Origin of the sequence: Microtetraspora sp. NBRC 13810, assembly GCF_030268685.1 — a bacterium.
Classification (GTDB): domain Bacteria; phylum Actinomycetota; class Actinomycetes; order Streptosporangiales; family Streptosporangiaceae; genus BSRQ01.
The window spans coordinates 389,844-444,066 of sequence record NZ_BSRQ01000004.1 but is presented as its reverse complement, the minus strand read 5'-3'; the positions used below and the strand labels follow the sequence as shown (position 1 = coordinate 444,066).

60 protein-coding genes, 1 pseudogene and 1 other annotated feature (2 of these 62 only partly in view) are annotated in these 54,223 nt (G+C 71.8%); of the genes and pseudogenes, 28 read left to right on the top strand and 33 right to left on the bottom strand.

The window, feature by feature from the left end:
- Positions 1 to 272, bottom strand: the 5' end (the start) of a protein-coding gene (locus QSK26_RS11740; RefSeq protein ID WP_285775079.1) for an LLM class flavin-dependent oxidoreductase. 688 nt of this gene lie to the left of the window's left edge; the window shows 272 of its 960 coding nt (coding positions 1-272); it begins with the start codon at positions 270 to 272; its stop codon lies beyond the left edge, outside the window.
- 143 nt (positions 273 to 415) lie between these two features.
- On the opposite strand from QSK26_RS11740, the gene QSK26_RS11735 reads away from it, so the two are divergent.
- Entirely contained in the window at positions 416 to 1,414 is a 999-nt protein-coding gene (locus QSK26_RS11735; protein WP_285775078.1) for a glutathione S-transferase C-terminal domain-containing protein, read from the top strand.
- 44 nt (positions 1,415 to 1,458) lie between these two features.
- On the opposite strand, the gene QSK26_RS11730 is transcribed toward QSK26_RS11735, so the two are convergent.
- Positions 1,459 to 2,391 carry an AraC family transcriptional regulator gene (locus tag QSK26_RS11730; protein WP_285775077.1) on the bottom strand — a complete coding sequence of 311 codons (933 nt, stop codon included), beginning with the start codon at positions 2,389 to 2,391 and terminating at the stop codon, positions 1,459 to 1,461.
- Positions 2,392 to 2,522: 131 nt separating this feature from the next.
- Here QSK26_RS11730 and QSK26_RS11725 point away from each other — a divergent pair, with 131 nt between their 5' ends.
- Positions 2,523 to 3,371 carry an NmrA family NAD(P)-binding protein gene (locus tag QSK26_RS11725; protein WP_285775076.1) on the top strand — a complete coding sequence of 283 codons (849 nt, stop codon included), beginning with the start codon at positions 2,523 to 2,525 and terminating at the stop codon, positions 3,369 to 3,371.
- A 139-nt stretch (positions 3,372 to 3,510) separates the two neighbouring features.
- On the opposite strand, the gene QSK26_RS11720 is transcribed toward QSK26_RS11725, so the two are convergent.
- Positions 3,511 to 4,017 (bottom strand): GNAT family N-acetyltransferase, encoded by a 507-nt coding sequence (locus QSK26_RS11720; protein ID WP_285775075.1) that lies wholly within the window; start codon positions 4,015 to 4,017, stop codon positions 3,511 to 3,513.
- 483 nt (positions 4,018 to 4,500) lie between these two features.
- On the opposite strand from QSK26_RS11720, the gene QSK26_RS11715 reads away from it, so the two are divergent.
- Complete coding sequence (locus QSK26_RS11715) at positions 4,501 to 5,925, top strand: MFS transporter (RefSeq protein WP_285775074.1); 1,425 nt, start codon at positions 4,501 to 4,503, stop codon at positions 5,923 to 5,925.
- Between the two features lie 27 nt (positions 5,926 to 5,952).
- On the opposite strand, the gene QSK26_RS11710 is transcribed toward QSK26_RS11715, so the two are convergent.
- From QSK26_RS11710 to QSK26_RS11695, 4 genes are all read right to left on the bottom strand, one after another.
- Complete coding sequence (locus QSK26_RS11710) at positions 5,953 to 7,011, bottom strand: LLM class flavin-dependent oxidoreductase (protein WP_285775073.1); 1,059 nt, start codon at positions 7,009 to 7,011, stop codon at positions 5,953 to 5,955.
- Complete coding sequence (locus tag QSK26_RS11705) at positions 7,008 to 7,676, bottom strand: helix-turn-helix domain-containing protein (protein ID WP_285775072.1); 669 nt, start codon at positions 7,674 to 7,676, stop codon at positions 7,008 to 7,010. The genes QSK26_RS11710 and QSK26_RS11705 overlap by 4 nt, the downstream gene beginning before the upstream one ends.
- 421 nt (positions 7,677 to 8,097) lie before the next feature.
- Positions 8,098 to 9,309 (bottom strand): cytochrome P450 family protein, encoded by a 1,212-nt coding sequence (locus tag QSK26_RS11700; protein ID WP_285775071.1) that lies wholly within the window; start codon positions 9,307 to 9,309, stop codon positions 8,098 to 8,100.
- Positions 9,310 to 9,506: 197 nt separating this feature from the next.
- On the bottom strand, positions 9,507 to 9,872 hold the full coding sequence (locus tag QSK26_RS11695) for a LysR substrate-binding domain-containing protein (RefSeq protein WP_285775102.1): 366 nt from the start codon (positions 9,870 to 9,872) through the stop codon (positions 9,507 to 9,509).
- Between QSK26_RS11695 and QSK26_RS11690 the strand changes: the two genes are divergently transcribed.
- A complete protein-coding gene (locus QSK26_RS11690; protein ID WP_285775070.1) occupies positions 9,856 to 10,473 on the top strand; it encodes a hydroxymethylglutaryl-CoA lyase-like TIM-barrel protein in 618 nt (205 codons plus the stop codon). The two genes, QSK26_RS11695 and QSK26_RS11690, sit on opposite strands and share 17 nt — an antisense overlap.
- A gap of 49 nt (positions 10,474 to 10,522) precedes the next feature.
- Positions 10,523 to 11,787, top strand: a protein-coding gene (locus QSK26_RS11685; protein ID WP_285775069.1) for an IS3 family transposase whose coding sequence is annotated in 2 segments (ribosomal slippage) — positions 10,523 to 10,832 and positions 10,832 to 11,787 — 1,266 coding nt in all. Because the reading frame shifts where the segments join, the coding sequence is not laid out codon by codon here.
- Positions 10,825 to 10,938 (top strand) — a sequence feature (AL1L pseudoknot). Its footprint overlaps the gene before it by 114 nt.
- A gap of 27 nt (positions 11,788 to 11,814) precedes the next feature.
- On the opposite strand, the gene QSK26_RS11680 is transcribed toward QSK26_RS11685, so the two are convergent.
- Together QSK26_RS11680 and QSK26_RS11675 are read right to left on the bottom strand one after the other, a co-directional pair.
- Entirely contained in the window at positions 11,815 to 12,330 is a 516-nt protein-coding gene (locus tag QSK26_RS11680) for a GmrSD restriction endonuclease domain-containing protein (protein ID WP_285775068.1), read from the bottom strand.
- 427 nt (positions 12,331 to 12,757) lie between these two features.
- Positions 12,758 to 13,489 (bottom strand): hypothetical protein, encoded by a 732-nt coding sequence (locus QSK26_RS11675; protein ID WP_285775067.1) that lies wholly within the window; start codon positions 13,487 to 13,489, stop codon positions 12,758 to 12,760.
- A gap of 102 nt (positions 13,490 to 13,591) precedes the next feature.
- Between QSK26_RS11675 and QSK26_RS11670 the strand changes: the two genes are divergently transcribed.
- The gene (locus QSK26_RS11670) at positions 13,592 to 14,116 is read left to right on the top strand and encodes a hypothetical protein (RefSeq protein ID WP_285775066.1); all 525 of its coding nucleotides are present in this window, start codon (positions 13,592 to 13,594) and stop codon (positions 14,114 to 14,116) included.
- Positions 14,117 to 14,151: 35 nt separating this feature from the next.
- Here QSK26_RS11670 and QSK26_RS11665 read toward each other — a convergent pair whose 3' ends face one another.
- Complete coding sequence (locus tag QSK26_RS11665; protein ID WP_285775065.1) at positions 14,152 to 14,433, bottom strand: DUF4158 domain-containing protein; 282 nt, start codon at positions 14,431 to 14,433, stop codon at positions 14,152 to 14,154.
- Positions 14,434 to 14,876: 443 nt separating this feature from the next.
- Complete coding sequence (locus QSK26_RS11660; protein ID WP_285775064.1) at positions 14,877 to 15,809, bottom strand: pentapeptide repeat-containing protein; 933 nt, start codon at positions 15,807 to 15,809, stop codon at positions 14,877 to 14,879.
- 281 nt (positions 15,810 to 16,090) lie between these two features.
- Between QSK26_RS11660 and QSK26_RS11655 the strand changes: the two genes are divergently transcribed.
- Together QSK26_RS11655 and QSK26_RS11650 are read left to right on the top strand one after the other, a co-directional pair.
- Positions 16,091 to 16,330: a hypothetical protein gene (locus QSK26_RS11655; protein ID WP_285775063.1), complete on the top strand. Its 240-nt coding sequence runs from the start codon at positions 16,091 to 16,093 to the stop codon at positions 16,328 to 16,330.
- Positions 16,331 to 16,408: 78 nt separating this feature from the next.
- The gene (locus tag QSK26_RS11650) at positions 16,409 to 17,395 is read left to right on the top strand and encodes a Mu transposase domain-containing protein (RefSeq protein ID WP_285775062.1); all 987 of its coding nucleotides are present in this window, start codon (positions 16,409 to 16,411) and stop codon (positions 17,393 to 17,395) included.
- A 12-nt stretch (positions 17,396 to 17,407) separates the two neighbouring features.
- Here QSK26_RS11650 and QSK26_RS11645 read toward each other — a convergent pair whose 3' ends face one another.
- Complete coding sequence (locus tag QSK26_RS11645) at positions 17,408 to 17,929, bottom strand: NUDIX domain-containing protein (protein ID WP_285775061.1); 522 nt, start codon at positions 17,927 to 17,929, stop codon at positions 17,408 to 17,410.
- 96 nt (positions 17,930 to 18,025) lie between these two features.
- Here QSK26_RS11645 and QSK26_RS41770 point away from each other — a divergent pair.
- The 4 genes and pseudogenes from QSK26_RS41770 to QSK26_RS11625 form a co-directional block, all read left to right on the top strand.
- Positions 18,026 to 18,391: pseudogene (locus QSK26_RS41770) on the top strand (ATP-binding protein); the annotation flags it as partial.
- 58 nt (positions 18,392 to 18,449) lie between these two features.
- Positions 18,450 to 18,953 carry a tetratricopeptide repeat protein gene (locus QSK26_RS11635; RefSeq protein ID WP_285775060.1) on the top strand — a complete coding sequence of 168 codons (504 nt, stop codon included), beginning with the start codon at positions 18,450 to 18,452 and terminating at the stop codon, positions 18,951 to 18,953.
- A 571-nt stretch (positions 18,954 to 19,524) separates the two neighbouring features.
- The gene (locus QSK26_RS11630) at positions 19,525 to 19,848 is read left to right on the top strand and encodes a carbohydrate kinase family protein (RefSeq protein WP_285775059.1); all 324 of its coding nucleotides are present in this window, start codon (positions 19,525 to 19,527) and stop codon (positions 19,846 to 19,848) included.
- 352 nt (positions 19,849 to 20,200) lie between these two features.
- The gene (locus QSK26_RS11625) at positions 20,201 to 21,640 is read left to right on the top strand and encodes an MFS transporter (RefSeq protein ID WP_285775058.1); all 1,440 of its coding nucleotides are present in this window, start codon (positions 20,201 to 20,203) and stop codon (positions 21,638 to 21,640) included.
- 276 nt (positions 21,641 to 21,916) lie between these two features.
- On the opposite strand, the gene QSK26_RS11620 is transcribed toward QSK26_RS11625, so the two are convergent.
- Together QSK26_RS11620 and QSK26_RS11615 are read right to left on the bottom strand one after the other, a co-directional pair.
- Complete coding sequence (locus QSK26_RS11620) at positions 21,917 to 22,975, bottom strand: YihY/virulence factor BrkB family protein (RefSeq protein WP_285775057.1); 1,059 nt, start codon at positions 22,973 to 22,975, stop codon at positions 21,917 to 21,919.
- Positions 22,976 to 23,028: 53 nt separating this feature from the next.
- Positions 23,029 to 23,985, bottom strand: a complete 957-nt coding sequence (locus QSK26_RS11615) for a lactate/malate family dehydrogenase (protein ID WP_285775056.1) — start codon at positions 23,983 to 23,985, stop codon at positions 23,029 to 23,031.
- Between the two features lie 357 nt (positions 23,986 to 24,342).
- Between QSK26_RS11615 and QSK26_RS11610 the strand changes: the two genes are divergently transcribed.
- The gene (locus QSK26_RS11610; protein WP_285775055.1) at positions 24,343 to 24,942 is read left to right on the top strand and encodes a Dps family protein; all 600 of its coding nucleotides are present in this window, start codon (positions 24,343 to 24,345) and stop codon (positions 24,940 to 24,942) included.
- A 29-nt stretch (positions 24,943 to 24,971) separates the two neighbouring features.
- On the opposite strand, the gene QSK26_RS11605 is transcribed toward QSK26_RS11610, so the two are convergent.
- Together QSK26_RS11605 and QSK26_RS11600 are read right to left on the bottom strand one after the other, a co-directional pair.
- The gene (locus QSK26_RS11605; RefSeq protein WP_285775054.1) at positions 24,972 to 25,424 is read right to left on the bottom strand and encodes a Fur family transcriptional regulator; all 453 of its coding nucleotides are present in this window, start codon (positions 25,422 to 25,424) and stop codon (positions 24,972 to 24,974) included.
- Positions 25,425 to 25,635: 211 nt separating this feature from the next.
- On the bottom strand, positions 25,636 to 26,283 hold the full coding sequence (locus QSK26_RS11600; protein ID WP_285775053.1) for an FMN-dependent NADH-azoreductase: 648 nt from the start codon (positions 26,281 to 26,283) through the stop codon (positions 25,636 to 25,638).
- A gap of 94 nt (positions 26,284 to 26,377) precedes the next feature.
- Between QSK26_RS11600 and QSK26_RS11595 the strand changes: the two genes are divergently transcribed.
- Positions 26,378 to 26,935 (top strand): MarR family winged helix-turn-helix transcriptional regulator, encoded by a 558-nt coding sequence (locus tag QSK26_RS11595; protein ID WP_285775052.1) that lies wholly within the window; start codon positions 26,378 to 26,380, stop codon positions 26,933 to 26,935.
- On the opposite strand, the gene ctaD is transcribed toward QSK26_RS11595, so the two are convergent.
- The 9 genes from ctaD to QSK26_RS11550 form a co-directional block, all read right to left on the bottom strand.
- On the bottom strand, positions 26,917 to 28,521 hold the full coding sequence (gene ctaD / locus QSK26_RS11590; RefSeq protein WP_502888695.1) for an aa3-type cytochrome oxidase subunit I: 1,605 nt from the start codon (positions 28,519 to 28,521) through the stop codon (positions 26,917 to 26,919). The genes QSK26_RS11595 and ctaD overlap by 19 nt on opposite strands.
- Before the next feature lie 177 nt (positions 28,522 to 28,698).
- Complete coding sequence (locus QSK26_RS11585) at positions 28,699 to 29,142, bottom strand: response regulator (protein WP_285775051.1); 444 nt, start codon at positions 29,140 to 29,142, stop codon at positions 28,699 to 28,701.
- A gap of 51 nt (positions 29,143 to 29,193) precedes the next feature.
- Positions 29,194 to 30,786 (bottom strand): sensor histidine kinase, encoded by a 1,593-nt coding sequence (locus QSK26_RS11580; RefSeq protein WP_285775050.1) that lies wholly within the window; start codon positions 30,784 to 30,786, stop codon positions 29,194 to 29,196.
- On the bottom strand, positions 30,783 to 32,009 hold the full coding sequence (locus tag QSK26_RS11575; protein WP_352244313.1) for a PP2C family protein-serine/threonine phosphatase: 1,227 nt from the start codon (positions 32,007 to 32,009) through the stop codon (positions 30,783 to 30,785). The genes QSK26_RS11580 and QSK26_RS11575 overlap by 4 nt, the downstream gene beginning before the upstream one ends.
- 203 nt (positions 32,010 to 32,212) lie before the next feature.
- Positions 32,213 to 32,563 (bottom strand): PRC-barrel domain-containing protein, encoded by a 351-nt coding sequence (locus tag QSK26_RS11570; RefSeq protein WP_285775049.1) that lies wholly within the window; start codon positions 32,561 to 32,563, stop codon positions 32,213 to 32,215.
- 88 nt (positions 32,564 to 32,651) lie between these two features.
- The gene (locus QSK26_RS11565; RefSeq protein ID WP_285775048.1) at positions 32,652 to 33,542 is read right to left on the bottom strand and encodes a TIGR03620 family F420-dependent LLM class oxidoreductase; all 891 of its coding nucleotides are present in this window, start codon (positions 33,540 to 33,542) and stop codon (positions 32,652 to 32,654) included.
- 71 nt (positions 33,543 to 33,613) lie between these two features.
- Entirely contained in the window at positions 33,614 to 34,243 is a 630-nt protein-coding gene (locus QSK26_RS11560; protein ID WP_285775047.1) for a DJ-1/PfpI family protein, read from the bottom strand.
- Positions 34,244 to 34,328: 85 nt separating this feature from the next.
- Complete coding sequence (locus tag QSK26_RS11555) at positions 34,329 to 35,318, bottom strand: GlxA family transcriptional regulator (protein ID WP_285775046.1); 990 nt, start codon at positions 35,316 to 35,318, stop codon at positions 34,329 to 34,331.
- Between the two features lie 182 nt (positions 35,319 to 35,500).
- A complete protein-coding gene (locus QSK26_RS11550) occupies positions 35,501 to 35,641 on the bottom strand; it encodes a hypothetical protein (RefSeq protein ID WP_285775045.1) in 141 nt (46 codons plus the stop codon).
- Positions 35,642 to 35,956: 315 nt separating this feature from the next.
- On the opposite strand from QSK26_RS11550, the gene QSK26_RS11545 reads away from it, so the two are divergent.
- Entirely contained in the window at positions 35,957 to 36,154 is a 198-nt protein-coding gene (locus QSK26_RS11545) for a hypothetical protein (RefSeq protein ID WP_285775044.1), read from the top strand.
- Positions 36,155 to 36,191: 37 nt separating this feature from the next.
- Here QSK26_RS11545 and QSK26_RS11540 read toward each other — a convergent pair whose 3' ends face one another.
- Both QSK26_RS11540 and QSK26_RS11535 read right to left on the bottom strand, forming a co-directional pair.
- Complete coding sequence (locus QSK26_RS11540; RefSeq protein ID WP_285775043.1) at positions 36,192 to 37,082, bottom strand: class I SAM-dependent methyltransferase; 891 nt, start codon at positions 37,080 to 37,082, stop codon at positions 36,192 to 36,194.
- Positions 37,083 to 37,152: 70 nt separating this feature from the next.
- Positions 37,153 to 37,566, bottom strand: coding sequence for a VOC family protein (locus QSK26_RS11535; RefSeq protein WP_285775042.1), 414 nt, complete (start codon positions 37,564 to 37,566; stop codon positions 37,153 to 37,155).
- A 79-nt stretch (positions 37,567 to 37,645) separates the two neighbouring features.
- Between QSK26_RS11535 and QSK26_RS11530 the strand changes: the two genes are divergently transcribed.
- The 3 genes from QSK26_RS11530 to araB all read left to right on the top strand — a co-directional run bounded on the left by QSK26_RS11530 (position 37,646) and on the right by araB (position 40,732).
- Positions 37,646 to 38,233 carry a TetR/AcrR family transcriptional regulator gene (locus QSK26_RS11530; protein ID WP_285775041.1) on the top strand — a complete coding sequence of 196 codons (588 nt, stop codon included), beginning with the start codon at positions 37,646 to 37,648 and terminating at the stop codon, positions 38,231 to 38,233.
- Between the two features lie 163 nt (positions 38,234 to 38,396).
- On the top strand, positions 38,397 to 38,933 hold the full coding sequence (locus QSK26_RS11525) for an NUDIX hydrolase family protein (protein WP_285775040.1): 537 nt from the start codon (positions 38,397 to 38,399) through the stop codon (positions 38,931 to 38,933).
- 119 nt (positions 38,934 to 39,052) lie between these two features.
- Complete coding sequence (gene araB / locus QSK26_RS11520; protein WP_285775099.1) at positions 39,053 to 40,732, top strand: ribulokinase; 1,680 nt, start codon at positions 39,053 to 39,055, stop codon at positions 40,730 to 40,732.
- Here araB and QSK26_RS11515 read toward each other — a convergent pair.
- Together QSK26_RS11515 and QSK26_RS11510 are read right to left on the bottom strand one after the other, a co-directional pair.
- Positions 40,677 to 41,450, bottom strand: coding sequence for an SDR family NAD(P)-dependent oxidoreductase (locus QSK26_RS11515; RefSeq protein ID WP_285775039.1), 774 nt, complete (start codon positions 41,448 to 41,450; stop codon positions 40,677 to 40,679). The two genes, araB and QSK26_RS11515, sit on opposite strands and share 56 nt — an antisense overlap.
- A 65-nt stretch (positions 41,451 to 41,515) precedes the next feature.
- Positions 41,516 to 41,920 (bottom strand): VOC family protein, encoded by a 405-nt coding sequence (locus QSK26_RS11510; protein WP_285775038.1) that lies wholly within the window; start codon positions 41,918 to 41,920, stop codon positions 41,516 to 41,518.
- Positions 41,921 to 41,981: 61 nt separating this feature from the next.
- Between QSK26_RS11510 and QSK26_RS11505 the strand changes: the two genes are divergently transcribed.
- From QSK26_RS11505 to QSK26_RS11495, 3 genes are all read left to right on the top strand, one after another.
- Positions 41,982 to 42,407: a MarR family winged helix-turn-helix transcriptional regulator gene (locus QSK26_RS11505; protein WP_285775037.1), complete on the top strand. Its 426-nt coding sequence runs from the start codon at positions 41,982 to 41,984 to the stop codon at positions 42,405 to 42,407.
- A gap of 65 nt (positions 42,408 to 42,472) precedes the next feature.
- Positions 42,473 to 43,309, top strand: coding sequence for a maleylpyruvate isomerase family mycothiol-dependent enzyme (locus QSK26_RS11500; protein ID WP_285775036.1), 837 nt, complete (start codon positions 42,473 to 42,475; stop codon positions 43,307 to 43,309).
- Between the two features lie 118 nt (positions 43,310 to 43,427).
- The gene (locus tag QSK26_RS11495; RefSeq protein ID WP_285775035.1) at positions 43,428 to 44,762 is read left to right on the top strand and encodes an aminotransferase class V-fold PLP-dependent enzyme; all 1,335 of its coding nucleotides are present in this window, start codon (positions 43,428 to 43,430) and stop codon (positions 44,760 to 44,762) included.
- Here QSK26_RS11495 and QSK26_RS11490 read toward each other — a convergent pair whose 3' ends face one another.
- On the bottom strand, positions 44,763 to 45,458 hold the full coding sequence (locus QSK26_RS11490; protein WP_285775034.1) for a thioredoxin-like domain-containing protein: 696 nt from the start codon (positions 45,456 to 45,458) through the stop codon (positions 44,763 to 44,765). It lies immediately after the preceding gene.
- Between the two features lie 113 nt (positions 45,459 to 45,571).
- Here QSK26_RS11490 and QSK26_RS11485 point away from each other — a divergent pair, with 113 nt between their 5' ends.
- Together QSK26_RS11485 and QSK26_RS11480 are read left to right on the top strand one after the other, a co-directional pair.
- Entirely contained in the window at positions 45,572 to 46,222 is a 651-nt protein-coding gene (locus QSK26_RS11485; protein WP_285775033.1) for a DUF305 domain-containing protein, read from the top strand.
- 68 nt (positions 46,223 to 46,290) lie between these two features.
- Positions 46,291 to 46,716 (top strand): YybH family protein, encoded by a 426-nt coding sequence (locus QSK26_RS11480; protein ID WP_285775032.1) that lies wholly within the window; start codon positions 46,291 to 46,293, stop codon positions 46,714 to 46,716.
- Between the two features lie 3 nt (positions 46,717 to 46,719).
- On the opposite strand, the gene QSK26_RS11475 is transcribed toward QSK26_RS11480, so the two are convergent.
- Entirely contained in the window at positions 46,720 to 47,235 is a 516-nt protein-coding gene (locus QSK26_RS11475) for a MarR family winged helix-turn-helix transcriptional regulator (protein ID WP_285775031.1), read from the bottom strand.
- An 88-nt stretch (positions 47,236 to 47,323) separates the two neighbouring features.
- Between QSK26_RS11475 and QSK26_RS11470 the strand changes: the two genes are divergently transcribed.
- From QSK26_RS11470 to QSK26_RS11450, 5 genes are all read left to right on the top strand, one after another.
- The gene (locus QSK26_RS11470; protein WP_285775030.1) at positions 47,324 to 48,235 is read left to right on the top strand and encodes an EamA family transporter; all 912 of its coding nucleotides are present in this window, start codon (positions 47,324 to 47,326) and stop codon (positions 48,233 to 48,235) included.
- 6 nt (positions 48,236 to 48,241) lie between these two features.
- Complete coding sequence (locus tag QSK26_RS11465; protein WP_285775029.1) at positions 48,242 to 48,652, top strand: NAD(P)-dependent oxidoreductase; 411 nt, start codon at positions 48,242 to 48,244, stop codon at positions 48,650 to 48,652.
- 298 nt (positions 48,653 to 48,950) lie between these two features.
- A complete protein-coding gene (locus QSK26_RS11460; protein WP_285775028.1) occupies positions 48,951 to 50,957 on the top strand; it encodes a helix-turn-helix domain-containing protein in 2,007 nt (668 codons plus the stop codon).
- A gap of 352 nt (positions 50,958 to 51,309) precedes the next feature.
- Positions 51,310 to 51,678: an STAS domain-containing protein gene (locus QSK26_RS11455; protein ID WP_285775027.1), complete on the top strand. Its 369-nt coding sequence runs from the start codon at positions 51,310 to 51,312 to the stop codon at positions 51,676 to 51,678.
- Positions 51,679 to 51,682: 4 nt separating this feature from the next.
- Positions 51,683 to 52,144, top strand: a complete 462-nt coding sequence (locus QSK26_RS11450) for an ATP-binding protein (RefSeq protein WP_285775026.1) — start codon at positions 51,683 to 51,685, stop codon at positions 52,142 to 52,144.
- A 22-nt stretch (positions 52,145 to 52,166) separates the two neighbouring features.
- Here the strand turns inward: QSK26_RS11450 and QSK26_RS11445 are convergent, their stop codons facing one another.
- Together QSK26_RS11445 and QSK26_RS11440 are read right to left on the bottom strand one after the other, a co-directional pair.
- A complete protein-coding gene (locus QSK26_RS11445) occupies positions 52,167 to 53,741 on the bottom strand; it encodes a fused response regulator/phosphatase (RefSeq protein WP_285775025.1) in 1,575 nt (524 codons plus the stop codon).
- Positions 53,734 to 54,223 carry the 3' portion of an ATP-binding protein gene (locus tag QSK26_RS11440; protein ID WP_285775024.1) on the bottom strand. The gene runs 1,181 nt beyond the window's last position, so 490 of the gene's 1,671 nt are visible here — the last part of the coding sequence; the start codon falls outside the window, past its right edge; its stop codon occupies positions 53,734 to 53,736. The genes QSK26_RS11445 and QSK26_RS11440 overlap by 8 nt, the downstream gene beginning before the upstream one ends.

The following is a 54,223-nucleotide window of genomic DNA, read 5'->3' as shown; positions in this document are numbered from 1 at the left end:
GCGAGCCCGATCCGGTCGGTCAGCGACGCGGCGAACGCGGCCCGGACGCCCGCCTCCAGGCGTCCGGCGGCGTCCCGCGCGCGGCTCGGGGGGAGCGGGGCGTCGGCGAAGGTCGCGAGCGCGAAGCCCGCCGCCTCCGCGTCCCCGACGGTGCGCCGCAGGGCGGCGGCCGTCAGCGTCCGCGCGGGTGGACGGCCGCTGTGGCGCCAGGCGGCCGGATGGGCGCCGTCTCCGTCCAGGTCTACGGTGAGCAGCAGGCGACGATCGGTCATGGTCGGCTCATCCCTCTTCTCTTTCCCGTACGGCTTCTCGTGCGGCCTTCGGAGGACGCGCGAAATAGCTATAATGTTGGTAGGAATGCCATGGAATCTCGATCTGTTCCCGCACCTGGAAGATCGCTTCAGGAGGCCACACCATGACCGTCGCCGCCGACAGCTCCGCACGGCAGACCTCGCTCTACGCCACCCCCGCGGACGTCCAGGTCCACGGCCCCTACGGCCCCGGCCGATTCGACGCCGCGCCCCGGGGCGTCCGCGCGCTCTACCCCTTCCACGGGCGGATCACCGCCGACGGTTCCAGTGGCTTCCGCGCCGAGCCGGGCCGCTACCACATCTACAGCGCCTGGCACTGCCCCTGGGCGCACCGTGCTGCCATCGTCCGCAAGCTCGTGGGTCTCGAAGACGTGGTGTCGCTGTCCTACGTCGACGACGAGCGCGACGCCCGCGGCTGGGCCTTCCGTGAGCGCCGCGGGCCCGACCCGGTCAACGGTTTCACGCTGCTCGCGCAGGCGTACGAGGCGACCGAGCCCGGCTATCCCGGTCACATCTCGGTCCCCACGCTCTGGGACCGTGTCACCGGCCGGATCGTCAGCAACCACTACCCCGACATCACCCTCGACCTGGCCACCCAGTTCGAGGAGTGGGCGGGCTCGTCCGTGCGGCTCTACGACGCCGGGTCCCGCGCCGAGATCGACGAGCTCAACGAGGAGATCCTGAGGCACGTCAACACCGCGGTGTCGAAGGTCGCGGGGGCGGCCACGCAGGAGGCGTACGAGGAGGCGCGCGCCGGGACCGTCGCCGCGCTCGAGCGCCTCGACGAGCGCCTGGCCGACCGCCGTTACCTTCTCGGCGACGCCGTCACCGAGGCCGACGTGCGGCTCTGGGTCACCCTGGCCCGCTTCGACCTCGCCGACAACCCCGCCGCCCGCATCAGCGAGCGCAGGCTCACCGACTTCGCCCACCTGTGGGCCTACGCCCGCGACCTCTACAGCCTCCCCGCCTTCCGCGACACCACCGACTTCTCCACCTATCGCCACACCGCCTTCACCCCCGCCGAGGGCGTCGAGCGCATCGACGTCGAGCCGTCCCCGGGCGACTGGGACGCACCCCACGGCAGGGAGGGACTCAACACCTGACGAGCCGCTTCCGGCCGGGCTGAGACGGGCAGCGGCTGCGCGTCTTACCTGCCCGTCCGATGGCGGCTGGGGGACACGCCGCGCACTCGTTTGAAAGCCACGCTCAGCGCGAAGGCGTTGGCGTAGCCGACGTCCCGGGCGACCGAGTCGATCGTGGTGTCGGAGGAGCGCAGCAGATCGGCGGCGAGCGTCATCCGCCAGCCGGTGAGATACGCCATGGGTGGCTCCCCCACGAGGGTGGTGAACCGGCGCGCGAACGCCGCGCGCGAGGCGCCCACCTTTTCCGCCAGTGAGGCCACCGTCCACGGGCGGGCCGGGTCGTCGTGGATCAGCCGCAATGCCGGGCCGATCAACGGGTCGCTCTGCGCCCGGTACCAGCCGGGTGCCTGAGCCTCGGGGCGGGCGAACCAGGCGCGCAGGGTCGCGAGCAGCGCCAGATCCAGCAGCCGGTCGAGGACGACTTGCTGGCCGGGCCCTTCGCCGTCGACCTCCTGGGCGAGCAGTTCCATGATCGGGGACTGCTTGCCCGACCGCGGCACGAACACGACCTCCGGCAGGGCGTTCAGGAGCCGCTCGCTCACATCTCCGCTGACCTGGTAGGTCCCGCTGGCCACGATCGCCGACCCGTCAGGGGAGCGTCCGGTCGTCCGCGGCCCGAGCCGCAACCGGTCGGTGACGTCGATGCCGTCCATGGTGGTCAGCCGGTTGCCCGGATGGACGATGATCTCCGGCGCGGTCGCCGGATCGTCGCTGATCGTGTACGGATTCGGCCCCTTGACGATGGCCACGTCCCCGGTGCGCATCAGCACCGGCTCATTCCCGCCGGACATGATCCAGGCGTGCCCGCGCAGCGTGGTGGCCAGGGCGAGCGGGGCGCCGTCGGAGATCCGCAGCGACCACGGTGGTTCCAGGATCGCCTGACAGAACGCCGCACTTCGGGCACGGACGCCATCGAGCAGGGCAGCGAGCGGATCCACCGCCTCAGTCTAGACGGACAGAAATGAAAGCGAGCGTACGGAATATGGATCGTCTTTCTCGGTGCGTGTTCACTGGGGTGTAACCCACCTCGACGACCCACCGGAGGTATCCGATGTACGCGATCACAGGAGTGACAGGCCACGTAGGCGGGGCGGCGGCCCGGGACCTCCTGGCCAGGGGGGAACCGGTGCGGGCCGTGGTCCGCGACGCGGCCAGGGGCGCAGACTGGATCAGCGCGGGAGCCGAGGTCTCCGTCGCCGATTTCGGCGACAGGGCGGCGCTGGCGGAGGCGTTCCGCGACTGCCGCGGGGCGTTCGTCCTGCTGCCGACGGATCCGGCGGCAGCCGACGCCGACGCCTACCATCGCCGGCTGGCCGACTCGATCGCCGGGGCGGTCCTGGACAGCGGTGTCCCGCACGTGGTGATGCTGTCCTCGGTCGGGGCCGAGCTGGCCGAGGGCACCGGTCCCATCCGCTGGCTCCACCATATGGAGAGCCGGCTGCGCGAGACGGGCGTGCTCCTGACCGCGATTCGCTCGGCGCACTTCCAGGAGAAGGTCGAAACGGTGCTCGACGCCGCTCTCGGGGACGGCGTCTACCCGGTCTTCGGCGCGTCGGCCGACGTGGCCATCCCGATGATCGCGACACGCGACGTCGGCAGGGTGGTCGCCGAATCCCTCACGGCGCCCGCCACGGCCGGCGAGATCATCGATCTGGACGGTCATCGGTACTCGGAACGGCAGGTGGCTGAAGAGCTGGCGGCCGTTCTCGGCCGGCCGCTCACGGTGGTGACCATCCCGCAGCCCGCATGGGTCGGCACGATGGTGGAGGCGGGCGTTCCGCCCCAGCTCGCCGAGGAGCTCGCCGGCCTGTACGACGCCGAGCAGCGAGGCATCCTCCAGCCCAGCGGCGACAGGCGGTCCACGTGTAAGACCGAGCTCGGCGAGACACTGCGCCGGCTCGTGAAGACCACTCCTTGAGCCGGGCTGCCGGAGCCTGCGCGGCGCCACCGGGCGGCAGACGCCCGGAACCGCCGTCCTCCGTCGGCCAGGCGCCTCACCACAGGATCAACACCGCCCGGGGCTCATGGCACGCTTCTCACCGACGGCCCTTCCCGTGTCAGAGGCGCCTGCCGAAGAAGATCACGATGTCGTCGTCGGCGTAGTGCCCGAAGCCTTCGATCCGCGCGTAGCCCAGCTGCTCGTACATCGCGATGGACTCGTACTGCCGTAACCCGGTCGAGAGCACGGCGGCCTCGTAGCCCGCCTTGCGCGCGGTGATCTCCAGTTCGGACATCATCCTGCGCGCGAGTCCGCGCCGCCGCGCCTCGGGGATCACATGCACGCGCTTGAACTCGGCCGTCCTGGTCGTCCCGAGCCGGTCGACGCCGACGGAATGCCAGGCGCCCGCGGCCACGGGGCGGCCGTCGAGATAGCCCACGAAGCAGGCGCCCCGGGGCGGGCGGAACTCGTCCGGGTCCTCGGGCGCGTTGTCGGGGCCGCCGTACCTCTCCACGTAGAACCGCTGGAGGGATTCCCTGAGCGCGACGGCGTCGGGGTGGTCGTAGTCGATCTGGAGCTTTGTTGAACGCGATCCCCTGGCGGGGTGCGAAACGCGTGCGGGCATGGCGAACCCGACATGGGACGCCACGATGGGTCCGGAAGGGGAGATCGCGGAGACTTCTACGCCACGGTTGAGCGGGGTCCGTCGATCGATTCCGGAGATACGGCCGTCGGGGTGGTTCCTGGGTGACGGTCGGGGAACTGCCTGGCCATGTACTGCCTCCTGGGATGTGCGTCTGCGAAGGAGGTGAACGCCAGGTGCCGGTCTGGGGACTCCTGGCGTTCCAGGGATGGCGCCGCGCCCTGGGGGCGATGGCAGTGCGAGGTGGCCGTCCCCGGGCGGTGTCGGGCCGTGGCCCGCAGGTGTTCGCGTGCCCATTGACATCCCATTATTCCTACCTGAATAGTGGGTGATAGATCGTCACGAAGGAGCACCCATGAGGGATTTCCACCGTCTCGACCGGCACCTCTCAGCCGTTCCGGCTTTGACCGCGCGGGTCCTGTCCGCCGGGAGGGGCTGAGCAGGCGGCCGGGCTTGAGACGCCTCGTGACAACCCGCTTCGACGCCGCCGGGCGGCGCGTGCTGATGGTCTGCGCCGCCGGCGGGTTCACCACGCTGCTCGACAACTCCGTCCTCAACATCGCCCTGCCCGCGTTACGCGACTCGTTGCACGCGGACGCCGCGCACGTGCAGTGGATGGTGGCCGGCTACTCCCTGGCCTTCGGCCTCGCGCTCGTCCCCGGCGGACGGCTGGGCGACGTACGGGGGCGCAAGCCGTACTTCCTCGCCGGAATGGCGATCTTCACCGCCGGGGCGGCGCTGGCCGGGCTGACCCCGGGGCCGGAGGCGCTCGTCGCGGCCCGCCTGTTGCAGGGGCTCGGCGGCGGGCTGGTCAACTCCCAGATGATCGGGACGATGCAGGACGTGTTCAGCGGGCACGCCAGGACGCGTGCGCTCGGCCTGTACGCGGTGACCGGCGGCGTCGCCGGCGGGCTCGGGCCGCCGCTGGGCGGCGCCGTCATCGCGGTGGCCGGTCCCGAGACGGGCTGGCGGCTGGTGTTCCTGCTCGCGGTGCCGTTCGGGGTGGTCACGCTGGCGCTCGCGGCGCGACACCTGCCGCCCGCGCCGGACCGGGCGGGATCCGCCGACCTCGACCTGGTCGGGCTGCTGCTGATGGGCGGTCTGACGCTGGCGCTCATGCTGCCGTTCGTCCAGCCCGCGGGCGGCCCGGCGGGGCTCGTGTGGGCTCCGGTCGTGGGCCTGCTGGCCGTGTCGTCACTCCGCTGGCAGCGCCGGTACGCGCGATCCGGACGCCGCCCGCTGCTGCACCCGACGCTGACGCGGTCGGCGCCGTTCGCGGCGGGCACGATGGTGGCGATGGGCTACTTCGGCTCCGGGCTGGCGAACTCGCTGGTGCTGACGATGTTCCTGCAGGAGGGGCTCGGGCTGACGGCCCTCGCCACCGCCACCGTCACCCTGCCCGCGGCGTTCGCGATGGTGGCCGGTTCTGCCCTGGCCTGGCGGCTGGCGCGCCGTTTCGGCCGCCACACCGTCTCGGCCGGTCTGGCGCTGTCGGCGTGCTCCATGCTGGCCGGGGGGCTGGTCGCCCTGTTCGCGTCCGGGGAGCGGCTGCCCGTCCTGCTGGCGCTGTGCGCCACGTGCGCGAGCGCGGCCTCCGGGCTCGTCGTCTCACCGCTCCAGGCGTCGGTCCTGAAGAACGCCCCGGGGGAGGCGGCGGGGGTGGCCGGAGGCATTCTCCAGATGTCCCAGCGCATCGGGGCCGCGATCTGCATCTCGGCGGTGTCGGGCATCTACCTGCACGGCTCGTCGGCGGGCGGCCCCGGGTACCGGCCCGCCTTCTGGCACGCGGCGCTCACCTGCGCCGGCGTCGCGGCTCTGGCGTGCGTGCTCTCGTACGCCGCGAACCGCCGGGCGGTACGCCCGCCCGTGGCCGAGGTCCGGCCTGGCTGACGAGGACGCCGGGACGGGTGCCGGCGCTCACTCGCGCAGCAGCGGGAGAAGCCGGTCGCCCTGCCGTTTGATCTCCGGTAGGTAGGGGGTGTCGGACAGCACGAAGTGGGTGATGCCGAGGGCCTGGTATCTGCGCAGCGACTTCGCCACGTCCTCGGCCGAGCCGACCAGCCAGGTGGTGCCCGCGCCGCCGCCGCCGAACCTGCCGGGGGCGGTGTAGAGGTTGTCGTCGAGCACCTCTCCGCGTGCGGCCAGGTCGAGCAGCCGCTGCTGACCGACGGCGGGATGCCGGTTCGGGTCGCGCGAGATGCCGCCTTCGGCCATCTCCGCGACCTTGGCCTCCGCGTCGGCCCACGCCTGTTCGGTGGTGTCCCGCACCAGTGTGGTGATCCGCAGCCCGAACTCCAGTGGCGGGTGCTCCCGTCCGAGCTTCTCGCTGAGCCTCCTGAGCCGCTCGATCCGCTCGCCGACGCCGTCGAGCGGCTCGCCCCAGAAGAGCTGGACGTCGGCCTCGGTGGCGGCCACCTGCTCGGCGGCTTCGGAGGCGCCGCCGAAGTAGAGCCGGGGGTGCCCGCGCCCGCCCCGGACGACGGTGCGCGGCACCACGGTGGAGCCGGTGACGCCGAAGTGCTCGCCGTGGTAGGTGACGTTCTCCTCGGTCCACAGCTTGCGCACGATCTGGAGGAACTCCTTGGTACGGGCGTAGCGGTGGGCCCGGTCGCCTTCGCTGTCCCCGTACGCCGCCAGGTTGTCCTTGCCTGACACGATGTTGACCAGCACCCGCCCGCCGGTGAGATGGTCCAGGGTCGCGGCGGCGGAGGCGAAGTTGGCCGGATGCCAGTAACCGGGCCGGATCGCGATCAGCGGCTGGAACGTCGTCGTCAGCGCGGCCAGCGCGGTGGCGACCGTGAACGTGTCCGGCCGCCCCCAGCCGGTGCCGATGAGCGCCCCGCTCCACCCGTGTTCCTCAAGGGCCCTGGCATGGCCGGCGAGCGTCTGCAGGCTGTTGTGGTTCTCGACGAGGTCGTCGCCGCGGTGCCCGGGCTGCGCCTGGTTCGGGATGTACCAGAGGAACTGGAGACTCATCGGCGGGCCTTCCCGCTCGGTGAACGGTGCGCTGCGGGACGAAACCTAGTCTTCATGTAGGTAAAGTATAGATTGTCGATCGGATCGCGGCGATAGCCGCGGCGCGAGATCGACCTCTCCCCACCGCCACGGCGCGTCGAAGCCGCCGTAGGTCCGAGATCACTGACCGTTGCGCGCCATGCGCGTGGGGTGGTTCCGAAGGCGCGGCGGAAGTGGCGGGTGAAGTGCGCCGGGCTGGTGAATCCCCAGGAGCGGGCGATGGCGTCGATGGTGCGGTGGGTGTGTTCGGGGGCGGTCAGGTCGCGGCGGGCGCCTTCGAGGCGGCGGCGGATGATCCACTGTTCCCGGCTGAGGCCACCGTCCTCGCACAGCCGGTAGAGGGAGCGCAGCGAGATGTTGTGAACGGCGGCGATGCGAGCCGGGGTGAGGTCGGCGTCGGTCAGGTGAGCCCGGACATAAGCCAGGACACGGATCAGAAGGGTTTCGTCGCCGATCGCGCGGCGGGTGTGGTCGTCGGTGATGACGGAGGCGATGAGGGCGCGGATGAGGGAGAGGGTCGCCTGGCCGACGTCGTCGGCTCCCGGATCGCTCTCCAGCCGGTCGGCATCACGGCGCAGAGCGTGGAGTTCCGTTCCCAGTAGCCGGCCGACTTGGTGGTGATCCACAGGTCGTCGGGGGTGATGGCCTGCTGGTGGTCGTTCCAGATGAACTGGCCGCGGCCGGTGACCTGAGCCAGGACCGAGACGGTGTTCCAGGAGTCCATCCGCAGGTGGCGCGCGGTCTGCCAGTACCGCATCCCGGTACCGGAATTGAGGTACATGGCGACGGGCCCGAAGCGCCATCCCTCCAGCCGTTTGCTGATCAGACCGTCGGGGTCGGGCTGGTGCTCCACCCCGCAGCTGCCGGTCTGGCCGAGCACGGTCGCCTGGTAGACGTCGATCCGTCCTGCGGCCGGACGTAGGCGGTGTCCAGGAGCAGCATGAGTTCCTCCCCTGGCGCAGGTGAGACAGGCGGCGTTCTTCGCAGGGTCGCCGGTGGTGCCGCCTCGAGGGGAGGAGGTGCCCGTTGGACGGTGGGCGATGCGCCTCAGTGGGCCGGGCGCAAGATGACGGGCAGGTCGCGATAGTCGTTGCCGATGAAGGACGGTTGAGGCCGGAGAGACTGGGAGTCGCCGGCCAGCCGCAGATGGGGGAACCGAGCGAAGAGCGCGGGTAGCGCGACGCCTGCTTCGAGCCGGGCCAGAGGCGCTCCGAGACAGTAGTGAAGGCCGTGGCCGAAGGCGAGGTGCTGGCGGCCGTCCCGGTCGATGTCGAAGGTGTCGGGGTTGGAGTTGACCTGGGGGTCGCGACCGTGTGCCCCGAACGCGATCAGGATGAGGTCACCCTTACGGATGACGACGTCCTCGCCCAGATCGATGTCGGCGGTGGCGTAGCGGAGCGGCAGGTGCATGATCGGGGGATGCTGGCGCAGGCTCTCTTCGATGGCGTCGTTCCAGCGTTCCGGGGCGGTGGTGACGGTCGCGAGCTGATCGGGGTGCGTGAGCATGGCGACGATCGCATGGTCGATGAGGGAAACGGTGGTTTCGCTGCCCGCTCCGATCATGACGATCAGGGTGCTGATGAGCTCGTCGGCGCTGAGCTTGTCGCATTCCTGGGTGGTCAGCAGGAGGCTGGTCATGTCGTCGGCGGGCGCGGCGCGTTTGGCGTCCAGAAGGGTGTGCATCGCGGCGAACATGTCGCGCTGGACCTCGGCGGCCTGGTCGGTGTCGAGGGTGGTGTCCAGGACAGCGTCGATGATGGCCAGCATGTGGGGGCGCTGATTGTCCGGAACGCCGAACAGGTCGCAGATGACGCCGGTGGGGATGGGATAGGCGAAGCGGGCGCGGAGGTCCACCGGTTGACCGGGCGGCACAAGGGCCAGGTCGTCGAGCAGGGTGGTGACGATCTTGTTGATGGCGGGGCGCATGGCGTTGATCCGGCGTGCGTTGAAGGCCTTGCCGACTATGTTCCTGAGCCGTTGGTGGTCGTCGCCGTCTGTGGTGAACATGCTGATGACATCGACCCACGCGGTCAGCCATGGGACGGCGTAGGGGCGGTAGCCCGGCCAGGACTTGCGGGCGTCCTTGGAGACGCCGGGGTGCGTCAGCAGGTTCTTGACCACGTCGCCGCGGCTGACCGACCATGCGGTGATGCCGGCGGGAAGCTGTACGGGTACGGCGGGGCCGCTGTCGCGTAAGTGGGTGAGTTGCGCGTACAACTGGACGCCGGTGGTGTCGAGGGTGACAGGTGTGGGTTTCACGGGGTCCTCCCTGTGGCCGCGGTGGGGGTGGCGAAGGCGTCTGCCGGCTGGGGATCGGTGGAAGGGGCCGTGCCGGCTGGGGCCATGGGGAACGTACCCACAGCATCTGTTCCATAGCGCGGCGTACGGTGAGGTTGCCGGAGTAGTCGTCGGACAGCGGCAGGCGCAGGCCGGAGGCGATCCAGGCCGGGAGTGGCCTATGACTGCGTGTCGCCGGCCCGCTGGGGCTTGTGCCCGTCCAGGGCGGCCAGGAAGTGGGCCAGGAGCGGGCTGACGTCGCCGGCCCGCCAGACCAGGTGGAGGGTGGTGACCGTGCCGGCGAACCGGCGCGGCGTGACGCCTTCTCGGTGCAGCACCCGGTAGGAGTCGGCCATGACCGCCGCGCCGAAGCCGGCGGCCACCAGGGCCAGGATCGTCTGCACGCTGTGTCCCTGGGCGCCGACGCGGGGCACGATCTGCTCGGGTCCGAACTCGTCACTCCACGTTTCATGGTCGGCATAGACCCGTCGCCGAACGGATCGCGGGCAAGATCGTGGGAGCCGCCCGATGAGCGCACCGATCACCTTGGTCGACACCAGCCTCCGCGACGGGATGAGCAGCGTCTCACACAGGTTCACGACCGGCCAGGTCGCGAGCGTCGCCAGAGGACTCGACCTGGCGGGCGTCCGCGTGATCGAAGTGGCTCACGGCATCGGGATCGGCGCCTCGTCCATCCAGTACGGCTTCGCCGCCGCCACGGATGTGGAGTACGTCCCGGGCCGCCGCGGAGGTCGTGCGGTCCGCGGATCTCGCCGTGTTGTACGTGCCGGGCATCTCGACGCTGACGGCGAGGTGTGGAGCGGCGCGACGATCAGGTTCTTCGAGCTGTTCGACACAGTCCAGATGTGGATGGCCACTACCCAGCCCGGATTCTGTTGGCTCACCCTCGACCGTGAGCGGGACAGCGGTGTGGTGTCGCTGCCCGGCACGACCACGACGGTGATGGCTGTCGTTGACGGCCCTGACCTCGCCTACATACTGAGCCGCCCCGCCACCACCGTCGAGGCGTCGGTGGAGTTCGGCGTCCATGCCTACGGGCCGCACGCCGCCGTCCTCGCCGAGCGGGTCGCCGAGCAGTTGCAGGTGTGGAGTCGCGACCACCGGGGCGGGCCCGGCCCGCAGTGAACCGTGCCGGGATTGATGGAGACTCCACCGGTTGGAAAGGATGGAGTCCATGTCAGGTCGATCCACCTCCCCTCACCCCGCCCAGCGTCGCTATCCACCGGAGCTGAAGGAACGGGCCGTACGGATGGTCCGGGAGGCCACCCAGCAGTCCGGGGAGTCGTTCGGCGTGATCACCCGGGTCGCTCGTCAGCTCGGCATCGGGTCTGAATCGCTGCGCAACTGGGTCAGGCAGGCCGAGATCGACGGCGGCGAGCGGCCCGGCACCAGCACCGATGAGGCCAAGAGGATCGCCGAGCTTGAGCGTGAGGTCTGTGAGCTGCGCCGGGCCAACGAGATCCTGAAGGCGGCGTCTGCTTTTTTCGCGAGAGAACTCGACCCTCGACCGCCCAGATGAACGCCTTCATCGACGCCCACCGCGACCGGTTCGGCGTGGCGCCGATCTGCCGGGTCCTGCAGGTCGCGCCGTCGACGTACTACGCGGCCCGCAACCGCCCACCCTCTGCCCGGGCGGTGCGCGATGAGCACCTCAAGACCGAGATCACCCGCATCTACCAGGACAACTACTACTGCTACGGCGCCCGCAAGATCTACCACCAGCTCCACCGCGAGGGCGTGCCGGTCGCCCGCTGCACCATCCAGCGGCTGATGGGTGAGCTGGGCATCGCCGGGCTGGTCCGCGGCAAACCCCGGCGCACCACCATCACCGGCGACCAGACAGCGCGGCCGGCGGACCTGGTCCGGCGCGACTTCCACGCCGCGGCGCCGAACCGGCTGTGGGTCGCCGACCTCACCTACATCCGTACCTGGTCGGGCTGGGTGTACGCGGCCTTCGTCATCGACGTGTACTCCCGGATGGTCGTGGGCTGGCAGACCGCCACCCACCTACGCACCGACCTGGCGTTGGACGCCTTGGAGATGGCCATCTGGCACCGCGGCCGTAACGCCGGTGCGGGGGCCGGCGCCGACCTGTCGGAACTGGTTCATCACTCCGATCGCGGGGTGCAACAATATCTATCGATCCGCTACACCGAGCGCCTGGCCGACGCCGGTGCCGTTGCCTCGGTCGGCAGCAGGGGCGACTCCTACGACAACGCCCTGGCCGAATCCTTCAACGGGTTGTTCAAGGCAGAGCTGATCCGCCGCTACAGGCTATGGAAGGGCCTGGACGACGTTGAACTGGCGACCCTGGAGTACCTCGACTGGTACAACCATCGCCGGCTACACACCGCCTGCGGCAACATCCCACCCGCAGATTACGAAGCGATCTACTACCGTCACCAACAAGCCGCAGTCACCGCGACAGAAACCAAGTAGCCGAGTCTCCACGAAATCCGGCGCGGTTCAGTCGGCCTTGGACCGGTTGCTGCGCGCGGTGACCACGACCAGGTGGTGTGGGGCGTCCAGGTTGTTGGCGTACGCCTCACGCTGCTCGGGTGTCCAGGCGGCGGCGCCGGAATCCCACGCCTCGGCCAGGGGCACCAGGTGGTCGACGTCCAGCCCTGATGCCTGGCCGACGGTGACGTCGTCGTAGTAGGAGTACCAGGAGCCGCCGGTCAGGATGCAGCCCGGGCCGATCTGCGGCGGGCTGACTGCTTCGGCGATGAGAGCTTCGAATCGGGTGGAGCAGCCGTCACGGTTGGCGTCGATCCAGTACCGGAAGCTGGTGCCCGTGTACCCGTCGCGGGTCTCAGTGGCGACCGGCAGGGCGTCGATGGCGTCGTACAGCAGCGGGGGCCCGGTTTCCGGCGGCGGGGCCGCTGGTGCAGTCGCCGGAGTGGCAGCCATCGCCGTGCCGGGCAGTGCGGCGCCGAGCACGGAGGTCAAGGCCAGGAGGCGAAGGCGCGTGGCGGATCGCATGCATCTCCAAGGAAGATAACTCTCTGTATCTATATGCATGCGCTAAGTAATCACGCCAAGATTAAAAAAGCCCTCACGTCACAGTGACAACTCCATCACCAGAGTGCGGCGCTCGCCGAGGATCGGGCGGATAGGTACTCGGTCCCCGCGACCAACGCGGCCGGGCCGACCACCGCGCCGCACGAGCGCAACTCGCCGCCGAACGCGCAGCCGCCTGACCCGGAGCACCGGTTTCATTTCATTTCGACATCGCCGGCGCCGCCGCCGTGGCCGGCGTCACACCCAAGACCATCACGGGATGGCTGTCGCGAGGCCAGCCCAAACGACTGCCGTTCCCGCGGCCCCGCTGCCTGATGTACCGGCTGTACTGGCCGCTGTCGGCGGTAGAGGCCCAGGACTCCCTGAGGCCCTGACCTGATCACTCACTTCACGGGTTCAGCCGTACGTCCTCAACGTCGATGAGGATGTGAGGGGTCGCGTGGACGGCCGTATTGTCCAGGTGGCGTCTCAGGACGCGGCGGCGGGTGGGAACCACTATTCCGCCGAAGGCGCGGTGCTCGTCGGTGTAGTGGGCGCTCGGTGGGCTGCCGTTGACCACCGGTGCGTAGTCCACCCTTCGCTGCAGTCCGGTTTCCGTGTCGAAGTAGTAGGTATGGGTCGGGCTGTGGCTGGCCAGGCCGTCGGGGAACGCCACCTCCAGCCGCCGCCAGGTCTCCTCGTCTTCGCTCCACGTCTCGACCTCGCGGGTGGTGATGCCGGGCAGGGTGAGCAGGAACGGTTCCAGGAGATACAGCCACAGGGCGTAAGAGATGAAATATCCGGTCTGCGCCGGTGACCATCTCGTGTCGACGGCGTAGCCGGCCATGCCGGCCCGGGGCGCGGCCAGTTCGTCCACCAGGGTTCCGCCTTTGTCGACGATCCGCACGCGATCGGCGACGGCGTCGAATACGACGCTGCGATCCTCGCCGAACGGCGTGATCGTGATGTGCTGGCGGGACAGGTCGGCGGTGACGCTCTTCCAGCCGCCGACCAGGTCTGATTGGCCCTTCACGGCCCAGAACTCACCGCGCATGTCAACCGCCGCGGAGATGCTGACGGCGTTCCGCCACGGCGCCAGGCCCCCATGCGCCTCGATGACGAGGTCGAGCAGGTCTGCCATGACCGATCCCCCTCCGTACGAGGAGCGGGTTACCAGGATATGGGGTGAGCTGCGCTTATGCCATCGAGGCGGCGTAAAGTGGCTGGAAGGGGAGCCAGAGACATGCCGGGTGGGCAGACGATCTCCGTAGAGCATCCGATGGTGCGCCTGGAGATTTCCACCGGGATGCCTTTCGACGCGTTCGTCGCCGCCTTCGAACGGGTGGCACCGGTGTTCGACACGGAGGCCGCGCTGCGGGCCGGCCGGACCACGGGCGACTGGAACGCCTTCGAGGCGGCGGTGGCGGACGAGCCGGTGATCTTCTGGAAGATCGATGTGACCCCGTTCTTCGCCATCGCCGGACACCGGACGAAGTGCACCGAGTATCTGCTGGGCAATCCAGTGACCGCCGAGAGTATGTTCCGACACCAGCCGGAGGTCTTGCTTCTACGCGCCGCTGCGCATCCTGGTGCACGGGGACGACAACGACCACGCCGTCTTCACTCTGGATCAGCCGAGCGTCGCGTTCGGCGGGTTCGGCTCCCCGAGGTCACCGACATCGGCGTCGGCCTCGACCGCAAGGTGGCCAACCTCCTCACGCTGATCGGAGTCGACCCACCCGAGGCTCTGGCTGGCCCAGCCGGATAGACCACATGACGGCGTCCCATTCGGTCGTCATGGCGTCACGGTACGCCGCACCCGCGATGCCGAGCTGCGCCGGCCAGGTGCTCGATCACGACCCACGGCACGTCTGGCGGGTCGTCCGGGAGGAACCGGCCGATGTAGCGCACCGTGCACATCTGGAGAGCGAACCCGAGCCGACTGTGGTCCCCGCGCCGCTTCGCGATCAGCTTGCGGTCCTCGTCATCCAGGAAGAAGAACCGCTCCAGCTCCGGCCTGGTCGGCTCCTCATTGAACTTGCCGTACGACGCCGCCTGTTCGTCGGTCCGGAACTCCACTGGCATGAGCGTGAAGCTATCGGCGCCCGGCCCTGATAAGGGATCTTCCGCCGAACCCCGCCGCCGGGCCTGTCACCTGTGCTATTCGCCATGATCACCGGCTTAGCGTTAACCGCTGTACCGATGTTCCCCGAGGCCGTAGAACTGGTCTAGGGCAGTTTCGGTCGAACCTTAGCGACGGCAGGCCCCCGACTTCCTCGCCGTGACTCGACACGGTCCGTGGTTGATCGATGTTCGCCCGGGCGGCCAGATCAAGGCGGAAGACGGGGTACGGTTCGCGGCCACGGCTGAGGTCTCGCTGTCGTGTGGGCGGCGGTATACGGTGACGGCTGACCGGCGACCACATGTCCAGACGACCCTCGACACCATCTCCTCCCAGCGGCGGTCGTTGAGCGATCCGCGCCCTGCAGCCCTCCGGAAAGCCGATCTCCGCGACGTGCGGCTCCAGATTAACGAAAGATCTGAGGCCCGCATCCCGTGTCTTCAGGGCATACCCCGAACAAAGTTTTCTCATCGACCTTGGCTACGGCCTTGATCTGCTCATCGGTGACACCACTAACCTCGCGTAAATCCGCGCCGCGCAGGTCAGTTCCAGCGAGATTCGCGCCGGCGAGATTTGCGCCCCTCAGAACCACGTCCCTGAAGTTCGCGCCGCTCAAGTCACTACCGGCGAAATTCACCCTGCGAAAGTCCACACCATTAAAGCCCCCCAGAACCGTGACAGCTAGGTCCACGCCACGGAGACGAACGTCGCTCAGGTTTAAAACCGGGAGAGAACCCTCGTGAAGGAATATGTTGCCTTGATCGTCAACAATTCCTTCGAGGTACTCCTCGTCGATCTCTCTGCGAGCTAGCACGACCAGAGCAGCTTCGGCATCGACGGCGAGTGCAGCCGTAGAACTCTTGGCACCGGCCAAAGAGGCACGCTCACGGACGAAAGCGGCCAGGACATCGTAGATGCTCCTCCTATCGCGTTCAGAGTCACGAGCGAGGCGCTCCAGGGCATATACGCCGCCCAGACGCGCGCTGAGCTTGTCTGAAGCCAACTGCTCGATCGTCTTGGTATAGCGGTCGGTGATCTGCCCCTGCTGGGTCGCCTCCACTGTCTGAGCGGTGTAAACAACCCCTTGGGCGGTGAACAACAAACCCCCGATGATCAGTAGCGCTGTCACGCTTTGGAGGAGCATTCCCCTGACGTTGTTGACCGCATCGACCCGCTCGGTCATCGTCAGCGACGCTCGCTCTTCTTCGGAGAAAGGGCGACGCTCACCGGCTAACCGCCGGGCCACGGGTCCCAGCAGCACCACCATCGCCAACCCGTACATAACTGCCAGAGGGATACCCGCCACTGCCAGCGGAGATTCCGGGTTGATAATGATCATCAAGAACGCATATGCGCTTACCGCTCCCAGCAAGAGCCCAGTCCACAGACGGAGCCTCCTCCCGCGTCTGCTCGGCGTTTGGCCGCTGCCGACGGAGGCGGGTGGTGTCTGTGTGTTCGAGGCGAGTTCTTCCTGCCGGCGGGCGCGACGCGCCCGCGCAACCGCCGCAGCGGCGATGACCTGTCTTGCGGGCACGCGGCCCGCACCTCTACCCGGCATGGATCGATTGCACCCGTTCGCCCCGCACATGTCGACTAGTCGACGAGGTGGGGGCCTGCGGTGTGCGACGCGCCGCGTTCTTCCGCTGCCGAGGCAGGGTGGACCAGGTCCACAAGAAGCTGGTCGCGATGGGCTTCGACGGCACCGACCGCACCACCAGGCGAGCCGTGGCAGCGGCGAAGCAGTCCTGGCGGGCCGGTCATCGACGGGTGCACCGGCCATGGGTGACCGAGCCGGGGCTGTGGATGCAGTGGGACTGGGGCCACGGGCCACGGCTGGGGGATCGGCGCACGTCGCTGTGATGCGCCTGGCTCGCGTGGTCCCGGTTTCGGGTAGTGATCCCGGTGCTGGACAAGACGGTGCCAACGATCGCGGCATGTTTGGACGCGACGTTCCGCGCGTTCGGCGGGGTGCCGACCTACTGCCTGACCAACAACGAGAAGACCGTCACGACCGGGCACGTGGCGACGACCGCGCTACGCAACCCCGACATCGTGCCGATCGGCCGGTTCCACGGCACCGTGATCCGCACCTGCATGCCCGCCGACCCCGCCTCCAAAGGCGGAGTGGAGAACACGGTGAAACTAGCCAAGCGGGACCTGGTCCCGACCACGACGAACCTGCGGGCCTCCTACTCGAGGTTCGCCGAGATCGAGGCGGCCTGCGATGAATTCATGGCCGAGGTCAACGGCCGAGTCCACCGCGAAACCCGCCGCGTCCCGTTCGAGATTCTCGGCGAAGAGCGATTCCGGCTGCATCAGGTCCCCGAGCACCCCTACACGGCCGCGTTCGGCACCACCCGGGCCGTCCACCCCAAGGACTCCACGATCCGGGTCGACCAGGTCTGCTACTCGGTGCCGCACCAGCACGCCGGAGGGCAGGTGTTCATCCGCTGGCACGGCGACGACCTCGTGGTCACCGCGATCGTCGAGGGCCTCCCGGTCGAGATCGCCCGACACCAGCGCTCCACCGCGGGCAATCCGGTGATCTTGGATGAGCACTACCCACCCTCGGCCCGAGGCAGGCGCACCCCCAAGCCGCGGACCGCCGCGGAGGAGGCGTTCTTGGCCGTCGGATCCGGCGCGGTGTCGTGGTTGGAGGAGGCCGCGGCCCAGGGAACCCGCGGCGTGGTGTCCACGATGGCCGAGGCGGTCGCGCTGGCCAAGCTGCGCGGCCTGGCCGCGGTCGACCGGGCCCTGGGAACGGCGGCGATGGCCGGCCGGTTCAACGATGGCGACCTGCGCTCGATCCTGGATCACCAGCTCTTCCACGACGAACCCGCAACCGCCTCTCGCGCCGGAGAGGACCATAGCCTCCAACCGGGCACTGGCGGCTGGTCCGGCTTCGGCCAGCGGCCGCCATCGTGAACGGCTGCCCGCTCAACCCACCGCGTCGGTCCTCAAGGCCTTCACATACTGCCGGACCCGGTCTGGATCCTGTGGGAAGAAGCTGCCCCAATCCTCATCCACCCGCCACCACAGCGCCGGTTGTCCGACTTCTGCGGCCAGCGGCTGAGCCGGGTCGGCGATCGCGGCATAGGACAACGACAACGTCACCGGTAAGTCCGGGTGGAAAGAGCGCACCGCCACCGCGGCGGGCCGCTCCAGCAGCCGCGGGCGCAACCCGCTCTCCTCGGCCAACTCTCGCGCCGCGCCCTGGCGCGGGCTCTCACCCGGCTCGACCTTGCCGCCAGGCGGCACCAGGCCGCGCCAGGGATGCCGGACCAGCACGATCTGCTCCAGCGCGGGATCCAGCACCCATACCTCGGCGCCCAACGGCTCCATCGGCTCGGTCGGCGCCGAGCGCAGCCAGGAACGGGCCTGATCGAACTCCAGCACCGCGGACTGGGCATCGAAGACGGCAGCCTCCAACGAGCGCTGCTCCCACGGATTACGGATCATCGCGCCAGGCTACGGCCGGCCACTGACAACGACCCGCCTCCACCCATCCGCACCACCGAATCACCACCCCAACACCAACACAGAGATGAGGAACCGATGACGGTCGATACCCCCGCTCCGCCGCGGCTGAAGGCCCCGGCCGGGGCAACCGCCGCCGCGCTGGGCTCCGCCTCCGACGGGGCAGTCGCCTTGACCAAGGCGCTGAAACTGCCGCACATCCGCCGGGCGATGAGCGAGGTCATCCCGACCGCCAAGGCACAACGTTGGGATCCGGCCGAGATCGTCAGAGTGCTGCTGGCCGAGGAAGCCGCCGGCCGAGCCGCCTCCAACCTGCGCACCAGGCGCCAGCGAGCCCAGTTCCCGACCGGGAAGACCTTCCACATCTGGAACGAGGACGCCTCCTCGATCCCGGTCCCCACCCAGTCCGCGCTACGCGCCCTGGAATGGATCGGACGCCGGGAGAACCTTTGCGTCTGCGGGCCATCGGGCACCGGCAAGAGCCACTTCACCGAGGCCCTCGGTGGCCCTCGCCCGCACCCCCGACCCCGGCGACCCGCACCGCCAGGAATCCGCCATCACCACCGCCCTCCAGCATGCCACCACCCTGCTGAAAGACGCCCTGCCCACCACCACCACCCCCTATGGCGATCCGGCCGGATGGCCGACCTGGCGCACCCTGCTGCCGCACATCACTGCTCTGGCCGGCTCCGCGCCCGCCGCCACCGACACCCCCATAACCGCCCACCTGCTGAACGACACTGGGCTGTTCCTGGGCGGCCAAGACGACCTCGTCCGCGCCACCGCCTTGCATCACCGCGCCCACACCGCCTACCAGCGGGTGCTGGGAGGTGACCACCCCGTCACCTTGGCCTCCCGCAACAACCTCGCTGGCGCCTACCGGGCGGCGGGGGATCTGGGCCGGGCCATCCCGCTGTTCGAGGCCACCTTGGCCGAGCGCGAGCGGGTGCTGGGCGGCGACCACCCCGACACCCTGGCCTCCCGCAACAACCTCGCTGGCGCCTAACGGGCGGCGGGGGATCTGGGCCGGGCCATTCCGCTGTTCGAGGCCACCCTGGCCGAGCGCGAGCGGGTGCTGGGCGCCGACCACCCGCTCACCAAGACAGTGCGGAGCAACCTGGACGCTACCCGGCCCGAAGGGCGTGACGGCGGGTAGACACCTCGATCAACGACACCCGAGTTCCGTAAGGGATCATCTACCGGAACACCGGGCCGCTGCGGTGGACCCACTGGTCGAGGTGCTCTGTATAGGTGGGCTGATCACCCGCAACGGCGCCGCGCTCCCGCTGATGGCCCGGTGGTGTGGCCACCGCTGGGATCCGCTGTACTACCGGCCATGACGATCGTCCGTTCCCTGGTGCGGTTCGCCCTGGCCGCCCTCGCCGAGATCAGCGGCAACTTGGTCAGCGCGTGGGCGATCTCGTGCCGGTGCCGTCCGGCGACCTTCAGATCATCCAGGGCCTGCTCTACACGCCGGCGCTCATCGCCGCTGGGTGCCGTCCGGGCGGCGGGGGCGAACACGGTACGAGTCGCCACCCACTGCACCGAAGCCGACTGCGCCGAGCAGCCGATCCGGCATGCGCGTGCGGCCGGCTCTCGCGGAGCTCACCCCGACCGTACTGATCAAGAACGGGGCGTGGGGAGCGCTCGCCGCCACCTCCGCCCGGCGCGAGGCCGCCACCGCACGCCCCGTGGACGTCGCCGACACCATCGGCGCCGGAGACTGCTTCGACGCCGGATTCGTCGCGGGCCACCTCTACGGCCTCGACCTGGCGGACAGCCTCACGCTGGCCACCCTCTGCGGCGCGCTGTCCGTCACCGGCCACGGCGGAGCCGCCGCCCCCACCCTCGCCCAGGTCGCCCAGCACGCACCCGCGCTCGTCCCCTGGGCCGGCGGCTGACCCCCGCCCGGGACACCCGGCCACCGCGGCCACTCACCAATCGATTCCCGCGCGGCGGTACCGAGCAAGGTCCGCTTTCCAACCAGTTACCGCCTGCCCCGGGCCGGCGTCACCTCACGCTGACGCGTCACCGGGTTCTTCACGGGAATCCTCGCCCGCGTCCACGCCCTGCCCACCCGAACCGACGAGCCCTCTCGCCGAACGGGTAAGCCGTGCCGGGTGCCGTGGCGGCGAGTCATGGCGCTGGAGGCGGTGTGAATGAGGTGACGGTGTGGTTTCGTCGTGGGGGTGAGGGAGTGGGTACTTCGTCTCGCGTGGCCGGTGGGGGTGGTGGGTTGTGACGTTCCCGGCGGTGCCGGATGCCGTGGGGCGGCGGTCCGTGCTGCGGGAGCCGGCGTTCCTGAGGTTGTGGGCGGGGGCGACCGCTTCCGGACTGGCCACGTGGGCGCTGCCGTTCGTCCTCGGGCTGGCGCTGCTCGACGGCGCGCTGGGCGCCGCAGGGCTCGGCGTGGTGCTGGCCGCGCGCACGCTGGGTTTCCTCGCCGGGGTGCCGGTCGGCGGCGTCCTGGCCGACCGGCACTCGCGCCGCGCGGTCGTCCGCTGGGCGGCCCTGCTCGCGGCGCTCGCCACTCCGCTGATCGCCGCGGGACTCGAACGGTCGGTGCCGCTCATGGCGGTCGCGGCCGCCGTGACCGGGGCAGGTCAGGGCGCCTGCCGGCCCGCCTTCCAGGCGCTCACGGCCGAGGTCGTCGACGTCCGCGACCGCGCGCGGGCCAACGCCGCGATGACCATGGCGGTCAGGGTCACCGTCCTGGTCGCCCCCGGAGCCACCGCCTCACTCGCCCTCCTCCTCGACGCGACGGCCCTCCTCACCGCCATCGCCCTCCTCTGGCTCGCCGCCGCCCTCCTCCCACCCCCGCCCGCCACGGCACCACCCGGTACGGCACCGCCCCCCACCTCCACCACCGATCCCCCCGCACCGCCCCCCACCTCCACCACCGGTCCCCCCGCACAGCCTCCCGCCCGCACCACGGATCCCCCCACAGGACCCCGGGAACCCGCCAAGCCCTGGGACCCCGCCAAGCCCCGAGAACCTGTCGAACCCAGAGAAACCGTGACACCCCGGGAACCCGTCGTGCCGCTTCGCGGGTTCGGCGTGGGGGTGTTTCTCGGCGAGTTCGCCGACGGGATGCGGGAGGCGCGCAGGCATCCGTGGTTCCTCGCCGGGCTGGCCGCGCTGACGGCGGTCATCGCGACCGGGTACTCCGCCACCGGGGTCGTCCTGCCCCTGGTCAGCCGCGACCTGTACGGGGCCGGGGCCGTGCTGGCCGCCGCCACCACCGCGTACACCGTGGGCGCGCTGGTGGGCGCCCTCCTCGTCGTCCGCCGCCGGCCGTCCCGGCGGGCGGGCGCGCAGGGGTGGGCGGCGCTCGCCGGGCTGGCGTGTTACGGGTTCGCGCCGCTCGGGCTGCTGTTTCCGGTGCATCCGGCCGTCGTGGTGGCCGCGTACGCGGTCGCCGGGGCGGGCATCGAGGTGTTCAACGTCCCCTGGTTCACCGCCACCCAGCGGGAGGTCGATCCGCGGCTGCTGGCCCGCGTCTCCTCACTGGACTTCCTGCTCTCCTACGGCCTCGCTCCGCTCGGGCTCGCGCTCATCGCGCCCGCCATCGGGGCCTTCGGCGCGGCCCCGGTGCTCGCCGCCTGCGCCCTGACCTGCTTCCTGGCCCCCGCCCTGGCCGCCCTAGCCCCGGGCGCCCGCCACTTCGGGCACCGGGTCGCGAACCGCCACTAGAACCGGAACACCGGCCAGGCCCTCGAACGCGCTGACCTGGCCACCGGCCAGGCCCTCGGACGCGCTGACCCGGACACCGGCCAGGCCCTCGAACGCGCTGACCTGGCCAGCGGCCAGGCCCTCGGACGCGCTGACCCGGACACCGGCCAGGCCCTCGGACGCGCTGACCTGGCCAGCGGCCAGGCCCTCGGACGCGCTGACCCGGACACCAGCCAGGCCCTCGGACGCGCTAGGACCGGCGCGACTTGCCGGGGGCGAACCCGGGAGGCCCGACGATCATTCGCCGCGCGCCCGGCCGATGCGTCGCCGCAGCAGGTCGGCCAGGCCGCGCGCCATCGTGAACGCGGCGGACCCGACCGCGCCGACCAGCGGCTCGCGTTCCTCCTCCGCCGTGGGGCCGGAGTCGGGATGCGCGGGCGACGCGCAACCGGCCCGGCAGGCTTCGAGCTGCGCCGCGAACGCCATGCCCAGGAAGAGCGCGATCGAGCTGAGGAACGACCACAGCAGCAGCGCCATCACGGCGGTCAGCGGGCCGTACGTGTCGCCGAACGTGCTGTTCTGCTCGGTGTACAGGGCGAGGGCCAGGGTGAACAGCGTCCACAGGGCCAGGGCCGCCAGCGCGCCGAACGCCAGCCAGGTGTGACCCGGCTGCCTGCGCCTGGGGGAGACCCGGAACAGCACGATGATCGACATCAGTGCCAGCAGGAAGCCGAGCGGCCAGCGGACCAGCGCGTACGCGCCGCGCATCGTCGCGCCCCAGCCGAAGACCTCGGCCATCGCGTCCCCGGCCGCGCCGCCGCCCACCAGGATGGTGAACCCGGTGATCATGAACACGCCGGCGGTCAGCGCGAGCAGGGCGGCCCTGGCGTACTTGCGGTGGAAGGGCCGGTCGCGCTCGACGCCGTAGATCCGGTTGGCGCCCCGCTCGAACTGCGCCATCGCGGTCGTCAGCGCCGCCAGCGTGGTCGCGAGGCCGAGCCACAGCGCGAGCGCGTCCCGGGTGCGCTGCCCGTTGCCCAGCGCCTCGGCGACCGCCTCCACCCCGTCGCCGGGGGCCAGGCGGCTCAACGTGAGTTCGAGCACCCGGCCGAGCTGCTCCTGGTCGGTGACCGAGCTGAGCCCGACCAGGGCGATCGCCCCGGGGATGATCGCCAGGCAGATCTGGAAGGCGAGCGCACGCGAGTGGCTCATGCCGTCGCCGTACCTGAACCTGACCAGCGAGTCGCGCGCGAACTGCCAGCCGCCGTAGTGACGCAGCGTCGCCCAGGCGTCGTCGGCGGACAGTTCGTCGCCGCTCATCGCACGGGTCTGGGGGACGGTGATGGTGGATCCCACGGCGGCCCTATACCCAAATTTTGGACAAACTAGGAGTCAGTGGCCTGAACCTGTCAGCGGGGTGCGGGCACGGCCTGCGCGGTCCGCCGGGCCGCCTCGCGCAGGGCCGCCGCACTCCGCTCCAGCGCGGCGCGCTCCGGCGCGCTCATGGCGGGCTCGTACATCCGCCGCACGCCCCCGGCGCCGAGCACGCTGACCAGGGACAGCGTGACGTCGTGCGCCGGATGGTAGGCGGCCACCGGCAGCACGGCCCGCTCGTCGCGCAGCACCGCCTCGATCAGGCGGGCGGAGACGGCCCCGATGCCGTACTGGCTGGCCCCGGTGCCCTCGATGATGGAGATGTTCGCGTAGCGGATGCCGTCCTCGATCTCCCGCCGCACCTCGTCGAGCGGCCGGTCCTCCCGGGCGAGCAGGTCCAGCGCGGGGATGCCGCCGACGGATGCCGAGGACCACAGCAGCACCTCGGAGGTGCCGTGCTCGCCCACCACCATGGCCTGCACGTCCCGGGGCCGCACCCGCAGCCGGTCGGCCAGGTGGACGCGGAAGCGCAGGCTGTCGATCAGGGTTCCGGTGGAGAACACCCGGTCGTGCCCGGCGAGGCGGCGGGTGAGGTCGGCCAGCGGATCCGGCGGGTCGGTCACCACCATCAGCACCGCGTCCGGCGCGGCGGCGACCGCCCGGGGCACGATGTCGGCGTAGATCCGGGCGTTGCTGTCCAGCAGGCGCAGCCGTCCTCGCGGGTCGGCGCGGTCGGTGGCGCCGCCGGCCTTCTCGTTCACGCCCGCGGTGATGGCCACCACGGCGGCGCCCGCCACGTCGTCGTAGCCTCCGGCGCGCACCTCGACCGTCGGCGACAGCGGGGTGGCGTAGCTCATGTCGGCGGCCACGCCCCTCGCCCGCCGCTCGTCCACGTCCACGACGACGATCTCCCGGCACATCCCGCCGCGCTCGATCAGGGACAGCGCCGTCGCCGCCCCGACCGCGCCGATCCCGATCACGGCGACCTTCATGTCCCATCACCTTCGATCCCGGTCGGAACACCCGGACACGCCCGCGGGCCCGGCCCGCCGAACAGGCCGTTCGGACCTCACGACCGGCCGCCCCTCCGTACGGGCCGCCTGCGCCGTGCGGACCTCACGACCGGCGGTCCGGCCGTACGGGCCGCCTGCGCGTGCGGACCGACACGACCGGCGGCCTGGCATACGGGCCGTCTCATCTTCGCCAGGCTACTCCGGGGTCCGCCCAGGTCAGCGGCACCCCCGGCCGCCCTTATGTCCATCTATGTGGCTAAATGTGGTGCTGTTTTGAGGTAAATGGGGGAATGTCCGTGGATGTCCTGACTTGTCGTGCAAATGAGGAGAAGTGCATTGGCTGTCAAGCGCACCACCAAGGGCAGGCACAACGGCGGCAGCCAGCCGTGGCTGCATCTGGACGGGCACCAGATCCAGGAGTTCGGCACCGTACGGCAGTTCCCGCTCGGGCTGTCCCGGGACGCGAGGATGTACTCCTGCCAGCGGCTCAACCAGATCCTGGCCGACACCCAGATTCTCTACAGCCTCTACAAGAAGCATCACTGGCTGATGCGCGGCCCGACCTTCTACCAGCTGCACCTGCTGCTGGACAAGCACGCCGGGGAGCAGTTGGAGCTGGTGGACCTGCTCGCCGAGCGGGTGCAGACCCTCGGCGGCGTCGCGGTCGGCGATCCCCGCCACGTGGCCGAGATCACCGTGATCCCGCGCCCGCCGGACGGCGCGGAGGAGGTTCCGGCGATGCTCTCGCGGCTCATCGAGGCGCATGAGACGATCCTCGTCGCCGCGCACGACGCGGCGTCCCGCGCCGACGAGATGGGCGACGACGGCACCAACGACCTGCTGGTCTCGAACGTCGTCCGGACCGGCGAGCTGCAGAGCTGGTTCCTGATCGAGCACCTGGTCGACACTCCGCTGGTCGAGTCCCCGCACGGGTGACCGCGGGGACGCCCGAGGGGGCGTGGCGCTCAGGCGCCGGAGGACTCCCGTGCGGCCTGGCAGGAGACGCACAGGCCCCACCAGGTGATCTCCGCCTCGTCCACGGCGAAGCCGCGGTCGTCACCGGGATCGATGCACGGTGCCCTGCCCACGGCGCAGTCGACGTCCTCGACGGTCCCGCAGCTCCGGCACACCAGGTGGTGGTGGTTGTCCCCGACCCGCAGCTCGTAGCGGGCGGGTGAGCCGGCCGGCTCGATGCAGCGCACGAGGCCGGCCCGGGTCAGGTCGTCGAGCACGTTGTACAGGCCCTGGCGGGACAGCCCGGCGGCCGAGGCGGCCGGGGCGCCCCTGGCGATGCCGAGCTCGTCCTCCAGGCGGGGGGCGGTGGCGTGCGGCGCGTCCTTCAGCGCGGCGAGGACCGCGCGCCGCTGGGTGGTGTTCCGCAGGCCCTTGCTCCTCAGCAGGTCCGCGAATGTGTCCATGCCTGTCACCCTATCCCGCAAGATTTGACCTGGACCATTCTAGGGCTCGCGTGGAGCGACGGTCCGCGATCCGCCCGGTGGCGGGGCGGCCGGACCGGTGGCGGGGCGGTCGGACCGGGAAAGGGGAGAGCCGCCCGGGGCGGCGGACCCCGGGCGGCTCGGTGCCCCCCGTGCGCCGGATGACCCGGCTGGGGGCGTCGCGGTCAGCGGTTCAGCCGATGCGCTCCGCCATGATCCGGCCGTGCTTCCCGGCGGACTCGGTGCCGGCCGCGAAGGACTCCTTGGCGAGGCCGCGCAGCTCGGCCATGGCCGGGGTGACCTCGGCCAGGGTGAGCTCGACCTCGCTGACATGCAGGTCGAGCTGGAGCATGTCGCCGAAGAGAAGCTTGTACCAGCCGGTGGCGTGGTCCCACCCCGCGCGGGGCGTGCCGGGGCCGTACGCGCCGCCGCGGGTGATGATCAGCGCCGCCGGACGGCCGCTGATCGGCGAGGGCGCGCCGGGGTTGAAGCGCGGGTCGGTGAAGATCATGTCGGCCCACGCCTTGAGGTTCCCGGCGACGCCGTAGTTGTACAGCGGGGCGGCGAACACGTAGGCGTCGGACTCGAGGAGCTCGGTGGCAAGCTCGGCGGCGAGCGCGACGGCGGCGCGCTGCTCCGGGGTGCGCTGCTCCTCCGGCACGGCCCCCGCCGACACCGAGAGCTGCCAGGCGTCGCCGGGCACGGGCGTCTGGGCGAGGTCGCGCCGGATCGTCCTGTGGTGCGCGTGGGTCTGACGCCAGGCGGCCTCGGCCGTGTCGGCGATCTGCCGGCCTGCCGACTGGCCGCCGCGGATGCTCGCGTCAAGACGGAAGAGAGTCATCGAAGATTATCCTTTGAGCAGAAGTGTTGATAGGCAAACCATATTGCTCACAACACATCTGTCAAGCAGAACGAATCCCGGATAAGGTGAGACGATGACCACAGAGGTGACCCCGGGCCCGCCGGGAGCGGGCAGGGATCCGGACCGTTCGCCCGCCGCCGCCGACGTGCTGAAAGGCGACCTCGGCTGGGCGCTCGGCGTCGTCCTGCGCGTCTACGTCCGCGGCACGGAGACGGCTGCCGCTGGCGTTCCCGGCGGCCCGCGCGGGCTCCAGGTGCTGTCCGCCGCCGTGGAGGGGACCGCGGGCAACCAGGGCGTGATGGCCCAGCGGCTCGGCATCGACCGCACGGTCCTGACGTACCTCATCGACGACCTGGAGGGCGCCGGCCTGGTGCGCCGGCAGCCTAGCCCGCACGACCGGCGCAACCGGCGGGTGGTCGCCACCGAGCGCGGTCAGGCGCTGTGGGAGCAGCGGCAGGAGGCGCTGCGGCACGTCGAGGAGCACATCCTGGCCGGTCTCGGCGACGACGGGCCGGGCTTCCGCGAGCTCCTCCAGCGGCTCGCGGCGCACGCCGACCAGGCCGGCGGTCCGGTGAGCACCTGCCAGGTCATCGGCGAGCTCGTCGCGGAGGACTACTCGGGACCGGCCTGACGGCGCAGTGACTTCACGTGCGGATAGTGCAGGTCGAAGGCCGGGCGCTCGGAGCGGATCCGGGGCAGCGAGGTGAAGTTGTGCCGCGGCGGCGGGCACGAGGTGGCCCACTCCAGTGAGTTGCCGAAGCCCCACGGATCGTCGACGCTCACCCTGGGCGCGTGCCGGTGCGTCCAGTAGACGTTGTACAGGAACACCAGCGTCGAGGCGCCCAGCAGGAACGAACCGACGGAGGAGAACATGTTGAGCGTGGTGAAGCCGTCCACCGCGCTGTAGTCGGCGTAACGCCGCGGAAAGCCGCTCATCCCCAGCAGGTGCTGCACCAGGAAGGTCGCGTGGAAGCCGACGAACAGCGGCCAGAAGTGCAGTTTCGCCAGGGTCTCGTTGAGCATCTTGCCGGTCATCTTCGGCCACCAGAAGTAGAACCCGGCGAACATCGCGAAGACGACGGTGCCGAACACCACGTAGTGGAAGTGCGCCACCACGAAGTACGTGTCGCTGACGTGGAAGTCCAGCGGCGGCGAGGCCAGGATGACCCCGGTGAGACCGCCGAGCAGGAAGGTGACCAGGAAGCCGACGGCGAAGAGCATCGGCGCCTCGAACGACAGGTGCCCGCGCCACATGGTGCCGGTCCAGTTGAAGAACTTCACCCCCGTCGGGATGGCGATGAGGAAGCTCATGAACGAGAAGAACGGCAGCAGCACCTGCCCGGTGGGGAACATGTGGTGCGCCCACACCGTCATCGACAGGCCCGCGATGGCGATGGTCGCGCCGACGAGGCCGATGTAGCCGAACAGCGGTTTGCGGCTGAACACCGGCAGGACCTCGGTCACGATGCCGAAGAACGGCAGCGCGATGATGTACACCTCGGGATGGCCGAAGAACCAGAACAGGTGCTGCCAGAGCAGCGCGCCTCCGGTCTCCGGGTCGTAGATGTGCGTGTCGAGCTTGCGGTCCGCGGCCAGCGCCAGCAGCGCCGCGGCGAGGTTCGGGAACGCGATGAGCACCATGAGCGAGGTGAGCAGCGTGTTCCAGGTGAAGATCGGCATGCGGAACATCGTCATGCCCGGCGCCCGCATGCAGGTGATCGTGGTGACGAAGTTGACCGAGGTCAGGATGGTGCCGAGGCCGCTCAGGACCAGGCCCATGACCCACAGGTCGCCGCCGGTGCCGGGGCTGAAGGTCGCGGTGGACAGCGGGGTGTAGGCGAACCAGCCGAAGGACGCGGACCCGCCGGCGGTGAGGAAGCCGCCCGCCACCATGAGCCCGCCGAACAGGAACAGCCAGTAGCTGGCCGCGTTCAGCCGGGGGAAGGCCACGTCCGGGGCGCCGATCTGGAGCGGCATGATCACGTTGGCGAACCCGGCGAAGAGCGGTGTCGCGAACAGCAGCAGCATGATCGTGCCGTGGATGCTGAACAGCTGGTTGTACTGCTCCCTGGAGACGAACTGCAGCCCCGGCTCCAGCAGCTCGGCCCGGATCAGCATCGCCAGGATCCCGGCGAAGAGGAAGAACCCGAACGACGTGATGAGGTAGAGGTACCCGATCACCTTGTGGTCGGTGGTGGACAGCCACGAGGCGATCAGCCGTCCCGTCCCCGGCCGGCTGACCGAAGCGGCGGCCGGCGGCCTCGGCTCGATCCTGGTCACGACGTACTCCCTCCCGTCGGCGGCGGGGGGACCTGGGAGCGGACTTCCCGGTTCACCGCATGGCTAACCGCCGGTACGGGCCGACGGCAGGCCAGGGAAGCCCGCCGGGCGGGATCAGTGCTGCCGGGGAAGCCGGACGACGCTGACGAAGAACTCGTCGATGTGCCTGATGGCGTTGATGAACTGGTCCAGGTCGACCGGCTTGGTCACGTAGGCGTTGGCGTGCAGCTTGTAGCTGCGCAGGATGTCCTCCTCGGCCGCGGAGGTGGTCAGCACGACCACCGGGATGTAGGCGAGGTCGGGATCGGACTTGATGCGCTCCAGCACCTGGCGGCCGTCGTACTTGGGCAGGTTCAGGTCGAGCAGGATCAGGTCCGGGGTGGGGGCGTCCTCGTACGCGTCACGGCGGTAGAGGAAGTCCAGGGCCTCCAGCCCGTCCCGGACGACGTGCAGCGAGTTACCGATCTTGTTGTGCTCGAAGGCCTCGCGGGTGATGAGCTCGTCCCCGGGATCGTCCTCGACGAGGAGCACTTCGATGGGCTGGACCAGGCTGGACATACGGAGAGTCCTCCGGAGGATGGCTGTCGGCGTTCTCGGGCCGGCCGGGGCTCACTCGCGGTCGGAGAGCATGGCCGGAAGGGTGAAGCATATGCGGGTGCCCTCGGTGTACGCGGTGTCGATCCAGATCTGGCCCCCGTGGTGTTCGACGATCTTCTTGCACAACGCCAGGCCGATGCCGGTCCCGCTGTAGGCGTCCCGGGTGTGCAGCCGCTGGAAGATGACGAAGACCTTCTCGCTGAACTCGGCGGGGACGCCGATGCCGTTGTCGGTCACGCACAGCCGCCAGAAGCCGCCGTCGCGCTCGCAGCCGATGCGGATGACCGGCGGGCGGTCCGCGTGCCGGAACTTGACCGAGTTGCCGATGAGGTTCTGCCACAGCATGGTCATCAGCGTGGCGTCGCCGGTCACCTCGGGCAGGCTCTCCGGGCGCTCGACGCGGGCGCCGGTCTCCTCCACGATCTGCGACAGGTTGCCCAGCGCCTTGTCCACCGCCGGGTCCAGCTCGACGGTCGCCCGCGTGTCGTGCAGCCGGCCGACCCGGGAGAAGGTCAGCAGGTCGTTGATGAGGATCTGCATCCGCTTGGCGCCGTCGACGGTGAAGGCGATGTACTGCTGGCCGCGCTCGTCGAGCTGGTCGCCGTAACGTTTGGCGATGAGCTGGCAGAACGAGATGACCTTGCGCAGCGGCTCCTGCAGGTCGTGTGAGGCCACGTAGGCGAACTGCTCCAGCTCGGTGTTGGACCGGCGCAGCTCCTCCGCCTGGGCGTCGAGGTCGGCCGTCTGGCGGCGCAGCCGCTGTTGCTGCTCCTCGGCCGCCTCCAGGGCCCGCACCATGCCCTGGCGCATGTTCTCCACGTCCAGGGCGACGGCCCGGATGTCCGCCGGGCCCAGCCCCTCGATCCGGTGCCCGAAGTCGCCCGAGGCGACCTTTCTGGACGAGGCGCGCAGGGCGTCCAACGGGCGGCCGATCGCGCGGTGCAGCAGCAGGGCGACGGCGACGCCGCTCAGCAGGAAAACGGCCAGGATCGCGGCGAAGGCCCAGTTGCGGATGGCCTCCAGCCGTTCCAGGTCGGCACGCGCCTGCGATCTCGCCTGCTGGAAGTGGGTGTCGGCGACGTTGAACAGCGCCCGGATGTGGTCGAAGGTCTGCTTGCTGGCCGCCACCTGCCCGGTGTCGGCGCTGGAGCCCGCCCGGCGCCCCGCGATGAACGGCTCCGCGTACCTGCGGCGCCAGTCGGCCGTCCCGTTCCGCACGGCGGCGAGGTCGGCCAGCAGCTCCGGCTGGTCACCGATCAGCGAGGCGGCGCGCTCGGCCTGCCGCCGCTCGGCGGCGATGCCGGCGGTGTAGGGCAGGAGGAACTGCTGGTCGCCGGTCAGCAGGTAGCCGCGCACCCCGGTCTCCTGGTCGATGACCGCGCTCTCCAACTGGGCCACCGCGATCCGCGCCGGGGAGATGCGGTCCACCAGCCGCTCCGACACCACCGTGGCGTTCCTCAGCACCACGGCGCCGACCGCGCCGCAGACGACGGTGAGCACGATCAGCACGGCCACCACCAGGAGGAACCAGCCCTGCACGGTCAGCCGGCGCAGGCCGCTGCCTGCCTCGTCGGGGAGGGGGCCGGCGAGGACGGGCGGAGTCATGGGTTCACGTTCCATTCCAGGTGCACCACGGCCACGTCGTCGGCGTGGACCTCCGTGGCGGTGGCTTTCTCGACGTCGGCGATCAGTGTGTCCACGAACTCGGGACCGGGCAGGTCCGCGCGGCGGCGGGCGAGGGCGAGGAGTCCTTCCTCGTCGAGCCACGCCGAGCCGTCCGCGGTCAGCCGCCGCTCGAACAGCCCGTCGGTGAACAGCACGAGCGCGCCCCCCGGGGTCAGCTTCAGCTCCTCCGCTGTCCAGGCGCCCTCTCCGGGCAGCAGACCCAGTGCGGTCCCGTGCCCCGGCTCGACGAACTCGACGCCCGCGGCGGAGCGCAGCAGCAGCCCGGGGTGCCCGGCGCGCAGCACCCGCACCGAGGCGCGGTCCGGATCCAGCGCGACCATGCACGCGGTGGCGTAGATCTCGGGGTTGGAACGCTCGGCGATGAGGATCCGTTCGAGCTGCCTGAGCAGCTCCTGCCCGCTCACCCCGCTGAGCACCAGAGTGCGCCAGGCGATGCGCAGGCACACCCCCAGCGCGGCCTCGTCGGGACCGTGACCGGAGACGTCTCCCACCACGGCGTGCACGACGCCGTCCTCGGCCTCCACCACGTCGTAGAAGTCGCCGCCCAGCAGGGTCGAGGCCCGGCCGGGCCGGTAGCTGGCGGTCACCAGCAGCGGCGCGGTGCTCAGCAGGGGGACCGGCAGCAGGCCGCGCTCCAGGCGGGCGTTCTCCTCCGCCCGCACCCGCTCCACCTGCAACGCCGCCGCCGCCTGCTCGGCCTGTTTACGCTGCACCGCGTAGCGGACCGCCCGGCCCAGCAGGTCGGCCTCCACCCGGCCCTTGACGAGGTAGTCCTGGGCGCCGGCGGCGACGGCCGCCAGACCGGTGCCCTCCTCGGCCAGCCCGGTCAGCACCACCACGGCCGCGCTCTCGGCCGCCGACAGCACCTCGGCCAGCATCGGGAGGCCCTGCGCGTCCGGCAGGTGCAGGTCGAGCAGCACGCAGTGCGGGATCTCCTCGGCCAGCGCCGAACGGGCCTCGCCCAGCGAGCGCACCCATCGGAGCTGGGCCGCGAGGCCGCTGTCCGCGAGCAGCTCCTGCACCAGCAGCGCGTCGCCGTCGTCGTCCTCGACCAGCAGGAGGAGCGCTCCCGGCAACCGCTGCGACGACTCCGCTCCCGTCATCCGTCCCGCCCGCTCCGGCACCCGTGACCTTGTTCCCATGACCGCACCGGCCCTCCCGCGACGGGCGCGCTCCGGCCTGCCGGGAGCCGCGTCGCACCCGGGACCCCTCGCCCGCCCGCGGTGGACGCCCTCGGTTCGACGTCAGCATAGCCTCTGCCGAGGGCGCCCCTGTTCCCCCGGTCAGACGCCCGCCGGGCCCTCCTCTGGCGAGGAGGGCCCGGCGTGACGGGCGAGGCGGGCGGTCAGGACCGGACGTGCAGGCTCCCGTAGTACTCGCCGATCCGCCGGCGGTGGTCGGCGCTCCGGTGGGTGTCCTCGCCGGACTCCGGGGCATGCTCGATCTCCTCCTGGGTCAGGGCGAGCAGGACCCGCTTCTCCCCGGCGTCGATCCGGGTGACCGCGGCGGCCGGCAGGAGGACCTTCTTGCCGAAGGTCCAGAAGCCGGTGTCCACGACCAGGAAGCTGTCTCCGGCGATGTTGCTCTCCTCCTCCACCGAGCCGATCTTCCCGTCGACCGCCTCGACGTCGAAGCCGATCAGGCTCAGGCCGGTGTCGGAGACGATGCCGTCGCGGTAGGTCCAGGGCTCGTACATGTGGCGTCTCCCATGTCGTGGTGCTGGGACGCCCTGCTACCCGGGCGGACCGCTTTGACACCGGCCCCCGGTCCGGCGGGCCGGGCCGTCAGCCGTCCAGCGGAAGCGTCTCGGCCAGCCGCCGCCAGGCCTCGCGCGGCAGGTCGTTGCGCGGGTCGCCGGTGACCACCTGGATCGCCAGGTGGTCGGCGCCCGCGGCCAGGAACTCCGCGGCCCGCGCGGCGACCGCGTCGGCGTCGCCGAACGCGAACACCGCGTCCAGGAGCCGGTCGCTGCCGCCGTCGAGGTAGTCGTCCTCGCCGAAGCCCAGCCGGGTGAGGTTGCCGGTGTAGTTCGGCATCGCGAGGTAGAAGCTCAGGTAGGCGCGCGCGAGCGCGCGGGCGGCGTCGAGGTCGGTGCCGAGGACCACCTTGAGCTCCGGCGCGAGCACGGCCCGGTCGCCGAGGATCGCGCGCGCCTGAGCGGTGTGCTCGGCGGTCACCAGGTATGGGTGCGCGCCCGCGGCGCGGTCCCGGGACAGCTCCAGCATCCTGGGCCCGAGCGCGGCCAGCACACGCGCCCCGGCGGGCACCGGCTCCGGGGCCGCGTCCAGCGCGGACAGGTACTCCAGCATCGCGGTGTACGGGCGCTCGTACTGCGGGGTGAAGTGGCTGTGGCTCACGCCGAGCCCCAGCACGAAACGCCCGGGATGGGCGCGTTCGAGCTCGGCCCGCCGGGCGGCGACGCCGGCGGCCTCGTGCTCCCAGATGCTGAGGATGCCGGTGGCGACCTTGATCCGGGAGGTCGCCTCGAGGAGCGGGGCCGCGTGGCCGACGGGCGGGCTCCCGCCGACCCAGATGGTGCCGTAGCCCAGATCCTCGAGCTCGGCCGCCGCCTCGCCGATCTCGCTGATGCGCGCGGGGTCGGCGGAGTGCTGGGCGCTGCTCCAGACCCCGCTCCAGATGCCGATCTTGCCGAGGAACGCGTTGCCAGTGCTCATGAGCTGCGCCAACCACGCGTTCCGGCCCTCTTATTCCCGGGTTCGGGTTCAGGCGGCGTGGAGGGGGCTCCTTACCGGAGGTCGAGGAGGCTGCCCAGGCGTTGCACGACATTCGGCGGGGCCGTCTCCAGGTTGCCCGACTCGAACGGCGGCTCGGGGGCGTACTCCAGGAAGAGCTGGGCGGCCTGCGCCGCCTCGTCGTCCCACAGCCGGGAGACCAGGGTGAGTCCCATGTCGATCCCGGCGGAGACCCCGGCGGCGGTGATGACGTTCCCGTCCACGACGACCCGCGCGTTGCTCACCTCGGCGCCGAGGGCGCGCAGGTCCTCGCGCGCGCCCCAATGGGTCGTCGCCGGCCTGCCGGTGAGGATGCCCGCCTTGGCCAGCAACGTCGAACCGGTGCACACCGACGTCATCCAGGTGGTGTGCGGGTAGGCGGCGGCCAGCCAGTCGACCAGTTCCCCCTGCTCCTCCAGGACCTCCCGCCACCGGCCCGAACCGGGGACGACGATCACATCCGGCCGGGGCAGGTCGGCGAACACGCCGGTCGCGGTGATCTGCAGGCCCGAGTCGCAGCGCACCGGCCCCGGCCGTGCGGCCAGGTAGTGGGCGTCGACCCCGGCAAGGTGGGCCAGGGTCTCGTGCGGCCCGGTCAGATCCAAGGCCGTCATATGGGTATAAAGAGCGAATGCGATGTCCATGAAGTGATAAATCCTTTTATTTTGGGAGTTTTCGGGAGTTTTCGGGCATGGTGAAGTCGCCGGCGGGCCGGTGAGCGGCGACGGGTCAGACGGCCGAGAGGATCCCGGTGGCGTGGAACCGGTCGCGATAGGCCCCGGGTGGCACGCCGATCTCGCGCAGGAACGCCCGGCGCATCGTCTCGGCGGCGCCGAACCCGCACAGCCGCGCGACGGTCTCGACGCTCTCGGCGCCGGACTCCAGCAGCGCGCGGGCCGCCTCGACCCTGGCGCGTTCCACGTACCGTCCCGGCGACATGCCGAGCGTGCGGGAGAAGCTGCGGGCGAAATGCCGCTCGCTCATCCCCGCGCGCCGCGCCATGGCGGGGACGGACAGGTCGTCCGCCGGGTTGGCGGCGATGTGCTCGACCAGCCGGCGCAGCCTGGCGTCGCCCACCCGGCCGACCTGCGTCCACGCGCTGAACTGCGACTGGCCGCCGGGACGGCGCAGGAAGACCACCAGCCACTTGCCGACCGTGCGCGCGAGGTCGGCGCCGTGGTCCTCCTCCACGAGGGCCAGCGCGAGATCGGTGCCCGCGGTGACCCCGGCGGCCGTCACCACCGGGCCGTCCCGCACGAAGATCGCGTCAGGGTCCACCCGGGTCGACGGGTGGCGGTCCGCGAGCTCCGCGCAGCGCGACCAGTGCGTGGTGGCCCGGCGGCCCTCCAGCAGCCCGGCCGCGCCCAGCAGGAACGCCCCCGTGCACACCGAGGCGACCCGCTGCGAACCGGCCGCGAGCCGCCGCAGGTGGCCGACGAGTTCCTCGTCGAGCACCGCCGCGGTGTATCCCAGGCCGCCCGCCACCAGCAGGGTGTGCGGCGGTTCGGTGATCGCGGCCAGGTCGGCGTGCACGCCCAGCCGGACCCCGGACGAACTGGTCACGTCTCCGCCGCCGAGCGACGCCGTGACCAGCCGGTATCCACCGCCGGTGATCCGCATCGCCGCGTCCAGCACCTCGATCGGGCCCGCCACGTCGAGAAGCTGGATGTCTTCATAGAGCACGATGACCACGTCTCGCGCACCGCCGGAGGACGCCATGTCCCCAGTATCCGAACCCCGCGCGGGCGACCGCAACGGCGTACACCCCTCGGATCCTGCCATCCCGCGGGCGGGATCGCCGAGCTGGTGGACATCGGCGTGCGCCCGCGCTCGACGGCCGAGGCGGTGGCCGCGATCTGCCCGGCCGCCTGATCGTCCGGAGCTGCCCGCGGGCCCCGGGGTCAGCGCCCGGCGATCTCCATCAGCCGCAGCGCCGCCGTGGCCGTCTCGTAGCGCCAGGTGGCCACGGTGTGCGCGAAGCCCTGGGCCTGGTCCATCCGCTCGCGCAGGCTGGCGATGATCGGCGCCAGCGGACCACCCATTCGGTGAGCGACAGAGCGGGAGACTCCACGGGGCAAGCGTAGGGGTGGTGCCCAGGCACCGCACGAGGCGAAGTAGTCTCGGTGCGACTACTTGAGTGTCCCGGCCGACCGCCCCCCGGATCCCCGGTCCGACCTGTGGGGGCGCCAACGCTTAGCGAGCGGAACGGAGCCCCGCGTTGAAGATGTCGACCAGGAGGGGGCGGCCACGCCCGCGGATCGTCCGGCCGGCGGCCGCATGACCGCGGCGCGGAGTACCGGCGCCGGAGCATGAAGCGCGCACCGAACGCGGTCTGCATCGGAGGGCCGTGCCACGGCATGCTCACTCACGTCGATCAGGACATCGGCGTCCTGAGCGTGACGGTGCCGCCCCAGTCGCCGCCGGAGCCGGCGGACATCGCCAACTACCGGATCACCGCGCGGCGCCTGCACCACCCTTCCTCCCGGGAGCCGTTCATCGTGCTGACCTGGGTGGAGGCGCCGCTCGACGACGTGCGCGCCGACGAACAGCCGTGACCCCCGGACCCGGGGACACGGGGTCACGGGGAGGCGGTCAACGGCGTACGGTGAGGCCCAGGTAGCGGTCGTCGGTGTCGTGGAACGCGGTCAGGGTCCAGCCGGTGCGGTCGAGGAGCGGGCGCAGGTTGTGCTCGGCGCGCAGGTCGGCGGGGGAGGGGGCGCGGCCGTGCCGGGCGGCTAGGATCGTGCGGCCCACCGGGTGGAACAGGGCGAGACGGCCGCCGGTCACGGTGACCCGGGCGAGCTCCGTGAGCGCCGCGGCCGGATCGGGCAGGTGGGAGATCAGCCCGGCGGCGAGGACCGCGTCCACGGCGGCGCCGGGCAGCGGCAGGCGGGCGACGTCGGCGACCAGCAGGCGGCCGTGCGCGCCGCGGCCCCTGGCGAGCGCGGAACGCACCATCTCCGGGGTGAGGTCGACGCCGATGACGTGCCCCTCGGCGCCGACCGCCGCCCGCAGCAACGGCAGTGCCCGCCCGGTGCCGCACCCGGCGTCCAGCGCCGTCGCGCCCGGCGTGAGCGCCAGCTCGCCGACCGCTTCCGCGAAGGCCGGTCCGTCGTCGGGGAACTTCTCCTCCCAGCTCGCCGCGCGCGGGGCGAAGAACTCGCGGGTGCCCCGCGCCGAGCGGTAGGCCGCGGAGCAGGCGGCCGACCGGGCGAACGCCGCCACGTCCTGCGGGCCGGCCGTGCCGGAGAGCCGCAGGCGGGGCAGTCCGGCGGCGCCCGCCTGCTCCCACAGGTGGGACGCGGCCCCCTCCGCGCCGGCCGCGACGACCAGGCCGCGGTAGCCGTTCAGGTCGGCGGGGCGGTCGCCCGCGGACACCGGGCACGCCTGGAGGCCGTGCGCCCGCAGGGCGGCGGCCAGGCCCGGGGACGGATCGTCGCCGCCCTGCCGGACGACCAGCACCTCTCCCGCGGATCCGCCCATGCCGAAGCCTCCTCGCCCTGACGCCGGTCCGACGGTCCGACTATAGGAGAGGCCGCCCCTGGGCGGGGCGTCAGCCGGTGTACTGCGCGGCGTAGTCCGCGGTCGGCGGGGTGGGCGTGATCACGTCGATGAGCACGCCGTCCGGGGCGGCGACGATGAAGTGCCGCTGGCCGAAGTCCTCGGTGCGCAGCGTGAGCTCGGCGGTCAGGCCGGCCTGCCGCACCAGGCGGTCGTACTCCGCGTCCACGTCGGTGACCTCGAAGTTGAGGATCAGGCCGCGCACCGCGGAGCGGAAGGCCGCGGGCACGGTCGGGTGGTCGTGGGCGACCAGGGCCAGCTCGTAGTGCGGCGGCTCGGGGCGGCGCAGGCTCACGTACCAGTCGGACTCGAAGGTCGGCTCGAAGCCGAACAGCTGGATGTAGAAGTCGCGGCACTCCTTCACCTTGTCGGTGCAGACAACCGGATAGAAGCTGGTCAGGCTCATGGCTCTCCAATTCGCATACCGTTGGTATGTGAAGTTACCCTAGATACGTACCACTGGTATGTCAAAGCGGGGAGGCGCGGTGGCGGAGGGCGTGAAGGCACGGCGGCGGCTGGAGACCCGGCGCAGGCTGCTCACGGAGGCGAGGCGGCTGTTCGCCAGGCACGGGTACGCCGCGGTGAGCCTCGCCGAGATCGTGGGCGCGGCGGAGGTGACCAAGGGCGCCCTGTACCACAACTTCGCGGGCAAGGCCGAGCTGTTCCACGTGATCGTGGAGGAGGTGCAGCAGGAGGTCGCCGACCGGGTCGTCGCCGCCGCGGGCGCGGACGAGGACCCCTGGGAGCAGCTGCTCGCCGGATGCCGGGCGTTCCTGGCGGTCAGCCGCGACCCCGACGTGCAGCGGATCATGCTCATCGACGGCCCCGCCGTGCTCGGCTGGAGCGAGTGGCGGGCGATGGACGAGGCGTCCTCGGCCCGGCACCTCACCGAGGCGCTCACCGCGCTGATCGAGGACGGGACGATCGCCGGACAGCCGGTCGAGCCGCTGGCCCACCTGCTGTCCGGCGCGATGAACGAGGCCGCGCTGTGGCTGGCCCGGTCCACCGGTCCCGACGACCTCCCGGCCGTGACCGCGGCGCTCACCCGGATGCTGGAATCGCTGAGACGGTGACCGGGGTCAGCCGGTGAAGACGGCGGCGTTCCGTCCGTGATCGGCCGGGAACCTTCGCCGTGGGGGAGCGGCGGCGGCCTGGTTCGGCGTCGCCGCCACCCGTTCGCCGTGACTTCCGGGAGCGATCAAGTCACGTCCCCGGGGGGCGAAGTACCATCCATCAATGACCGAAATCACCGAAACCGTGCCTGGCTGGCTCTCTCCCGCGGAACTGGAGTCGGCCCGCGCGCGGATGCCGATCCTCTATGTAGACGCCGTGCCGGTGCGAGTCGACGACACGGGAGTGGTCACGCACGTCGGCCTCCTGCTGCGCATCGGATCGGACGGGACGGTCAGCCGCGCCCTGGTCTCCGGCCGCGTGCTCTACCACGAGCGGGTCCGCGACGCGCTCATGCGCCACCTGGAGAAGGACCTCGGCCCGACGGCGCTGCCCCGCGTGCCCGCGTCCCCGCAGCCGTTCACCATCGCCGAGTACTTCCCGACCCAGGGCGTCACCCCGTACCACGACCCCCGCCAGCACGCGGTCTCCCTCGCCTACGTCGTCCCGGTCGCCGGCGACTGCCGCCCCCGGCAGGACGCGCTCGACCTCGTCTGGTTCACCCCCGAGGAGGCCGCCTCCCCGATGGTGCAGCAGGAGATGACCGGCGGCCAGGGCGTCCTGCTCAAGCAGGCCCTCGCGCACATCGGCCGCCTGGACTGAGATCCCGCGCGAGGCGAGGTCACACCGGGCGCCGGCGACGACGCTCCTCCACCGGGCGGCGCTGGTAGGACAGTAGGGTGATCCCTCTTCGCGGAGCAGCAGACACCGCCGGCCGGTACGTGGTCGGCGTCGACTTCGGCACGCTGTCCGGGCGGGCCGTCGTGGTACGGGTCGGCGACGGCGCCGAGCTGGGCAGTGCCGTCCACGAGTACGCGCACGGCGTGATCGAGGACGCGCTGCCCGGGACGGACGTGCGGCTCGGGCCGGACTGGGCGCTCCAGTCGCCCGCGGACTGGCGCGCGGTGCTCCGCACCGCCGTGCCCGCGGCGCTGGCCGCCTCCGGTGTCGCCCCGGCCGACGTGATCGGCCTCGGCACCGACTTCACCGCCTGCACGGTCCTCCCCGTCACCGAGGACGGCGTCCCTCTGTGCGAGTCGTACCCCGACCGGCCGCACGCCTGGCCCAAACTGTGGAAGCACCACGCGGCCCAGCCGTACGCCGACCGGATCAACGAGACGGCCGCCCGGCGGGGCGAGCCCTGGCTGCCGCGGTACGGCGGGCGGATCTCCTCCGAGTGGGAGTTCGCCAAGGGCCTGCAGGTCCTGGAGGAGGACCCGGAGCTGTACGGCGAGGCCGCCCGGTGGATCGAGGCGTCGGACTGGATCGTCTGGCAGCTCACCGGCGCCGAGACCCGCAACCTGTGCGCCGCCGGGTACAAGGGGATGTTCCAGGACGGCGGATACCCGTCCGCGGACTTCCTGGCCGAGCTGAATCCCGCCTTCGCCGGCTTCACCGGCAAGCTGGGCGGGCGGCCGGTGCCGCCCGGCGGGCTCGCCGGGCGGCTCACGGCGGAGGCGGCCGGCTGGACGGGGCTGCCCGAGGGCGTCGCGGTGGCGGTCGGCAACGTGGACGCGCACGTCACGGCCGCGGCGGCGGACGCCGTGCGGCCCGGCCAGATGGTCGCGATCATGGGGACGTCGACGTGCCACGTGATCTCGTCGGAGCGTCTCGCCGAGGTGCCGGGGATGTGCGGCGCGGTCCGCGACGGGATCGTGCCCGGACTGTGGGGGTATGAGGCGGGGCAGTCGGCCGTCGGGGACATCCTCGCGTGGTTCGCCGAGACGTCGGTGCCCGCCGCCTACGCCGAGCGGGCCGCCGCGCTGGGCATCGGCGTCCACGAGCATCTCACTTCGCTGGCCGAGCGGCAGCGGGTGGGGGAGCACGGCCTGGTCGCGCTGGACTGGCACGGCGGCAACCGTTCGGTGCTGGTCGACCACGACCTGTCGGCGGTGGTCGCCGGCCAGACGCTCGCCACCCGGCCGGAGGACGTCTACCGGGCGCTGATCGAGGCGACCGCGTTCGGCACCCGGCTGATCGTGGAGACGTTCGAGGCGTCCGGGGTGCCGGTGACGGAGCTGGTGGCGGCGGGCGGGCTGCTGCGCAACCGGTTCCTCATGCAGGTGTACAGCGACGTGCTGCGCCGCCCGCTGTCGGTGATCGGCTCGGAGCAGGGCGCGGCGCTCGGCGCGGCCGTGCACGCCGCCGTCGCCGCGGGCGCCTACGACGGCGTCGGCCCGGCCGCCGCGGTGATGGGCGGGCGCGTCCGGGCCGCCTACGTCCCCGACCGGGCGCGCGCCGACGCCTACGACCGCCTGTACGCGGAGTATCGCCTGCTGCACGACCACTTCGGGGACGGCGGGCTGTTGCACCGGCTCCGCGCGATCAGGAACGAAGCCGCCGGGGTCACGCCTCCTCGGGGTCGCGGCCCAGCGCCGAGCGGCCCCCGTCCACCGGGATGACCGCCCCGTTGACGAAGCTCGCCTCGTCCGACAGCAGGTAGGCGACGGCGGCGGCCACCTCCTCGGGGCGGCCGACCCGGCCCAGCGGGTGGAGCAGCCGCATCTCGTGCTGGATCCGCCCGGCGGCGGCCGGCTCCTGGAGGTCGAGGAAGGCTTCGTAGCGGTCGGTCGTGATGGAGCCCAGCGCCACCGCGTTGCTCCGGATGCCCAAGGGGCCGTAGTCCACGGCCAGCGCCCTGGTCAGGCCCTCGATCGCCGCCTTGGCGGTGGCGTAGGGCAGGGCTCCGCGCACGGCCCGCTGCGCCTGGTGGGAGGAGATGTTGACGATGGCGCCGCGCCGCCCGGCCGCGAGGAACCGGCGGACGGCGGTGGCGCAGCCGACCACCGCCGGGCCGACGTTCGCCGCGATGAGGGCGAGGACCTCGGCGGACGGCGCCGCGTGCAGCGAGGCGTCCCTGAACACGGCGGCGTTGTTCACCCAGCCGGTCAGCGTGCCGGCGTCCTGGGCCAGGTCGGCGGCCCGCTCGGTGACCGTCTCGTCGGCGGCGTCGCCGGCCACGCCGGTCACCCGCCCGCCGGCCGGGTGCTCGCGGCACCAGCCGAGCGCCGCGGGATCCCGCTCGATCACGATGACGTTGCCCCCCGCGGCCAGCAGTCGCTCGGCGATCGCCCGGCCGATCCCGCGGCCGCCTCCGGTCACCACGTAGGACTCGTCCACGGATCCTCCTTCATGCGCGGTCGGCGTAGGAGTACCTGACTGCCCGGTGCGGCCGGGCCCCAACCTCAGTACGACTGGAGCTCGATGAGGTTGCCGTCCGGGTCGCGCAGGTGGGCGGTGCGCAGGCCGGCGCCCCACTCCGGGCGGTTGGCGGGTGGGGAGACCGCGCGCCCGCCGTGCCGCAGGCACAGCTCGAACCCGGCGTCCACGTCGCCGACGCGGCTGACCAGCATGGCCCGGTCCTGGGCCGGGGTGTCGGCGGGCAGCCCGCCGGCGCCGGTGACCGCGGCCATCGCGGCGCGGTCGAACAGCGTGAGCACGCCCTCCGAGCCGGCGTCCCAGCTCGCGTAGGGGCCGGTGGCGGCGCCGCGGGTCAGCTTCGCGCCGATCAGGCGGGGGAGCACCTCGTCGTAGAAGCGGAAGCAGTCGGCGAACCTGCCGACGAGCAGGCGAGGGTGGAGCACGTCCATCGGTGGACCTCCAATTTCATAGGTGTGCACCCATCATTGGTTATACCCTACGATAAGGCCCATGGAGACACCGCCCACCCTGACCGCGCTCACGACCTACCTGCTGTCCAGGGTGGGCAAGGCGGCCAGGGCCGGTCTCGCCGAGCGGCTCGCGGCCGGCGGGCTGCGGCTGTGGCACATGGCGGTGCTGGCCGCCCTCGCCGACTTCGGCCCGCACGCGCAGCGCGACCTGTCCGCCCGGCTGGGCATCGACCCCAGCGACGTCGTCAAGGTGGTGGACGAGCTGGTCGCCGCCGGTCACGCCGAGCGCGCCCGCGACCCGGCCGATCGGCGCCGCGTCCGGGTGACGCTCACCCCGGCCGGCCGTACGGCGCTGGCCGGTCTCAACGCCCAGGCGGCCGAGGTGCAGGACGTCATCCTCGCGCCCCTCGACGCGCGCGAGCGCGCCCAGTTGCACGACCTGCTCCGGCGCTGCTTCACCGGCTGAGCCGGCCGGGGGAGGGCCGAAAACCGGTGGCCGGGGTTCCCGCCGGGAGGGTTTACTGTCGCGCCATGACCATCTTCGGCCCGATGATCGACGTCCGGCCCCTCTTCCCCCGCGAGCGGCACGCCCTGCTCGACCTGCTCGGATCGCTGAACCCCGGCGACTGGTCGCGCCCGACCGCCTGCCCGGGATGGGACGTGCGCGACATCGTCGGCCACCTCCTCAACGACTACCTGCGCCGGATCTCCGGCGGCCGGGACGGGCACGCGGGGGCGGTCTTCGCCGCCGGCGAGACGCTGCCCGCCTACCTGACCCGGGTCAACGAGGAGTTCGTGCGGGCGGCCCGGCAGGTCAGCCCCCGGCTGATGACCGAGCTGCTGGCCCACCTGGGACCCAGGCTCGACGCCCTGTGGGCCACGACCGACCTGGAGGGACCGGCCGGTCTGGACGTCACCTGGGCCGCCGCCGACCTGCCGAGCCCCGCGTGGCTCGACCTCGCCCGCGAGTACACCGAGTTCTGGGTCCACCAGCAGCAGATCCGCGACGCCGTCTCCCGGCCGGGCGCCACCGGGCCGGAGCTGATGCGCCCCGTCCTCGACACCTTCCTGCGCGCCCTGCCGCACGCCCTGCGCGCGGAGATCCGCCCGGAGGGGACCGGCGTGCGATTCGAGGTCACCGGCCCCGCGGGCCTGGTCCGCGCCGCCGTACGGCGGACGGGACGGTGGCAGGTGGCCGAGGGGGAACCGGCGGGCGAGCCCGCCGCCCGGGTCACGATGGACCAGGACACGCTGTGGCGGCTCGCCAGCCGGGGGATCACCGTCGAGGAGGCGCGCGGGCGCGCGGTCACCCGCGGCGACGACGCGCTGGCCGGGGCGGCGACGACGCTCCTCGCGGTCGTCGCGTAGCCCGGCCGCGCCACGCCGCGAACCGGAGACGCCCCCGCCCCGCCGCCGATCCGCGCCACGCCGCGAACCGGAGATCCCCCCGCCCCGCCGCCCATCCGCGACACACTGTGACCACGTCGTGGCGATCAGGGGGTGCTCGATGTCGTGGAACGCCGCCGAGCGGCGGGGCGGTCCGCCGGTGTCCAGGCGCGCGGTCATCGCCGGTCTCGGCGCCGCCGCCGTCGCGCCGTCGCCGCCGCCCGCCGGGCCCGCCGGGCGCGGACCGGCCGAGCTCGCCGCGGACGAGGCGCACTGGCGGGCCGTGGCCGCCCGCTTCCAGGTCAGCCCGGACTTCGTCAACCTGGAGAACGGCTACTACGGGGTCATGCCCGAACCGGTCCGCCTGGCCCACCAGCGCAACGCCGACCGCCTCAACCTGCTGAACTCCCACCTGCTGCGCACCGCGTACAAGGAGCAGGCCGACCAGGTCAGGCGGCGGATCGCGGGCATCCTGGGCGTCGCGGCCGAGGAGATCGCGCTCACCCGGGGCGGCACCGAGGCCCTGCAACTGCTGATCGCGGGCTACGCCCGGCTGCGGCCGGACGACGTGATCATGTACTCCGACCTCGACTACCACAGCATGCAGTACGCGATGAACTGGCTGCGCGGCAGGCGCGGCGTGCGGGTGGAGCGGCTGGTCATCCCGGAACCGGCGACCCGGCAGGCGGTGCTGGACGCCTACGCGCGGGCGTTCGCCGCCCAGCCCCGGCTCCGGCTGCTGCTGCTCAGCCACCTGAACAACCGCACCGGGCTGGTCGTCCCGGTGCGCGAGATCGTCGCCATGGCCCGGGAGCGGGGAGCCGACGTGATCGTCGACTCCGCCCACTCCTGGGGCCACCTGGACTTCACCATGGCCGACCTGAACGCCGACTTCGCCGGGTTCTCCCTGCACAAGTGGATGGGCGCGCCGCTGGGCGCCGGGTTCCTCTACATCCGCAGGGAACGGCTGGCCGACATCGAACCCGCCTTCGCCGACGAGACCTACCCGCACGACGACATCCGCTCCCGGGTGCACTCCGGCACCATGGACGTCGCCCCCTTCCTGACCGTGGACGCGGCCCTGGACTTCCACCAGAGCCTCGGCGCGGCGGCCAAGCAGGCGCGGCTGCGCTTCCTCCGGGACCGCTGGGTGCACCAGGTGCTCGACCTGCCCAACGTGCAGATCCTCACCCCGGAGGACCCCGCGATGTACGGCACGATCACCGCGTTCCGGCTCGCCGGGCACACCACCGAGGCCGCAAACGTCGCGATCACCGACCTGCTGATGGAACGCCACCGGATCTTCACCGTGCGCCGGGGCGGCCCGGTCAGGGGCGACTGCGTGCGGGTCACCCCGGCGTTGTTCACCTCAAGGGACGACGTCGACCTCCTGGCCAGGGCGCTGCGCGACCTGGCCGGGGGCGGCAGCGGCTGATCAGGACTCTTCGGCCGGCGCGGACGGCGTGGCGGGCGCCGAGGGCTGTCCCGACTGCGCGGGCGCGGCCGGGATGGGCGCCACGTCCGCGGTCGCGTCCGTGCTGTTGGGACCGTCGCAGGCGGCGCCCAGCTCGGGGGTCTCCGGGCCGTTCTTGTAGGTGCTGATGAACTTCGGCAGCTTGGGGTCGTTCGCGTCCTGGAAGGTCAGCTGCTTGTTCCACGAGCTCGCCACGACCGGCGCCGGCAGGCCCGGGTAGGGGCTGAGCAGCAGGTAGTCGTCGGAGGCGAGCTCCTTGAGCCGGTCGAGCTGCGGCTGCGCCAGGCCGGGCCGGTAGGTGATCCAGACGGCGCCGTGTTCCATCGAGTGCACCGCGTGCTCGTTGTTGACCGGCTTGTCGTAGACCGCGCAGCGCTGCCAGGTCCCGTGGTGCTCCCCGCCGACCGGCGGGGTCTCCTTGTAGGCGACCTTGACCGGGGTGTGCTGTGAGCCGGTGTAGGAGTAGGACTTCACGGCGTCCAGGGAGGTCTGGGCGTTCTGATCGACCAGATACCAGGCGACCGAGCCCACCAGCAGCACGCCGATGACGCCGCCGGTCCCCCACATGAGGATCGACGTGCGGCGCTCCTTGCGTTTCTGCGCGGCACGAATTCTGGCCAGGTGCTCCCGCCGCGCCTGAGCCTTCGAGTTCGACATCCACCCTCCAGTGACAAGATTATTTCGGGTCACCTTATGCCCTTTACCGTAAGCCGGGCATATAGCTTCATAGGGGCTTTCGCCGCCGGGTTGGCCGTTAGGCTGGGAACGCGATGGAAGCACTTGTCGAAACGCCCCCCGGCGCCTCCGGAAAACCCCGCCGCACCCTGCCGGCCGCCCTGTTCGCCGTTGCCGCGGCGGCGGTCGCGCTGTTCCTGCTCCTCGGCCGGAACGCCGAGCCGACCGACGCCTCCGCGGAGGCCGGCTTCGCCCGCGACATGGGCATGCACCACGCCCAGGCGGTGGAGATGGCCTTCTTCGTACGGGACGCCGGCGCCGAGGACGACGTGCGCACGCTGGCCGGCGACATCATCGTGACCCAGACCGCGCAGCGCGGGATGTTCATGGGATGGCTCCAGCAGTGGGAGCTGAACCAGTCGGGCGAACTGCCGCGCATGGCGTGGATGAGCGGCCACGGGCACGGCGGCGCGGCGGCCCCCGCGGGCGGGATGCCGGGCATGGCGACCGAGGACGAGCTGCGCAGGCTGGAGGAGGCCGAGGGCGAGGACGCCGAGGTGCTCTTCCTGCAGCTGATGATCCGCCATCACGAGGGGGGCGTGCGGATGGCCCAGGCCCTGCTCGGGCTCTCCGACCGCACCGAGGTCGTCACGCTGGCCCGGCACATCGTCAACGGCCAGACGGCCGAGATCAAGGTCATGGCGGACATGCTCGCCAAGCGCGGGGCCCGGCCGCTCGGCACGTGACCGGTTGACCTTGCCGCCGGCGTCAAGGTCTAGCCTCGGCACCCTCGTACTCGACGGAACGGATGCCGATGAACGTCACCACCACCCCTGAGGACCGCGCGTCCCTGCTCGGCCACGACCGGCGTTTCTTCGACGCCCTGGTCGCCGCCGACACCGCTTGCCTGGCGGAAATCCTCGCGGCCGATTTTCTTCTCGTCGCGGTGGACGGCGGCGCCGTCGTCGGCAGAACCGATCTGCTCGGCGTTCTGACCGATGGAACGCTCCAATTCCCGGAAATTCACTCCTTTCCCGACGAGGCCGTCGTCCGGCGGGCGGGAAACACCGGGATCGTCGTCGGCCGGACCGCCATGACCTTCACCGGGAACGACGGAACCGCGTTCACCGCCGGAAGCAGATACACCCATGTCTTCGTCCGCGAAGGCGAGGCCGGCTGGCGGCTGCTCTCCGCCCAGGGCACCGAGATCAGGCCCGGGACGGAGGCCGCGCGGAGCTGAGACTCACGGGCGCCGGCCGGCCTGCGCGGGGGTGTCGCCGAGGCCGGCGAGAAGCGTGCGGAGCAGCCCGGCGAGCTGGTCGCGCTGCTCGGGGGCGAGCGGGGCCAGCAGGTTCCTCTCGAAGTCGACGTGGGCGGCGACGACGGCGTCCACCAGGCGCAGCCCCTCGCCGGTGAGCGTGATGAGCACGCTGCGCCGGTTGGCGGGATCGGTCTCCCGGGTCACCAGGCCGCGGGCCGCCAGGCGGTCGATCCGGTTGGTGATCGCCCCCGAGGTGACCATGGACGACTCGACGAGGTCGCCCGCGGTGAGCCGGTAGGGGGAGCCGGAACGGCGGAGCGTGGCCAGGATGTCGAACTCCCACGGTTGGAGGCCGTGCGTGGCGAAGTGGTCGCGCAGTTCGAGCCCGAGCAGCCGGGCGGCCCGTGAGATGCGGCCCACCACGCCCATCGGGGCGGCGTCGATGTCCGGCCGCTCGGCCTTCCACTGGTCCAGCACCCTGTCGACGTTGTCCCTCATCGTTCCCTCAACGTTGAAGTGTTTGACGGCAAGCTATCAGAGCGCCTACATTCCTCAGCGTTAAACATTTCAATGTTGAGGAGTTGTCGTGGACGACACCCCCGCACCGTCCGTGCGCCTCACCGCCCTCGCCGCCGTCGCGCCGGTCTCCTGGGGCACGACCTACCTGGTCACCAGCGAGTTCCTGCCGCCGGACCGCCCGCTGCTGTCCGGCGCGCTGCGCGCACTCCCGGCCGGCCTGGTCGTCCTCGCCCTCACCCGGACGTTGCCGCGCGGCTCGTGGTGGTGGCGTTCGGCGGTCCTCGGAACGCTGAACATCGGGGCGTTCTTCGCCCTGCTGTTCTTCTCCGCCTACCGGCTCCCCGGCGGCGTCGCCGCCACCCTGAGCGCCGTGCAACCGCTGGTCGTGGCGGGCCTCGCGGTCGTCCTCCTGCGGGAGCGCCCGACCGGCTGGCGGCTCGGCTGGGGCGTGGCCGGGGCGGCCGGCGTCGCCGCGATGGTGCTGCGCGGCGAGGCGGCCTTCGACCTCGCGGGCGTCCTCGCCGGGCTGGCCGGCACCGCGGCGATGGCCGCCGGGATCGTGCTCACCAAGCGGTGGGGGCGTCCGGTGGGCCTGCTCGCCTTCACCGGCTGGCAGCTCACCGCGGGCGGCCTGCTCCTGGCGCCGCTCGCGCTGGCCGTCGAGGGCCCGCCGCCGGCGCTGGACGCCCCGGCGCTCGGCGGGTACGCCTGGCTGGCCGTCGTCGGCACCCTGCTCGCCTACACGCTGTGGTTCCAGGGCGTGGAACGGCTCCCGGTCGGGGCGCTGTCGTTCCTGCCGATGCTCTCCCCGGTGGTGGCCACCGTGCTTGGCTGGGCCGTGCTCGGCCAGTCGCTCACCGTCGCTCAGGCCGCGGGCTTCGCCGTCGCGCTGGTCTCGATCGCCGCCGCACAGCTCTCCCCGGCATCCGTACGCGCGCTGGTGCGCGGCCGGACCTCCACACTCGCCCAGAAAGGCTGATCTGACATGCGCATCACCGTCTTCGGAGCCGCCGGAAACGTGGGCCGCCGGGTGGTCGCCGAGGCGTCGTCCCGCGGCCACCGGGTCACCGCCGTCACCCGCAGGCCGCCCGGCACCGGCGGCGCCACCGTGGTGGACACTCCGGACTTCCCCCCGGACTGGCGTCCCATCGCCCTCGCCTGCGCCCGCCAGCTCGACGTCTGCCGCGCGGACACCGGCGCCGACTGGACCTACCTCAGCCCGCCCGCGCTCCTGGAGCCGGGCCGGCGCACCGGCGGATACCGCACCGGAACCGACGAACTGCTCGTCGACGCCGCGGGCGACTCGGCGATCTCCATGGAGGACTTCGCCGTGGCGCCGCTGGACGAGGCCGAGCGGCCCCGCCACCGCCGGACGAGGTTCACCGTCGGATATTGAGCCGCGTCCGTCACTCCGGCGCCGGTGGTCAGTGCTCCTCCGGCGTCCGGTGCGGCCAGATGTGACGGGGGCACCACGCGGTGCCCCCGGGGCCGCTTGAGTCCGGCCGTCACCCCGTCAAGGGTGCCGGCCGGGCCCCCGTTGGAAGCCAGGGTGACAAGGTGCGGTCACCTCGCGCAACCGGTTGGGACAGCGGGAAATGATCACGCGTGGGACCTGGGCCGTTCACGTCCTGCTGGGATAATCCGCTGATCTGGAAGTGGCCGGACGGTCCGGCCCGGCGGGACGGGGGAGCGGAGTGTCGGCAGAGAAGCTGGCCGAGCTGTTGTCCGCGATGAAGGCGCGCAGCGGCCGGACGTACGAGGCGCTGGGCCGCCGTACCGGCATGAGCAGGTCCTCGGTGCACCGCTACTGCCGGGGCGAGGTCGTGCCGGACAGCTACGGCACCATCGAGCGCATCGCCAGGGCCTGCGGCGCCACCCCCGCCGAGCTCGCCGAGCTGTACCGCCACTGGCAGGCCGCCCTCGCCAGGACGACCACCCCCGCAGCATCCGCCCCCGCGCCGCCCGCGCCCTCCGCCACCGCACTCCCCGGCACCGCTCCACTTCCCACCGCCCCCGTGTTCGCGCCGCACGAGAACGCGTCCCCCGCGCCGCTCGTGTCGCCCACGCCCTCCGCACCTCCTGCGCTCCCCGCGACCGCCGAGACCCGCGATACGCCCGGGACCCCCGGCACCGGGACGCCCCGAGCCACTGCGCCCGGAGCCACGGTGGCCGGGACCGAGCGGCCGGGCGGTACGGCATCCGCCGGGGCGGCACCCGGGATCGCGTCCCCCCGCAGCGCGGAACCCGAGGCGGTGGCACCTGCGAACGCCGCCGCGTCCGCACCGGAGGAGCCCAGAGCCAAGCCCGGGGACAACCGTGGAGACAAGCCCGGAGACAGGGCCGGGAAGCGGGGACGTGGCGTCGGCGGTACCCGGGCCTCGCGGGTGGGAGGGCGGCATTGGCGGCGGTACGCCCTCGTGGGCGCGGTCCTGGTCGTGGCGGGGCTGACCTTCCTCGCAGTCGCCCGGCCGCTGATCTCGGACACCCGGCCCCCGGCGCAGTGGGTGACCGGGCCGGCCTGGACGTTACCGGCGGCGCCCGTGCCGAGCACGCTCTTCGGGGTCACCCTCAACAGCGCCACCGGGGCGATGCCGGCCTTCCGGGTGGGGGCGGTGCGGCTGTGGGACAGCGAGACGCGGTGGGCGCAGATCCAGCCGAGACGCGGCGAGTACGACTGGACGGTGCTCGACCGCCAGGTGTCCGGAGCGGAACGCGCAGAGCTGCCGGCGCTCTTCGTGATGGGCGGCACGCCCGCCTGGGCGAGCCCGGACGGACCGGCGGCGCCGTACCCGGACGGTTCGCGCGCCGCGCCGCCGGACGACCTGGTGGACTGGGACGCCTTCGTGCGCTCGGTCGCGCAGCGCTACCGGGGCCGGATCGAGGCTTACGAGCTGTGGGTGCTCGGCAACGACCGCCGGTTCTACACGGGAAGCGCGGAGACGCTGGTGGAGATGACCAGGCGGGCGAACGCGATCATCAAGGACGCCGATCCGGAGGCGACCGTGGTCTGCCCCGGGATGGGGCTGCTGTGGACCGAGGAGGGCCGCAGCGCTCTGCGGCGTTTCGCCGAACTGCACGGGTACGACCACTGCGACGTCGCGGGGATCAAGCTCTACCAGCGCACCGCCTCCGACCCGCCGGAGACCATGCTGGAGCTCACCGCCACCGTGGACCGCGAGTTCCACCGGGCGGGCATCCACCCCCGGCTGTGGAACACCGGCACCACGTACTCCATCCCGCTGGAAGGCCCGCTGGACGACATCACGGCCCGCAACTACGCGGTGCGGTTCTTCCTCGTCGGCGTCTACGCGCGCAAGGTCAACCTGGAACGCATGTACTTCTACAACTGGGGCGGCTCGAAGATCCCGATCGTCCTGCAGGCCGAGGGCGGCACCCCGACCCGCGCCGCGCTGGCCGTGGAGCAGGCCCAGCGCTGGCTGGCCCACGCGGAGAGCCTGGCCTGCGGCAACGGTACGGCGATCAACCTGCCGGAGAACGTGTGGCGGTGCGACTTCACCGTCCTCGACGGGGGCCGCCGCCGCCCCGCGGAGATCGTCTGGACCAGCACCGGGACGGCCGAGATCACCATCGGCCCCAAGGCTGAGCGGGTACGCCGCCTGGACGGCAGCGGCACTCCGGTCCAGCAGGGCGACACCCTCGTCGCCAACGGCGAGCCCATCATGATCGAACATGCCCCCTGAACCCCGGCCGCACCGCACGCCGCACCGGTGCGGGAGAGCCGTGGGCACGGACGGGCGGATGGGCCTGCCGGGAACGGCGGGCACGTACATTGGTGGCATATCGTGATGTCTGCTGGTGATCATCGATCGGAGGCGTCCGATCGGCCGGGAACCTCGCGGCCGGGCATGCGGGGAGCGGCCGGGCGGACCTATGCTGGCGACGCGGGCCGACGTCCTCACCCGAAGGGGGCGGCGACGTGAGAGGGGAAGTGGTGGTGATCGGGCACGGCGCACGGCGGCCCGGCTTCTCCGTCCCGCGCGACGACGAATGGGAGCCGCGCGTTTCCCTCCCCATCCCCGCCGAGGTGTTCTGGTGACCGCTGCCGTACAGGTGACCCCTTCGACCGAGACCGAACGGGAGGACGTGTGCGTGCTCGCCCTGGCAGGCAACCTGGACTACACCAACGCCGAGCAACTGCGCGCCGAACTGGCCGGCCGGCTCCGCCCCGAGCACCGTCACCTGGTCCTGGACTTCACCGAGTTGTCCTTCCTGGACTCCACCGGGGTGCGGATCGTGCTGGCCGTGCGCAACGACGTCCTGCGGCGCGGCGGCGTGATCGCGCTCGTCGCCCTGAACGCCCGCATCGCCCGCGTGTTCCAGATCACCGGCCTGATCAGGGCCTTCGCCGTGTACCCGACCCGGGAGGAGGCGCTGGCCGCCCTCCCCGGAGCCGCAGGGTGACGGCATGACTGCGGGCGGCCCACCCGGAGCCCCCGGGGACCGCGAGAACCCCGAGGGCACCGCCCGGCAGTGGCCGATCACCCGCGACCTCGACGCGCTGCGCGACCGGGTGCGGCGGCACGCCGCGCGGGCCGGGCTCGACGAGGCCAGGACGGACGACCTCATGCTCGCGGTCAACGAGGCCGCGATCAACGTGCTGGAGCACGCGGGCGCGCACGGCACCGTCGCCATCTGGCAGGACGCCGACGCCCTCACCGTGGACATCACCGACGGCGCCGGCCGGTTGTCCGCCCGGCACGTCCCCGCGGGCAAGCCGCTGGTGCCCGGCGCCCGAGGCTACGGACTGTGGCTCATGTGCACCCTGTGCGACGAGTTCACCGTCCACCAGCAGGAGGGCCGCTCCCGGGTACGGCTGCGCATGGCGCTGCGCGAACCCGGGCCGGCCGGTGGGCGGCCACGCCGGTGAAGGGGCTACGACGGTGAAGGGGCTACGCCGGTGAGCGGCGGAGCACGACCAGGGCGACGTCGTCGGCCCGGGAGCCGAACTTCGCGGTGAGCCGGTCGCAGAAGGCGTCCAGATCCTCCCCGATCGTCTCCGACAGCGAGCGGACCACCTCCAGGCTGTCGTCGAGCGGGATGGCCGGCTCCTCGACCAGCCCGTCGGTGAACAGCACGATGCTCCCGCCGGGGGCCAAGTGCAGCGGATCCACCCGGTACCGCTCGTCGGCCACGCCCAGCAGCAGGTTGCCGAACCGGTGGTAGCTCGCCTCGTCGTTCACCAGCAGCGGCGGGATGTGCCCGGCGTTCGCGAGTTCGATCTCCCCGGTGGCCGGGTCGATGATGAGCAGGCACACGGTCGCCGTCATGCCCGGGTGGTAGCGGCGCAGGACCGTGTTGAGCAGGTTCAACGTGGCGCTCAGGTCGACCCGGTCGATGATCGACGCGCGCAGGGCGTGCCGGAGCTCGGCCATCACGGTGGCCGCGTGCAGGGAGTGTCCCGCCACGTCGCCGATCGCCACCAGCAGCCGGTCACCGAGCTGCAACACCTCGTAGAAGTCCCCGCCGACCTCCACGTTGTCGGTGGACGGCTGGTAGCGCACGGCGAACGACAGCCCGGGCACGTCCGGCAGGCGCGACGGCAGCAGGCTGCGCTGCAGGGTGAGCGCGATCGTGTGCTCCTCGGTGTAGGCGCGCAGCGCGTCCACCGCCAGCGCCAGCGCCTGGCACAGCTGGCGCAGCAGGTTGCCCTCGTCCGGGGCGAGCGGCGCGCGCGTCCGGGTGCCGAGGTAGACGTGCGGCGAGCCCTGCCTGGTACGGCACAGCACGCCGGACGCGGGCGCCTCGACGTCGGCGCCGGGCACCGCCGTCGGCCACGCGCCGGGGTCGAGCGTGACGGTCTTGATGCCCGCCTGGTCGCCCGGCGCGATCTGGCGGAACCGCGCCAGGAGGTCCTGGCCGCCCGGCTCGGCCGCCGCCGCGCCGCCCGGCCGCCCGCCGTACCTGCGCACCCTGCCGTCCGGCGGCAGCGCGAGGACCTCCGCCTGCCGCTCCAGCATCGCCGCCGCGCCCTCCACGGCGACCTTCAACAGGTGGTCGAACGTCTCGGCCTCGTTGATCCGCAGGGTGATCTCGGCGAGCTGGGCGAGGCGGGCGGCCATCTGCTCGGCCCGCTGCCGCGCCCGGTAGTAGCGCAGGGTCGCCTCGACCGTGGCGGTGAACTCCTGCGGCTCGATCGGCTCGGCCAGGTAGGCGTCGGCGCCGCGCTCCAGCCCCTCGGTGCGGTCGTCCGGCGTGATGGCCTTGCCGGAGATCTGGATGACCGGGATGGAGGAGGTCGCCGGATCCGCCTTGATCCGCTCGCAGACCTCGAACCCGCCGATGTCCGGTAGCCGCACGTCCAGCACCACCAGGTCCGGACGCAGGTCGGCGACCTTGGTCAGCGCCTCCTGGCCGCCGGACGCCTCCAGCACCTCGTGCCCGGCCCTGCGCAGCCAGCTCGACAGGATGTAACGCTTCGTCGGGGTGTCGTCCACCACCAGCACGGTGGCCCCGGGGTCAGCCACGGGATCTGCCGAGCGCCGCGTGGACGGCGGCCAGCAGGTGGTCGCGGCGCAGCCCCTGCTTGGACAGCGCGTGACGCGACTCCGACCCCTGCGGCGGACCGGACGTCACGGTGATCACCGGGATCCGGCGCAGCCGCTCGTCCTCGGCCATGTGCTGGAGCAGCGCGGAGCCGTCCAGGCGCGGCATCAGCAGGTCGACCAGGACCACGTCGGGCAGGTTCGCCGACATCAGCGCCAGGGCCTCGGCCCCGTCGCTCGCCTCGTCGACGTGCGCCGCGTACCCGACGAGCATCCGCCCGGCCAGCGCGCGGAAGTCCGCGTCGTCGTCGGCGATCAGCACCCGCTGGATCTCCGGCGGCTCCATCTGCCGCGGCACCCGCAGCGTCAGCGTGGTCCCCGCGCCGTGCTCGCTGGCCAGCTCCAGCGCCCCGCCCAGCGCCTCGGCGACCCGCCGCGCGTACGGCAGGCCGAGGCCGGTGCCC

Coding starts and splice junctions, on each gene's coding strand:
- QSK26_RS11735 (WP_285775078.1), top strand. CDS start 416: ATGACCGTCGCCGCCGACAGCTCCGCACGGCAGACCTCGCTCTACGCC.
- QSK26_RS11720 (WP_285775075.1), bottom strand. CDS start 4,017: ATGCCCGCACGCGTTTCGCACCCCGCCAGGGGATCGCGTTCAACAAAG.
- QSK26_RS11710 (WP_285775073.1), bottom strand. CDS start 7,011: ATGAGTCTCCAGTTCCTCTGGTACATCCCGAACCAGGCGCAGCCCGGG.
- QSK26_RS11690 (WP_285775070.1), top strand. CDS start 9,856: ATGAGCGCACCGATCACCTTGGTCGACACCAGCCTCCGCGACGGGATG.
- QSK26_RS11680 (WP_285775068.1), bottom strand. CDS start 12,330: ATGCGATCCGCCACGCGCCTTCGCCTCCTGGCCTTGACCTCCGTGCTC.
- QSK26_RS11675 (WP_285775067.1), bottom strand. CDS start 13,489: ATGGCAGACCTGCTCGACCTCGTCATCGAGGCGCATGGGGGCCTGGCG.
- QSK26_RS11670 (WP_285775066.1), top strand. CDS start 13,592: ATGCCGGGTGGGCAGACGATCTCCGTAGAGCATCCGATGGTGCGCCTG.
- QSK26_RS11665 (WP_285775065.1), bottom strand. CDS start 14,433: ATGCCAGTGGAGTTCCGGACCGACGAACAGGCGGCGTCGTACGGCAAG.
- QSK26_RS11660 (WP_285775064.1), bottom strand. CDS start 15,809: ATGATCATTATCAACCCGGAATCTCCGCTGGCAGTGGCGGGTATCCCT.
- QSK26_RS11645 (WP_285775061.1), bottom strand. CDS start 17,929: ATGATCCGTAATCCGTGGGAGCAGCGCTCGTTGGAGGCTGCCGTCTTC.
- QSK26_RS11630 (WP_285775059.1), top strand. CDS start 19,525: ATGCGCGTGCGGCCGGCTCTCGCGGAGCTCACCCCGACCGTACTGATC.
- QSK26_RS11615 (WP_285775056.1), bottom strand. CDS start 23,985: ATGAAGGTCGCCGTGATCGGGATCGGCGCGGTCGGGGCGGCGACGGCG.
- QSK26_RS11605 (WP_285775054.1), bottom strand. CDS start 25,424: ATGGACACATTCGCGGACCTGCTGAGGAGCAAGGGCCTGCGGAACACC.
- QSK26_RS11600 (WP_285775053.1), bottom strand. CDS start 26,283: ATGACTCTCTTCCGTCTTGACGCGAGCATCCGCGGCGGCCAGTCGGCA.
- QSK26_RS11595 (WP_285775052.1), top strand. CDS start 26,378: ATGACCACAGAGGTGACCCCGGGCCCGCCGGGAGCGGGCAGGGATCCG.
- QSK26_RS11585 (WP_285775051.1), bottom strand. CDS start 29,142: ATGTCCAGCCTGGTCCAGCCCATCGAAGTGCTCCTCGTCGAGGACGAT.
- QSK26_RS11580 (WP_285775050.1), bottom strand. CDS start 30,786: ATGACTCCGCCCGTCCTCGCCGGCCCCCTCCCCGACGAGGCAGGCAGC.
- QSK26_RS11575 (WP_352244313.1), bottom strand. CDS start 32,009: ATGGGAACAAGGTCACGGGTGCCGGAGCGGGCGGGACGGATGACGGGA.
- QSK26_RS11570 (WP_285775049.1), bottom strand. CDS start 32,563: ATGTACGAGCCCTGGACCTACCGCGACGGCATCGTCTCCGACACCGGC.
- QSK26_RS11565 (WP_285775048.1), bottom strand. CDS start 33,542: ATGAGCACTGGCAACGCGTTCCTCGGCAAGATCGGCATCTGGAGCGGG.
- QSK26_RS11560 (WP_285775047.1), bottom strand. CDS start 34,243: ATGGACATCGCATTCGCTCTTTATACCCATATGACGGCCTTGGATCTG.
- QSK26_RS11555 (WP_285775046.1), bottom strand. CDS start 35,318: ATGGCGTCCTCCGGCGGTGCGCGAGACGTGGTCATCGTGCTCTATGAA.
- QSK26_RS11550 (WP_285775045.1), bottom strand. CDS start 35,641: ATGGGTGGTCCGCTGGCGCCGATCATCGCCAGCCTGCGCGAGCGGATG.
- QSK26_RS11545 (WP_285775044.1), top strand. CDS start 35,957: ATGCTCACTCACGTCGATCAGGACATCGGCGTCCTGAGCGTGACGGTG.
- QSK26_RS11540 (WP_285775043.1), bottom strand. CDS start 37,082: ATGGGCGGATCCGCGGGAGAGGTGCTGGTCGTCCGGCAGGGCGGCGAC.
- QSK26_RS11535 (WP_285775042.1), bottom strand. CDS start 37,566: ATGAGCCTGACCAGCTTCTATCCGGTTGTCTGCACCGACAAGGTGAAG.
- QSK26_RS11525 (WP_285775040.1), top strand. CDS start 38,397: ATGACCGAAATCACCGAAACCGTGCCTGGCTGGCTCTCTCCCGCGGAA.
- QSK26_RS11510 (WP_285775038.1), bottom strand. CDS start 41,920: ATGGACGTGCTCCACCCTCGCCTGCTCGTCGGCAGGTTCGCCGACTGC.
- QSK26_RS11505 (WP_285775037.1), top strand. CDS start 41,982: ATGGAGACACCGCCCACCCTGACCGCGCTCACGACCTACCTGCTGTCC.
- QSK26_RS11500 (WP_285775036.1), top strand. CDS start 42,473: ATGACCATCTTCGGCCCGATGATCGACGTCCGGCCCCTCTTCCCCCGC.
- QSK26_RS11490 (WP_285775034.1), bottom strand. CDS start 45,458: ATGTCGAACTCGAAGGCTCAGGCGCGGCGGGAGCACCTGGCCAGAATT.
- QSK26_RS11485 (WP_285775033.1), top strand. CDS start 45,572: ATGGAAGCACTTGTCGAAACGCCCCCCGGCGCCTCCGGAAAACCCCGC.
- QSK26_RS11480 (WP_285775032.1), top strand. CDS start 46,291: ATGAACGTCACCACCACCCCTGAGGACCGCGCGTCCCTGCTCGGCCAC.
- QSK26_RS11475 (WP_285775031.1), bottom strand. CDS start 47,235: ATGAGGGACAACGTCGACAGGGTGCTGGACCAGTGGAAGGCCGAGCGG.
- QSK26_RS11465 (WP_285775029.1), top strand. CDS start 48,242: ATGCGCATCACCGTCTTCGGAGCCGCCGGAAACGTGGGCCGCCGGGTG.
- QSK26_RS11450 (WP_285775026.1), top strand. CDS start 51,683: ATGACTGCGGGCGGCCCACCCGGAGCCCCCGGGGACCGCGAGAACCCC.